The sequence below is a fragment of the Amycolatopsis sp. WAC 01416 genome, assembly GCF_003947485.1.
GTDB lineage: Bacteria > Actinomycetota > Actinomycetes > Mycobacteriales > Pseudonocardiaceae > Amycolatopsis.
The window spans coordinates 455,810-511,486 of the sequence record NZ_QHHX01000004.1 but is presented as its reverse complement, the minus strand read 5'-3'; the positions used below and the strand labels follow the sequence as shown (position 1 = coordinate 511,486).

Sequence of the window (55,677 nt, the reverse complement as noted above, 5' to 3'; positions counted from 1 at the left end):
GGCGGCGTTGACGGCGAGACAGCCGCGATGTCCGGCCGAGGAGTCCAGCTCGTCGTCGACCACGTCCATCAGGACGCGTCTGATCCGCGCGCGGATGGTCCCCGGCGCGGCCAGCATCTCCTCGACCCGGGTGGCGGACGTCTCCTCGTAGCGGCGCAGCGCCTCGCTGAACAGCTGCCGCTTGCCGGAAAACGTGTTGTACAGGCTTCCCCGCCCCAGGCCGGTGCCGTCGACGAGGTCCTGCGCCGACGTGGCCGAGTACCCCTTGCGCCAGAACGTTCCGACCGCGGCGTCGAGCACCTCGGTGGTATCGAATCCCTTGGGACGGGGCATGCCGCCAGCATCCCACGTTCTGTAACGACCAGTCAAATACCGGTCGTTCAGTGCTCCGACAGCAGGGAGCCGAAGCCGCGTACACGGTCGGCGATGCCGTTCTGGCGCAGGGCATGCCAGTACAGGACGACGTTGTTCGAAAGGACCGGTTTGCCGAGCCAGAATTCGGCGACCGCCGCGACCCGCGCCATGGCGACGTTGGTGCCGACCTGGACGATGGCTTCGACGTCGGCGCCGTCGACCTCCTTGACCGCGTCCCGGAGTTCCGTCTCGGAGACGTGCGAGATCTTGGCCGGGCTGGGCATGCCGAGGCCGTGGAGGTTCAGCAGGTCGTAGCCGCTGTCGCCGAAGAACCGGCGCACCGAGTCGTCGCCGACCGGCAGGTACGGCGTGATGACCGCGATTCGGCGGACGTCGTACGCCGCGAGCGCGGCGTTGATCGCGTCCGGGCTCATCGTCACCGGACGGCCGCCCGCCGCTTCCCGCATCGCGGCGTGGACACGCCCGTGCGCGGGCGTTCCCTCCCAATAACTCTCCGGTGAGACGCCGATGATCACGCAGCCGGGGTCGCAGCCGATGACGCCGCGGACCGCCGGCCGCGTCGACCGCCGGATACCGGCCATGACGTGGCCGAAGCCGGGTTCGTCGACCATCGGGTCGTCGTCGATGACCATCCGGCCGGTGTGGTTGGTGACGCCGTCGGGGCGCAGCGCGTCCAGTTCCGGCTGGGCCGAGGTGTTGGTGGACGGGACGACGACGCCGACCTTGAGGCGGGGACCGAGAGAGTCGGGCACTGGTTCTCCTTCGCTGGTCAGAGCCGGGCGCGGATCGCAGACACCAGTTCCGCGACCCCGTCTTCCTTGAGGACGCTGTAGTGATCGCCTTCGAGCGTGACCACCTCCGGTGGCGTGGCCGAATACCCGGAGCTGTTCTCGACGAACGAGTAGTCGTCGCCGTCGGCCTTGAACAGCGTCACCCTGGCGGCGATCCGCCGCCGCGCGAGTTCACGAAAGCTGTAGTCGAACTCGTAGGTCTCCTCGACGATCCGGACGATCCTCCGGATCAGCTGCTCGCCGAGGGCGGGCATCAACTTCGCCACGAAGGCCACGAAGCCGTCTTCGTCGCGGACGGTCTCCCGGCAGGCCAGCGGTTCCGGTCCGGAGATCGTCCCGAGGAACACCGACAGCAGGATTGTCAGGTACGCCGGGTTCGTGTAGCTCGCCACCCTGTCCCCGCTATCCCCGACCTCGGGGTTGCCCGGGCAGATCAACAGCAGGTCGTCCACACGCTGCCCCAGCCTCTCCAGCTGCCAAGCCGTTTCGAAGGCGACCCGCGCGCCGAACGAGTAGCCCCAGAGCGTGTACGGACCCTCCGGCTGGACGCGCCGGATCTCGGCGACGTCGGCCTTCGCCATCTCCTCGACAGTGGCGTACGGCGTCTCGTCGGCGTTGATCCCGTGAGCCTGCACGCCGTGGAACGGCCGTCCCAAGCCGCTTTCCGAAGCCAGCGGCCGCAGGTTCATCGGATAACCGCCGAGTCCCGGCCAGCAGAACACCGGGCGGCCGCCGCCCGTGGCCAAGGGGACCAGTCGTGACGAGGGTCGAGCGGAGTGCTCGCCGATGCGGGCGGCCAGCTCGGCGAGCTTCGGGCGTTCGAAGACGACCTGCAGCGGCAACCGGGTGCCGTACTCGCGATTGATCCGGTTCACCAGGGAGACCGCGGTCAGCGAGTTGCCGCCCGCGGCGAAGAAGTCGTCGCGGACCGAGACGTCGTCATAGTTCAGCGTCTTGCCCCACACCTCGGCCAGCCACCGTTCGTGGCTCGTCGAGGGCGCGACGTACGGCGCGCCGCTGCTCGCGGAGCGGACGGCGCCGGTCTCCGCCAGCGCGTTCGCGTCGACCTTTCCGTTCTCGGTCAACGGCAACGTGTCCAGCACCAGCACCCGGTTGGGGAGCATGTAGCCGGGCAGGGTGGTCGCGAGCTCGTCGCGGATGATCTCCGCCGGGCCCTTCATGTGCACGGCGTCTTCCCGCATGCCCTCGCTGCGTATCTGCTCCGGGCTCACCTTGCCGCCGAGGAAGAAGTACGACGGTCCGGGGGCGATGCCCTGCCCGGTGAGGATGTCGTCGATCCGCCGGGCGGCGGGCAGCGGGTGACCGCTCTTCGAGCTGTAGCCCGACGACATGAAGCCGAATCCGGAACCGTTGCGCTGCAAGTGATGCAGCTTGGTGCCGAGACCGGCGTACTCGAGCCGCTCGTCGGCGGTGCGGCTGACCGCGGTGATGCCGAAGGCCGCGCGCCCGTACACCTGCTGGTTGATCGCGATCACGTGCTTGGACTCGATCAGCTCGGCGGAGATCCGTTCGAAGTCGCCGTCCCGCCAGCGGTAGGTGCCGGCGGGGAGCCCCTCGACGCGCCCCGGATGGGTTTGCACGAACAGCTCGATGTCGTCCCGTCGTGGCTCGCCGTCGTCGGCGTGCAAGGAGAACGTGCCGAGATAGTGGTCGCCTGCGGCGGCCTCGGCGCGGACGGCGACCGCGGGGTCGAACGCCGCCGGGGTGATCGTGAGGCCGTATCCGGGGAGGATCTCCTCGAACACCCCGACCATATGGCCTGCCTCGAATTCGAGAACCTCGCGGATGTTGTTCCGGTAGACCGGCTCGATGGCGCTGGTGTGGCCGATGAAATGCACCGAATGCCCGGTGCCCGCGCTCGCGCCGATCCGGACCAAGGTGTGGCCGATCGGGTGGTAGTAGTACATCCCTGCGCCGAGGCCGTCGAGACCGCTGGTCTCCAGGTACAACTGCGTCGCGTAAAGCGCGCCCGGCGAGGCGTAGGAGTACTTCGGGAGCAGCCGCTCGTCGCTACGGAACCGGCCGAACCACCGCAGGAGCTCGCCCAGTTCGGCGAACGCGAGCTCGCCGGGTTCACGAGAGTACGTGCCGACGGGGCCCGGCGTCAGGAGCGCAGCGAGGTCGTCGCGGGTGACGGCGCCACCCTCGTAGTGGCGATAAGTCTTGCGGGCGAAGACCTCCCGGCGCTGATGAGCGGTTTCCCGCTTGCCCGGCAACGCGATCACCGGACGATCCCCGGCGTCGCGCACGCCTGGATTCGACAGCTGTGCCTTGACCTGCAGCTTGTCGGCCTTCGACTGGTGGTGCCCGCCGTGGTTGCCCTGATCCATCACCGCGGCCTCGCGCGGATTCAGCTCCACGCACGCGACGAGCGCCTTCGCCCCGGTCCGCGGGTCGTCGGTCACCACCGCCGCGGCCCGGCGCACCCAGGTGTGCTCCTCGATCGCCACCGCGATCTCGTCGAGCTCGACGCGGTAACCGCGCAGCTTGACCTGGTTGTCGGCGCGGCCGACGAACTGGAGGGTGCCGTCCGCGTTCCAGCGGACGAGATCTCCGGTGCGGTACAACCGTTCAGTCGGGATGAACGGGTTCGGCACGAAGTTCTCGCTCATCTGCTCGGGCCGGTTCAGGTAGCCACGGGCCAGCTGGACGCCTCCGATGTACAGCTCGCCCGTCTCCCCGATGTCGACCGGGGCGAGGTCGGCGTCGAGCACGAAGCACTGGGTGTTGTCGACAGGCACGCCGATCGGGACCGTCGCGGCGCTGTCGTCGAGCGTGTCCGGGTCGACGACGTGGGCGGTCGCGTTGATCGTGCATTCGGTCGGCCCGTAGAGGTTGACCAGTCGCGCCGACGGCAGCTCGCGGGCGAGTTCCTTGGCGAGCCGTCGCGAAAGCGCCTCACCGCCGGAGAACAGCTTCCGCAAGGAGGTGCAGCCGCCGAGGCGTTCCGTGTCGAGCAACGCCTGCAGCGATGTCGGCACGCACTGCAAGGTGGTGACGTCGTGCTTCACCACCGTGTCGATCAGGGCTTCGGGATCCCGGAAACTCCCCGGCGCGCCCAGCACCACGCGGGCACCCGCGGCGGGCGCCAGGATCTCCCATTGCGCGGCGTCGAAACTCATCGGTGTCTTCTGCAGCACCGTGACGTTCGTGTCCAGGTGTCCGCAGGCCTGGAGCCAGCGCAGCTGCGACACGACACTGTGGTGCTCGATCATCACGCCCTTCGGTTTCCCGGTGCTGCCGGAGGTGTAGATGACGTAGGCGAGCGAGTCCGGCGAAGGCCCGCGCGGGATCCCGCCGCGGGCATCGGCCACCGACACGATCCGTGTCCCGTCGGGCACCCATCCGGCGAGCCGCCCGGCGAGACGCGGCTGCGTGACGACAACGCCGGTGTGGCTGTCTTCGAGCATGTACCGCAACCGATCTTCCGGATACTCGGGGGACAACGGCAGATAAGCCGCCCCGGAAAAGAGAATGCCCCAGACGCCGACCATCAGGTCCGCGGAAGGCTCGACGTACAGGCCGACGGTGTCGTTCGCGCCGATTCCCAGCCCGGCGAGGTGCGCGGCGAGTCCCGTACTTGCTTCTTCGAGTCCACGAAAAGTCATTTCGCGGTCACCGTCGACGACGGCGACCGCCTCCGGCCGCGTTCCCGACCAGTGTCCGAGCAGCTCCGGAAGGCAGGTACCGGAACGGACGCGGTCAGGCGGCGCGGCGTGGTGAATCGAAGACATGTTCATCCCCCATGGCGAATATCGCGGTTTTGTTCCCCTGCCGGAAAGTGTGGGTGTGACCTTCCGGAGATACCGGACAGAGAACAAGACGCCCCGCCGACCATTCTTTGCCACCCTTTGGGGCGACCGAGCTCGACGAGCGCCGGGGATCATCGCGCCGGCAAGGACCGTTCGATGCCGCTCGCCGCGCAGCGGCCAGCCGAGCTGGCCGGGATCCTCGCCGACGTCAGCGTCCGAGCAGGCGCCGGATCTCGGTGACGGCCGCTCGCCCCGCCCGGTTCGCGCCGACGGTGCTGGCGGACGGGCCGTAGCCGACCAGATGCAGCCGCGGTTCGGCGACGACCCTGGTGCCGTCCATCCGGATCCCGCCGCCCTGCGCGCGCAGGCGCAACGGCGCGAGATGGTCGATCGCGGCACGGAATCCGGTGGCCCACAGGATGATGTCGGCGGGTTCGAAGGTGCCGTCCGCCCACTCCACCCCATCCGGCGTGATCCGCTGGAACATCGGACGCCGGTCGAGGATGCCCGCGTCGAGCCTCGCCCGCACCTCGGGCGTCACCGCCAGATCGGTCACGCTCACGACGCTTTTCGGCGGCAGGCCCTCCCGGACCCGCCGGTCGACCTTGGCGACGGCCTCCCGGCCCCAGTCCTCACTGAACGGCTCGTCGCGCCAGACCGGCGGACGCCGCGTCACCCAGCGCGTCGAGCGCGTGAAGGGCGCCATCTCCAGCAGCAGCTGGACGGCCGACGCGCCACCGCCGACCACGACGACGCGTTTGCCGCGGAAGTCGCCGACGCCGGTGTAGTCCGCGGTGTGCAGCTGGCGGCCGCGGAAGGTCTCCTGCCCCGGGTAGTACGGCCAGAACGGGCGGTCCCAGGTGCCGGTCGCGCTGATCACCGCACGCGCGGCCCAGGTTTCCGCAGCGCTCGCCACGACCAGCCGCTCGTCCTCGGCGCTCACCGACAGGACGTCGACTGGCCGATGGACCGGAAGGTCGTAGGTGCGCTCGAAACGGCCGAAGTACTCGGCGACGGCCTCGGCCGCGGGCTGTTTCGGATCCGGAGTGCCGAAGGACATGCCCGGAAGGTCGTGGACGCCGTGGACCTTCTCCATCACCAGCGAAGGCCAGCGGTACTGCCAGGCACCACCGGGTCGTTTGCCGTGGTCGAGCACGACGAAACCCGCCTCGTTGGCGAATCCCGCGCGGCGCAGGTGATACGCCGCCGACAGACCGGCCTGACCGGCCCCGACCACCACCACGTCGACTTCGTGATCCGCCTTCATACCGGGTTCAACGGCTGACGGAAGCCGCTATTTCGTCCGTTGCGTCACAGCCCGCACGATCGCGACGATCAGAAGCACCCCGGCGAGTGCCACCAGCACCGGTGCCACGCGTTTGACCACGGATTCGCCCGCGTACTCCATCAGGTCGATGGCTTCGCCCTCCGTCACCGGCTTGACCGCTTGCAACGGCGGGCGTTCCTGGGGTTTCTCGGGCTCGGGCGTGCCGAGTTTGCCGGACAGGCAATCCGCGAACGAGTCGAGGATCTTGCCGCCGACCTCGGAGATCATCCCGCGCCCGAACTGCGCGGGCTTACCGGTGACCGCCAGCTCCGTGGCGACGGCGCCATGGGTGACGCCGTCCTTCTCGGTCAGGGTGAGCGTCACCGTCGCCGACGCCGTGCCCGCTCCGCGGGCGTCCTTTCCGGCGGCCTTGATGACCACCTTCTTGGTGTCGGCGTCCTTCTCGACGAAGTGTCCGGTTCCCTTGTAGAGCAGGGAGATCGGCCCGAGCTTGACCTTCACCGTGCCTTTGAAGGCGTCCCCGTCGACCTCGGTGAGGGTGGCGCCGGGCATGCACGGCGCCACCCGTTCCGGGTCGATGACGGCCTTCCAGACCTCGTCGACCGGGGCGGGAACGGTGAATTCGTGGTCGAGCCGCACGGGCCGACCTCCCTTCTGTGTCCTTTACGAACCTGCCGCGGCGAGAACCGCCCTGCCGGTCAGCACCCTGGCGAGGTGCTGCCGGTATTCGACATCGGAATTGCCGTCGGCCGTGGGGTTCGTGCCCTCGGCCGCGCGTTCGGCCGCGCCGCGGATCGCCGCGGCGGTGGCCGCGCAGCCGACCAGCGCCTCCTCGACCCCGGCCGCCCGCACCGGTGTCGAGCCCATGTTGGTCAGCGCGACCTGCGCCTCCTCGATGGTGCCCGCCTCGGTGCGGACGCAGGCCGCGACCGCGACCATCGACCACGCCTGGGCGACCCGGTTGAACTTCTCGTAGTGGGCGCGCCAGCCGGTGTGTTTCGGCACGCGGACCTCGATCAGGAGCTCGTCCGCGGCGAGCGCGGTGGTGAACATGTCCTGGAAGAAGTCCGCCGCGGCGACCGTCCGCCGTCCGCCCGGCCCGGAGACGACGAGTTCGCAACCGAGCGCGAGCACGGGGGCGAGCAGGTCACCGGCGGGATCGGCGTGCGCGATGGCGCCGCCGAACGTGCCTCGATGGCGGATCTGCGGATCGGCCACCGTGTCGGTGGCGGCCTTGAGCAACGCGGCGTGCTCGGCGACCAGCGCGTCCCGCTGGACGTCGTAATGCGTGGTCATCGAGCCGATCACCAGCGCGTCGCCGTCGTCGCGGACACCACGGAGTTCGGCGACCTTCCCGAGGTCGACCAGTGTGGTCGGCGTGGCGAGCCGCATCCGCAGCACCGGAAGCAGGCTTTGCCCGCCCGCCAGTACCTTGGCGTCCTCACCCGCTTCGGCGAGCGCGCTGATCGCTTCGTCCACTGTGGACGGAGCGACGTAGTCGAACGGGGCCGGGATCACTGGGCACCTCCGGTGGCGTCGATCGAACCGAGACCGCCACCGGCTTCGGAGCCCAGCCCGCCCGCGGCGGCCGACCCGTGCTGGACGGCGTGCCAGACCCGCATCGGGGTCAACGGCATTTCGATGTCGTTCACCCCGAAGTGCCGGACGGCGTCGACCACGGCGTTGACCACCGCCGGGGTCGAGGCGATCGTGCCCGCCTCGCCGACTCCCTTGGCGCCCAACGGGTTCGTCGTCGACGGTGTCTCGGTGCGGTCGGTGGTGAAGCTGGGCAGGTCCGCCGCCGACGGGAGCAGGTAGTCGGCGAACGTCCCGGTGGTCAGCGTGCCGCCTTCGTCGTGGACGGCCTCCTCGAACAACGCCTGCGCGATGCCCTGCGCGAGCCCGCCGTGCACCTGGCCTTCGACGATCAGCGGATTGACGGCCACGCCGACGTCGTCGACGCAGACGTAGGAGCGCAACCGCACACGCCCGGTTTCGGTGTCGACCTCGGCCGCGCACAGATGCGTGCCGTGCGGGAAGGAGAAGTTCTCCGGATCGAACGTGTCCGACGAATCCAGCGACGGTTCGACGCCGTCCGGCAGGTTGTGCGCCGAGAACACGGCCCACGCGATGTCCTGGATGGACGTCGAGGAATCCGTGCCCTTGACCGAGAACTTGCCCGCCGAGAATTCGAGGTCGTCCTCGGCGCACTCCATCAGATGTGCCGCGATCGGCTTGGCCTTGGCGAGCACCTTGTCCGCCGCCTTGACCACCGCGATCCCGCCGACCACCAGCGACCGCGAGCCGTAGGTGTCCATGCCCTTGTGCGAGGACTGGGTGTCGCCGTGGATGACCTCGATGTCCTCGAACGGGATGCCGAGTTTGTCGGCGACGATCTGGCTCCACGCCGTCTCGTGGCCCTGGCCGTGCGCGGAGGCGCCGGTGATGACCTCGATCTTGCCGGTCGGCAGCACCCGGATCTCCGCGTGCTCCCAGCCGCCTGCCGCGTAGTCCAGCGAACCGAGCACCCGCGACGGCGCGAGACCGCACATCTCGGTGAACGTCGAGATGCCGATACCGAGCTGGACCGGGTCGCCCGATTCCCGTCGCTCCTTCTGCTCGCGGCGAAGCCCGTCGTAGTCGAAGAGTTCCTTGGCCTTGGCGGTCGCGGCCTCGTAGTTGCCCGAGTCGTACGTCAGCCCGGCCACCGTGGTGAACGGGAACTCCTCGTGCTTGATCCAGTTCTTCTCGCGGATCTCCATCGGGTCCATGCCCAGCTCGACGGCGAGTTCGTCCATCATCCGCTCGATCCCGAAGGTGGCCTCCGGCCGCCCGGCGCCGCGATACGCGTCGGTGAGCGTGGTGTTGGTGAACACGTTGGTGCAGGCGAAGTGGTACGCCGGGAACTTGTAGATGGCGTTGAACATGAACGCGCCGAGGATCGGCACGCCAGGGCCGACGAGGCCGAGGTACGCGCCCATGTCGGCGAGCAGTTCGACCTTGAGGCCGGTCACCGTGCCGTCGCGGTTCGCGGTGATGGTGAGGTCCTGGATCTGGTCGCGGCCGTGGTGCGCGGCGACCATCGTCTCCGACCGGGACTCGTTCCACTTGACCGGTTTGCCGAGCCGCTGGGCGATGAGCGTCGACATCATCTCTTCGGGCAGCACGGCGATCTTGCCGCCGAACCCGCCGCCGACGTCGGGCGCGATCACCCGCACCTTGTGCTCGGGCAGGCCGAGCGTGGCCGCGGTCATCGTCTTGAGGATGTGCGGGACCTGGGTGGCCGACCACATGACCAGCTGGCTGCCCGTCGGGTCGACGACGCACGCCCGCGGTTCCATGAACGCCGGCACCAGGCGCTGCTGACGGAAGCGTCGTTTGAGCACGACCTCGGAGTTCGAGATGGCGTCCTCGACGCTGGAACCCGTTCCCGCGTCGGCGGAGTCGAAGACCCAGACCGCGTTCTGGTTGGTGCCGAGGTCCTCGTGCACCAGCGGCGCGCCCTCGGCGAGCGCGTTTTCGAGCCCGAGAACGACCGGCAGTTCGTCGTACTCGACGTCGATCGACTCGAGCGCGTCGTGTGCTTCGGCCGACGTCCGGGCGACGACCACCGCGACACCCTCACCGGCGAAGTTCACCGTGTCCGAAGCGAGGATGGGCCGCCTCGGCGACTTCATGTCCGGGGTGATCGGCCACGCGCACGGCATGCCGATGGCGCTTTCCGGGTCGAGGTCCTTCCCGGTGAACACCGCGACCACACCCGGCGCGGACTTCGCCTCGGTGACGTCGATCGAGACGATCTTGGCGTGCGCGAACGGACTGCGGAGCACCGCGAGATGCAGCATGCCGGGCAAGGTCAGGTTGTCGGTCCAGCGGGTCCTGCCGGTGATGAGGCGCTCGTCCTCCTTGCGGCGACGGGACTTGCCCACCTCCGGTTCGATCGTGGAGGTCATCACTCACCACCCGCGCCGACACGGGAAGCGGTGTCCGAGGCGAGCCGCTCGGCCTCCGGACCGGCACCGGGCCGCATCTGGTGGGCGGCGTCGCGGACCGCGCGGACGATGTTCTGATAGCCCGTGCACCGGCAAAGGTTGCCTTCGAGACCTTCCCGGACGGCCTTCTCGTCCGGATCGGGATTGTCGGCGAGCAGGTCGATCGACTGCATGATCATGCCGGGCGTGCAGAAACCGCACTGGAGCGCGTGATTCTCGTGGAAGGCCTTCTGCACCGGATGCAGTTCGCCGTCGCGGGCGAGTCCCTCGATCGTGGTGACCTCGCAGCCGTCGGCCTGGACCGCGAGTACCGAACAGGATTTCACGCTGTGCCCGTCGAGGTGGACGGTGCAGGCTCCGCAGTTGCTGGTGTCGCAACCGACCACGGTGCCTACCTTCCCGACCCGTTCGCGCAGATGGTGCACGAGGAGGGTTCGGGGCTCGACGTCGTCTGTGTAGGTGGTTCCGTCGACGGTGACGGTGATGCGCATCAGGCCTCCAAAAGCAAGAGAAACCCCGCGCTGGTCCGGGGTCGTTCGGGAGCGGCCGGTCATTCGGTTGTCACGGACCGACCCCGGGGCGACCGTGATCGGACTCACAGTCGAGCGTGCTACTCAGGTCCGGCCAGGGCAACCCCCACCAGGGGGTGACTCCTCGACGGTGGCGCAGATGCGTTGAAAGAGCAGGGTTATCGCCGCAGGCGCGGAGATACGGCGAGTGTCCATTCGGTACTGACTCATAAGTGGTAAGGACGGTCATCGAGAGGAAGGCAAGAGAACCGTCCTCACCATTCATGAGGCCAGGCGGCGTTCGCCCCGGTGACCACGGTGGCGACCCGGTCGCCGGGGATGTCGTGCAAGGTCAGCGCGGCCAGGCCGGCGGCCCCCGCCGGTTCCGGGAGGATGCCGAGGGTTTCCGCGCCCAGCCGCATGGCCGCGCGCAGATCGTCGTCTTCGACCAGCACGAAGTCGTCCACGAGCGAGCGCAGGCGCCGGATGGATTCGGGTTCCGGGGTGCGGATCGAGATGCCACCGGCGAACGAGTTCACCCGGTCGACGGTGACCGGCTCACCGGCCCGCCAGCTCGTCACCATCGCCTGAGCCGACGTGGTCCCGACACCGACGATCCGGACGTCCGGCGTCTGCGCCTTGAGCCAGAGCGCGACGCCGGCGATCAGCGCGCCGTCGCCGACCGGCAGCACGACCGTGTCGATCCCGCCCGCTTCCGCCAGTTCCAGCCCGATCGTGCCCGCCCCTTCGGAGATCGCCGGCTCACGGCCGTCGACCACGAAGACGCGATCCGGGGCTTCGGCGGCGAAGATGGCCGCGGCGACCTTCGCCTCGCCGTCGACCCGGCGCACCCGCGCGCCCAAGGTCTTCATCCGCCGCAGTTTGACCGGGGAGATGTCGGCGGGGACGAACACCTCGGCCCGCAGACCGTGTTCGCGGGCGGCGTACGCGACGGCCTGCCCGAAGTTGCCGCTGGTGCCGCACACCATCGTGGTGCCGGGTTCCAGCCCGGCCGCGAAGTAGTCCGCGCCCCGGCCTTTGAAGCTGCGCAACGGATTCAGCGTCTCGATCTTCACCAGCACGTTTCGGCCGAGCCGTTCGTTCAGCTGTTCGTCGCTGTACTGCGGGGAATTCAGGAAAACGGGATCGATCACCTTCGCCGCCTCGGCGACGTTGTCCAGCTTCAGGTCCATGACGCTCAAGCTAGGCCGGGAGCCGATCATGGCGATTGTAAATTTTCCCGCCCGCGTGCAAAAATCTTGCGTGCCTCTCGACGAGATCGACCACCTGCTGCTCGACCTCGTCCAGGCCGACGCGGCCCGTCCCCTGCACGATCTGGGTGATGCCGTCGGCCTCTCCCCCAGTGCGGTCCAGCGACGGCTGACCCGGCTGCGCGCCACGGGCGTGATCCGCGCCGAGGTCGCCGTGCTCGATCCGGACGAGCTCGGCGCGGGGATGACGTCGGTCGTCCTGGTGGCGCTGACCGACGACGACGAAAAGCACCACACGGCCTTCCGCGAGCGGATGCTGGCCGAGCGTCGCGTCCAGCACTGCTACAGCATCGTCGGGCAGTGGGATTACGTCGTCGTCCTGCTCAGCCCGGATCTCAAGGCGAGCCGGTACCTGTCCAGGAAGCTGTTCGACGAGCACGTCAAACGGTTCGAGACGCTGCCCGCCTTCGAGGTGGTCAAGTCGAGCCAGTCGGTGCCGGTGCCCGGCGTCAGCCGTGGATCCGGCCGCTGAGTTCGGCGAGCCGCGAGCCCGAACCGCTCCACCGCAGCGCGATGATCTCCGGCGCGATCGACACCGCCGTCTCCTCGGGGGTCCGCGCGCCGAGATCGAGGCCGATCGGCGAGGACAGCCGTTCGAGTTCCGCCTCGGTGACCCCGGCCTCGCGCAGCCGCGCGAACCGGTCGTCGTGGGTCTTGCGCGAACCCATCGCGCCGACGTAGCCGACGTCGAGGCGCAACGCGACCTCCAGCAACGGCACGTCGAACTTCGGGTCGTGGGTGAGCACGGCGATCGCGGTCCGGCCGTCGATCCGGCCGGCGTCGGCTTCGGCCTCGAGATAGCGATGCGGCCAGTCGACGACGACCTCGTGCGCGTCGGGGAACCGGCTCTTCGTCGCGAACACGGGCCGCGCGTCGCAGACCGTGACCTGATAGCCGAGGTACGCGCCCATCTTCGCCATCGCGGCCGCGAAGTCGATCGCGCCGAAGACCAGCAGGCGCGCAGGCGGTTCGAAGGAATTGACGAAGACCGTCATCCCTTCGCCGCGGCGCTGCCCGTCCGGCCCGTAGCGCAGGGTTCCGGTGCGACCGCCGGCGAGCATGCCGCGCGCGTCGTCGACGACGGCGTCGTCCATCCGCGACGAACCGAGCGAACCGGCGACCCGGTCCGGCCAGACGATCAGATGCTCGCCGACCAGGCCCTCCCGTTCGTGCTCGGTCACCGTGACCACGGCGACCGGCTGTACACTGTGGACCGATTCGACGACATCGCCGAGCTCCGGCATCGAGTCGCGGTCGATGTGCTGGACGTAGATGTCGATGATCCCGCCGCAGGTCAGCCCGACGGCGAACGCGTCGTCGTCGCTGACGCCGTAGCGCTGCAGCACGGGCGCGCGGTCGGCGACCACCTGCTGCGCGAGCTCGTAGACGGCGCCTTCGACGCAGCCGCCGGAGACACTGCCGGTGACCGTGCCGTCCGGGGCCACGAGCATCGCCGCCCCAGGGCTCCGCGGCGCCGACGAGAACGTCGCCACCACGGTGCCGACCCCCACCGTCTCGCCTGCCGCCCAGCGGCGGTGCAGTTCGTCCAGTACGTCACGCATCGGCGATCTCCACCAGCAGTCGTTCCAATGTGGCCAAGCTGTGCCCGGCGAGCAGCCGATCGAGGTACGGGAGCGCGGCCACGATGCCGGACTGCACGGGAGCGTAACCCGCCCGCCCCGCGTGCGGATTCACCCAGAATACGACGTGCGCGAGCCGCCGCAGCCTGGCGAGCTGCTCACCGAGCAGGCCGGGGTCGCCCCGTTCCCAGCCGTCCGAGAACACGGTGACCACGGATCGCCTGGCCACGCCGCGTTGTCCCCAGCGGTCGAGGAACGCCCGCAGGGTCTCGCCGAGCCTGGTCCCGCCCGCGAAATCGGGGACCGCGGCGGCCGCGGCGAGCATGGCGTGCTCGGGATCGCGCAGCCGGAGCTGGCGGGAGACCCTGGTGAGCCGGGTGCCCAAGGTGAACACCTCGACCCGGCCCGGAGCGCGCCGCGTCACGACGTGCGCGAACCGCAACAGGGAGTCGGCGTACGGCCCCATCGAGCCGGAGACGTCGATCAGGAAGACGACGCGGCGTGGTTTGACGCCCTTCCGCCGGTACGCCAGGCGCACGGGCTCGCCGCCGCCTGCCAGCATCGCCCGGAGCGTGCGTGACGGATCTAGAGTGCCCCGCCGGGCGGCGCGACGGCGGGGCGACGACCGCAGCGGGAGGGCCGGGCGCAGTTTCGCGAGCAGTTCCCGCAGGTGAGCGCGTTCGGCGACGCTCAGTTCGGCGAGGTCGCGATGGCGCAGGATCTCTTCGTCACTCGCCGCCACGCGGAGTTCGTCGGGCTCCGCGCCGGATTCGCCCTGTCCCGGCGCCTGCGCGAGGGTGGCGATCCTGGCCCGCTTCGGGGCCTCTTCCCGGCCTCGCCGTCGTGGTCCGGCTTCCTTTTCGGTGAACCAGCCGTCGAACGCGGCGTCGTAGCGCGGGAGGTCGTCGGGGTCGGCGCACAACGTCAGCCGTCCGGCCCAGTAGAGCTGCTCGGGATCGGCGAGGTCGATCGCGTCGACGGCTCCGAGGTACGCCTGCACTCGGTGCGCGTCGCACGGCAAACCGGCTTCGCGCAAAGCCTCCGCGAAGCCGACGAAACTCGCCAGTGGGTCGCTCACCCCTCCATTGTGCGCGCAATTCGGCACCTGGTTGCGGTACTTGCGCGCGCAAGTACCGCAACCAGGTGCCGAATTGCGAGGTCAGCGGCGGGCGAAGACCGGGGTTTTCTCGCGCAGGGGGCCGATGCCGCCCATGAAGGCCCCGAAGGCGGTGAGCTGCGGGAAGCGGTCCGATATCCGGAGCGGCAGCGGCACGGTCCGCTCGTTCAGGGTCCCGTCGAGGGCGGGCTCGATGAGCATCTTGTGCTCCACCAGTTGCTGCTTCTGGGCGAGCGTGACGGCCACCGACCGACGGCGCTGCACCCGGGCGAGATCCCGCGCGGTCAGCGTGCCGCGCAGCAGCGGGGCCGCGAGGATCCGAGCGGCCGCGACGGCGTCCTGCACCGCGATGTTGACGCCCATCCCGCCGACCGGCGACATCGCGTGCGCGGCGTCGCCGATGCAGAGCACCCGGCCCGAGTACCAGTGCGGCAGCTTCGACATCCGGACCTTCAGCAGTTTGACGTCGTCCCAGTCGCGGATCTCGCTCACCTGCTCGTCGTTCCAGCCGAACAGGCCGCCGATGCGGGCACGGAACTTGTCGATCCCTTCGGCCCGCCGCGCGGTGTCCTGCCCCTTCCGGATCAGATACGAGGTCTGGAAGTAGTCGCCGCGGTCCATGGTCACGCCGGCGAGCCCGCCCTCGAACCGGCCGAACACCTGGGCCTCTTTGCCGGTGTCTTCGAGTTTGGGCACCCGGACCCACCAGACGTCCATCGGCACCTCGTACTCCTTCGGCACGAGTCCCGCTTCTGCGCGGATCAAGGAATCCCGGCCGTCGCAGCCGACCACGAGCGGCGCGGCCAGTTCCCGCTCCTCGCCGTCGGAATCGCGGTAGCGCACGCCGCCTCCGTCGCGCAGGCCGAGCACCTCGGCCCCCATCCGCAGGGTGAACGTCGGTTCCCCGGCCGCGGCTTCGGCGAGCAGGTTCAGGAAATCCCATTGCGGGACCATGGCGATGTACTTGTGCGGCCCGGGAACGCGGCTGAAATCGGCGGCGACGATCGTCCTGTCGCCGATCAGCATCCGCATCTTCTCGAGCCGTTTCGACGGCAGTTCCGCGAACCGCTCGCCGAGGCCGAGTTCGTCGAGCAGCATCAGCGTCGGCGGATGCACCGTGTCGCCGCGGAAATCGCGGAAGAAATCCTTGTGCTTCTCGAGTACGGTGACTTCGACCCCGGCTCGCGCCAACAGGAGCCCGAGCACCATCCCCGCCGGACCGCCCCCCACCACACAACACTGTGTACGTTCCATAGTCGAGTTTTAGCGTGCCTCGTGGACCATTACCACGTATTCGGCTCCGAAGAGGACCTAGGTCCCGAGTCCCGCGATGAGGATCCCGACCATCTTGCGCGCGTTGTAGCGCGGATCGCTGTCGGCACCGATGCAGAGGTTCCCGACCCCGCGCATGACTTCCATCGCCTGGAGATCGGAGCGGATCTCGCCCGCCTCCGCGGCGGCGTCGAGCAATCGGGCGCACACCGGCAAGAGGGTGTCGAGGAAGTAGGCGTGCAGCGTCTCGAATCCGGCGTTGTCGGACTGCAGGACCGCCGCCAGGCCGTGTTTGGTGACCAGGAAATCGACGAAGAGGTCGATCCAGCGCCGCAACGCCTCGTACGGGGAGGCGCTCGACGCCAGCAGTTCCGGCCCGGCTTCGGCGCACGCGTCGACCTGGTGCCGGTAGACGGCGATGATGAGGTCGGCCCTGGTCGGGAAGTGCCGGTAGATCGTGCCCATCCCGACGCCCGCCTTGGCCGCGATGTCGCGGACCGGCGCCTCGACCCCCGAGGTGACGAAGACGGCGGCGGCCGCGTCGAGCAACGTCTTCTCGTTGCGCCGGGCATCCGCGCGTTTGGCCTTGGTGCCTTCTTGAGCCATCACGCCACTCCTCCACCGCCGAGCCGGGTTGCCAAACGGAACATTGCTCCGTATGGTTAGCGGAGCAAGGTTCCGCTTGCTCATCTTGCCATGGAGGACACCGTCATGCAGTACCGCACCTTGGGCAGGACCGGTGTGCAGGTCAGCACCCTCGCGCTGGGCGCGATGAACTTCGGCGCGATCGGGCGCACCACCCAGGACGAGGCCACCGCCCTCGTCGACACCGCGCTGGCGGCCGGGATCAACCTCGTCGACACCGCCGACATGTACAGCGACGGCGAGTCGGAGAAGATGGTCGGGAAGGCCATCGCGGGCCGCCGCGAAGACGTCGTGCTGGCCACGAAGGCGAGCATGCCGATGGGCGACGAGCGCAACCATCAGGGTGCTTCACGCCGCTGGCTGGTCACCGAACTGGACAACAGCCTGCGCCGCCTCGATGTCGACCACGTCGATCTCTACCAGATCCACCGCTGGGATCCGAAGACCGGCGACGAGGAGACGCTCTCGGCGCTGACCGATCTGCAGCGCGCGGGGAAGATCCGCTACTTCGGTTCGTCGACGTTCCCGGCGTACCGCATCGTGCAGGCCCAGTGGGCCGCGCGCGAACACCGGCTGAGCCGGTACGTCACCGAACAGCCCGGCTATTCGATCCTGCAGCGCGGAATCGAAACCCATGTGCTGCCCGTGACCGAGGAATACGGGATGGGGGTGCTGGCGTGGAGCCCGCTGGCGTCCGGCTGGCTGTCCGGTGCGGTCCGGGAAGGCCGCGAGATCAGCACGAACCGTTCCGCGGTGCTGCCGCAACGTTTCGATCTGTCCCGGCCCGGCAACCGGGTCCGGCTGGAAGCCGTCGAGCGGCTGGTCAAGGTGGCCGACCAGGCAGGGTTGAGCCTCATCCAGCTCGCGCTCGGCTTCGTCGTCGCGCATCCTGGCGTGACCAGCGCGCTCATCGGGCCCCGCACACTGGAGCACCTGGAGTCTCAGCTCGCCGCCGCGGACACGGTGCTTTCCGCCGACGTCCTCGACCCGATCGACGAGATCGTCGCCCCGGGCACCGATCTCGCCCCGGAGGAGAAGCACGACACCCCGCCTTCCCTGCTCGACGCTTCGCTGCGGCGCCGCTGACGCTCAGGCGAGCAGGTTGTCCAGCTTGGCCCGGACACGGGCGAGGTCTTCGCTGTACTTGAGCACCGAGCCGAGCGTCCGCGCGGCGGCCGCGGCGTCCAATTCGGACATTCCGAGGGCGAGGAGCGCCTGAGCCCAGTCGAGCGATTCCGCCACGCCGGGCGGCTTCAGCAACTCCATCGCCCGGAGCCGCTGTACCGCCGTCGCGACCTGCGCGGCGAGCGCTTCGCCGAGGCCCGGGATCTTGCGGCGCAGGATCTCGATCTCACGGCCGAGGCCCGGATGTTCGAGCCAGTGATAGAGACAGCGGCGCTTCAGCGCGTCGTGCACCTCCCGCGTCCGATTGGAGGTGAGCACCACGAGCGGCGGATGTTCGGCACGCACCTCGCCGAACTCGGGGATCGTCACCGCGTTCTCGTCGAGGAGTTGCAGCAGGAAGGCTTCGAACTCGTCGTCCGCCCGGTCGATCTCGTCGACCAGCAGCACACACGGCGCGGTCTGCAACGCCTTCAGCAGCGGCCGGGCCAGCAGGAAACGTTCGGTGTAGAGGGACTGTTCGGCGGCCTCGACGTCGAGGCCGCCGTCACCGGAGGCTTCCAGCGCCCGCAAATGCAGCAGCTGACGGGGGAAATCCCACTCGTACAGCGCCTGCGCCGCGTCGATCCCCTCGTGACACTGGAGCCGGATGAGCGGCACGCCGAGCGCTTCGGCCAGTCCCAAGGCGAGCGAGGTCTTGCCGGTACCCGGCTCGCCCTCGCAGAACAGCGGGCGGCCGAGTGCCACGGCGAGGAATCCGGCTGTGGCGATGCCGTCGTCGGCGAGATAGCCGACCGATTCGAGGGCTTCGGCCAGTTTCTCGGGCGATTCGACGGTCACTTGCCGATCGTAAGCCTCGCCGAGCCGGAGATCAGCCTGAAAGATCCTCGCGGCGGTCCACGTCGTGGCCGGTGCCGAGGTCGCCGCATTCGACGAGCCGCAGGTCCTGACGTCCCTTCAGCCAGTCTCGGGCGCCCCTGTCCCCGGAAGCGCTCGCCACGATCTCCGGCCACCAGCAGCGGCCGAGCACGACAGGATGACCGGGAACGCCTTCGTAGGCGGCACGCGCGACCGTGTCCTCACCCGCCCCGGCGGCGACCCGGCGGACCACGTCGGCGCCGACCCCGGGCAGATCCACGAGATGCACGACAACGGCTTCGGCGTCGGTTCCGGTGAGCGCGCTCAGACCCGCCCGCAGTGACGCACCCATTCCGGATTCCCAGTCGTCGGCCACAACGGCGGCTTCGGGAGCGGGCAAGAGCGCGCGGACCTCCGCGGCCGAGGCACCCAGCACCACCCGGACCGGCGCGCAGCCCGCCGCGGTGAGCACCCGCAGCGCCCGGACGACGAACGGCTCGCCGTCGAGGACGGCCAGCGCCTTCGGCCCGCCGAAGCGGCGCCCGGCCCCCGCCGCGAGCAGCAACCCGGCGAGCTCAGCCATGCCGCGCTCTGGTCGGCGGCGCCGACGCCAGGTCGGTCTCGATGGCGCGCGCCGCCGCGAGCAGGGGCGGCAGCAGTTCCTGTTCGACCGACTCGCGTGTGGTGCGGCTGGCGTGCGTGGAGAGGTTGACCGCGGCCACGACCTTGCCCTGCCGGTCGCGGATCGGCGCGGCGATCGAGCGGAGGCCCTCTTCGAGTTCCTGGTCGACCATCGCGTAGCCCTGCTCGTAGACCCTGACCAGCTCGGCGAGCAGTTCCTCCGGCCGGCTTTTGGTGCGCGCGGTGAGCTTGTCGAGCTTCGCCCCGGCGAGGTAGTCCCGCAGGTCGGCGTCATCGAGGCCGGCCAGCAGTACGTGTCCCATCGAGGTCGCGTGGGCCGGGAAGCGGGTGCCGACGTTGATGCTCACGGTCATGATCCGCGAAACGGCTACGCGTGCGACGTACACGATGTCCATGCCTTCGAGCACGGAGACCGAACTCGACTCGTGCACCTCGGCGGAGAGCCGTTCCAGATGCGGCTGGGCGACCTCCGGCAGCGACAGGCTCGACAGATACGAGTAGCCGAGTTCGAGGACCCGCGCGGTCAGCGAGAAGTACTTGCCGTCGGTGCGCACGTACCCGAGGTCGACGAGGGTGAGCAGGAACCGGCGGGCGGCCGCCCTGGTCAGCCCGGTGGACCGGGCGACGTCGCTCAGCGTGAGTTCCGCCGCGTCCGCGTTGAACGCCTTGATCACCGCCAGCCCGCGCTCGAGCGACTGGACATGATGCGCTCCGCGCTCGGTGACCTCGCCTTCGTCCATATGAGAACCCTAAGGCGTATCTGGCAAGTCTGTTCGATGGGCTTCGTGATCCAGGCCGCCACGTTCCGTCAGGGGCCGCCTGGGCACGGAGACCGCGAACAGACTTTGCCGGGCACGCTTTAGCCTTCACCTTCTTCCTGGGCGGCAGGCTCACCGAGTTCGGCCAGTACCCGCTGGGCGACGGCGAACGCGGTGTTGGCGGCCGGGGCACCCGTGTAAACGGCGGTGTGGAGCAGGACCTCGGAGATCTCCTGCGCGGTGAGTCCATTGTGGACAGCGGCACGGACGTGCATCGCGAGCTCGTCGTGGGCGTGCAGCGCGGTGAGCGCGGCCAGGGTGACGCAGCTGCGGGTCTTGCGGTCGAGCCCGTCACGCGACCAGACCGATCCCCAGGCACCCTTGGTGATGTAGTCCTGGAACGGGCGGCTGAACTCGGTGGTGCGGGCGACCGCCCGGTCGACGTGCGCGTCCCCGAGGACTTCGCGGCGCACCTTCATGCCGGTCTCGTAGGTGTCGTCGGTCATCGGGCGGCCTCCAGGTGTTCGAGGATCAACGCGGTGAACCGCTCCGGCTGTTCGAAACTCCCCAGATGCGCGGCGCCTTCGACGACCTCCAGCCGCGCGTCCGGGATGCCGTCCGCGATCACCTGGGCGTGCTCGACCGGGGTGGCCGGATCCTCGGCCCCGGCGACGACCAGGGTCCGCGCCGCGATCTTGGGTAGTTCGTCGACGAGGTCCATCCGTTCGATGGCCTCACAGGACGCCGCGTATCCCTCGGCGGGAACGCTCGCGATCATCTCGCGCAGGTATCCGGCCTGCTCGGGGTGGGCGGCGGCGTGACCGGCGGTCAGCCAGCGGCCGACCCCGGCCTCGGCGATCGCGGCGGTGCCGTTCTCCCGGACCGTCTTCGCCCTGTCCGCCCACATGCTCGGCGGCCCGAGCTTCGCGGACGTGCAGCACAGCACGAGGCTTCGGATCCGGTCCGGCTTGTTCACGCCCAGCCACATCCCGGTCATCCCGCCGAGTGAGAGGCCGACGACGTGGGCGCGCTCGGCATCGTGCTCGTCGAGCAGCGCGAGCAGATCACCGCCGAGATCCGCGAGCGTGTACGGCCCCGGCGGGACCGGGGAGGCGCCGTGCCCGCGGGTGTCGTAGCGGATCACTCGGAAACCCTGCTCCACCAACGGTTTCACCTGCGGCCCCCACATGCGGTGGTCGCTGCCGAGCGATCCGCTGAACACCACGACAGGGCCGTCCGCGGGCCCTTCCGCAACGCTGTGGACTTTCACCGGCTCAGACATCGAAGAACACCGTCTCCCCCTCGCCCTGCAACCGGATGTCGAACCGGTAGCCGTCGCCGGTCTTGGTGGCGACCAAGGTGCTCTGGCGGGCTTCCGGGACCGAGGCCAGCACCGGATCCCCGGAGTTGTCGTTGTCCTCGAAGTAGATCCGGGTGACCACCCGGTGCAGGAGTCCTCGTGCGAGCACCGAGACGTCGATGTGCGGCGACTGCGTGCTGCCCGCCGGACCGGGCAGCGGACCGGGCATGATCGTCCGGATCTCGTAGTTGCCGCCGGGATCGGTGGGACAGCGCCCGAAACCCCGGAACCCGCTCGCGACCGCCCCGCGCGGGTCGTCGGGGTGGTCGAACCGGCCGTCGGCGTCGGCCTGCCACGTCTCGATCATCGCGTCCGGGACCGGTTCGCCCGCACCGTCGAGGACACGGCCGTGGATGCGGATCGCGGCCGGTTCGTCCGCGGGGACGACGTCCGGCCCGTCCGGCCAGGGCAGGCCGATGGACAGGTACGGGCCGACGGTCTGGGAAGGCGTCGTCTCCGGCATCAGTGCTCGTCCTCCTCGTCTTCGAAGACCGAAGCCTCGCGGCCGCGCACGACGATGTCGAACTGGAAGGCCAGCGCCCACTCGGCTTCCGTGCGGTCGAGGTCGAAGCGGGCGATCATCCGCTGCCGCGCCTTCTCGTCCGGGATGGAGTTGAAGATCGGATCCTGCGAGAACAGCGGGTCTTCCGGGAAGTACATCTGGGTGACCAGCCGCTGGGTGAACGCGGTGCCGAACACGGAGAAGTGGATGTGCGCCGGCCGCCAGGCGTTGTCGTGGTTCTTCCACGGGTACGCGCCCGGTTTGATGGTGGTGAACGTGTAGCGCCCTTCGGAGTCGGTGAGCGTCCGGCCCGCGCCGTCGAAGTTCGGGTCGAGCGGCGACGGCCAGCGGTCGCCGGTGTGCCGGTACCGGCCGCCCGCGTTCGCCTGCCAGATCTCCACGAGCGAATCCCGGATCGGCCGCCCGTCGCCGTCGAGCAGCCGCCCGGTGACGATGATGCGCTGGCCCTGCGGCTCCCCCGCGTGCCCCTTGGTGAGGTCGTTGTCGAACTCGCCGATCCGCCCCTGCCCCAGCGCCGGTCCGGTGACCTCGGTCAGCAGATGCGGGAGCACGATCAGCGGTTGTTCGGGGTGCCGCAACGCCGTCGACCGGTAATCGGCGTGGTCGAGCGGCGGATGAGTGCCCTCCGGATCGCGCCGGTAGCGCGGGAGCCTCAGTTCTGCGGGTGCGGACATAGCTGTTCCCTCCAGCGCGGGTCAGTGGATCACTGGGCTTCGAGGACGACGGCCAGCCCCTGGCCGACGCCGATGCAGATGGCCGCCAGCCCCCACCGGCCACCGGTGCGGCGCAGGTGATGGGCCAGGGTGCCGAGGATGCGGCCGCCGGAGGCACCCAGCGGATGCCCGATCGCGATCGCGCCGCCGTTCACGTTGACGATCTCCGGGTCTAGCGTCGACCAGTCCCGCAGGCAGGCCAGCGACTGCGCGGCGAAGGCCTCGTTCAGTTCGACCGCCGCCAGGTCTTCCCAGCCGATCCCGGCCCGTTCCAGTGCGATCTCGGCCGCGCGCACCGGGCCGATGCCCTCGACGTCGGGGTCGACGCCCGCCGCGCCACGGCCGGCGATCCGGGCCAGCGGCGCCTTGCCGAGCCGTTTCCCTGCCGCCGCGTCACCGAGCAGCAGCGCGGAGGCGCCGTCGTTCAGCGGCGACGCGTTCGCGGCCGTGACCGTCCCTTGTGGACGGAAGACGGGCTTGAGCTTCGCGAGCTTCTCCGGACTGGATTCCGGCCGGATGCCTTCGTCGCGGGTGAGTTCGACACCCTCGACGGGGACGACGTGGTCGTCGTAGAACCCCTCGTCCCAGGCGCGGGCGGCGTTGACGTGACTGCGGACGGCGAACGCGTCCTGCTCGTCGCGGCCGATGCCGTAGCGCTCGGCGAGCTGTTCGGTGGACTCGCCGAGCGAGACCGTCCACTGCTCGGGCATCTTCGGGTTGACCATGCGCCAGCCCAGCGCGGTGGAGTGCAGCGTCTGGTTGCCCGCCGGGAAGGCCTTCTCCGGTTTCTGCATGACCAGCGGCGAGCGGCTCATCGACTCGACCCCGCCCGCGACGGCGAGCGACGCGTCGCCGACCTGGACCGACCGGCTGGCCTGCATGACGGCGTCGAGACCGGATCCGCACAGGCGGTTGACCGTGGCACCGGGCACGCTCGTCGGCCAGCCCGCGAGCAGTGCCGCCATCCGCGCGACGTTGCGGTTGTCCTCGCCGGCGCCGTTGGCGTCGCCGAGCACGACCTCGTCGACGGTGGCCGGGTCGAGGTCGTTGCGCTCGGCCAGCGCCCGCAGCACGGTGGCGGCGAGGTCGTCCGGGCGAACCCGGGACAGGGCGCCGCCGTATTTGCCGAACGGGGTACGGATGGCGTCGAACAGGAAGACGTCGGTCATGCGCTCGCCCTTGTGAGGTCTCGGAGGATGCGGAGTTGTGCCTCGGTCGGCGCCGGGCTGGTCGCCAGGTCGCCGGACACCTTCAGTTTCCACCCGGTCGCCTCGACGACCTGATCGACCTCGACGCCGGGGTGCACTTCGGTGAGGGTGAGCTCGGCGGTCTCCGGGTCGGGCCGCAGCAGGCCGAGGTCGGTGACCACCAGCGTCGGCCCGGCGCCGGGGAGGCCGAGGCGCTCGCGGTCGCCCTTGCCGGTGCCGTGGCCGAACGAGGTCACGAAGTCGACCTTCTCGACGAAGGTGCGGGTGCTCTGCCGGAGCACCACGAACACCTCGCGGCAGGAAGCGGCGATCTCCGGCGCGCCGCCCGCGCCGGGGAGACGCACCTTGGGGTTGGCGTAGTCGGGGCCGATGACGGTGGTGTTGATGTTGCCGAACTTGTCCAGCTGGGCGGCGCCGAGGAAGCCGACGTCGATCCGGCCCGGCTGGAGCCAGTAGTTGAAGACCTCGGGAACGCTGACCACCGCGTCCGCGGTGTCGGCCAGTTCGCCGTCGCCGATGGACAACGGGAGCCTGCTCGGCTTGGCGCCGAGGCAACCGGATTCGTAGATGAGCGTCAGGTTCGGCGCGTGCCCGCGGCGGGCCAGGTTGGCGGCCGTGCTCGGCAGGCCGATGCCCACGAAACAGGACATCCCGTCGCCGAGCGCGCGAGCGGCGGCGACGCTCATCATCTCGTCTGAGGTGTACTCGGTCATGCCTTCACTCCCGTCAGCTCGTCGAGCCAGCGGGTGAAGCTCTCCCTGTCCCGGCCGATCGCGTCCCATGCCTGGTAGGCGTCGTTGTCCCGCTCGTAGTAGCCCGCCGCGTACGACGGCCTCGCGCCGCCGGGCACCTCGGCCACGGCGGTGACGGCCCACGACGGCAGCACGATCGCGCCCGGCCGGGGCTCCAGCTCGTCCACGATCTCCTCGACGGTGACCAAGGATCGCTTCGCCGCGAGCACCGCCTCCTTCTGCACGCCGGTGATCCCCCAGATCTGGACGTTGCCGGACCTGTCCGCGCGCTGGGCGTGGACGATCGTGACGTCCGGGTTGAGGGCGGGCACGGCGGCCAGCCGCTCACCGGTGAACGGGCAGGTGATGGGTTTGATCGTGTCGGTGTGCGCGGCGAGATCGGTGCCGGTGTACCCGCGCAGGACGGCGAACGGCAGGCCCGAAGCGCCGGCGACGTACCGATTCGCCATGCCCGCGTGACTGTGTTCCTCTATCTCCAGCGGTACCGGCCAGGAGTGCTGGACGGCGTCACGGAACCGGTGCAGCGAGCCGACTCCGGGGTTGCCGCCCCACGAGAAGACCAGCTTGCTCGCGCAGCCCGCGCCGATGAGCTGGTCGTAGACGATGTCCGGGGTCATGCGGACCAGCGTCAGGCCGGTGCGGCGCTGACGGATGATCTCGTGACCGGCGGCCACGGGGATGAGGTGCGTAAAGCCCTCGAGCGCGACGGTGTCCCCGTCGTGCACCAGCCGTGCCACGGCCTCCTTCAACGACAGCAGCTCAGCCATCCCCACTCCCGGCTCGCTCGAAGCGCTTGTTCGTATCGCGCACACATGTTCTGCATATGAACATAGCACAGGCGAGCCGGGCATGGCACTGCTTCGACCCGGCGAATCCGGATCAGCCCGCGCGACCGCGCAGCCAGGTGCGGTACCGGCGAAGCGCGACGGCCCGCAGCACCGTTTCCACCACGAGCGCCAGCTTCGGGTCGACTCCGGGCTTCGTCGGCCGTCCCGCGCCGAGGCGGCGCAACTGCCGCCGGACGCGGGCCATGCTCGCGGCGGACGCGACGGCCTTGTCGCCGATGCGGACCGGCTCGAGGTCCACCTTTCGCTTGCTGTTCTTGCCGACGTCGACACGGCTCGTCACCGGCCAGAACCCGGGATCCGCGAAGGAGACCGCGAAGAAGGTGGCCGACCTCCTCTGATCAGCTGATCCCTCTGCCGGGCGGGAACCATTCGACGGCCCTGTAGTCCCCCGTCTCGACCGTCTCGAACGGAACACTGCTCAGACAGGGCGGCACGACAAACTTGTGCCCGGGATCAGGACCCCAGCTGTAGCCGACCCGGTCGCGCCTGCCGTCGTCGTACACCGTCATCCCGATCCGGCGGTCCTTGAGGCCGGGCACGTCCGTGTCCTCGACGATGCCGGTTACCACGGCGACGGGGCCGCCGACGACCAGGCAATCGACCCTGCCCTGAAAGTAGGCGGAAAACCCCTCGCCCGCGTGGCTCACCCGGAACGTCCCCCTGCTGTCCGGGAAGAGACCGTGCGCGTCGAAGGCGAACCGGACGTCCTGGCCGTCCTTGCGAAGCATCTTCGCGGCGCCGACCAGACTCGGTTCGGACGGTTTCCCCTTGCCCTCTTCGGCGGCGGACACCGGGCCTGCCGCGACGAGTGTCGTGGCGAGGACCATCGCGGCACCGACGGCGGCCAGTTCTCGTGATCGTTTCATGTTCCTACCCCCTGGAATCCCCTGCTCGCGGACCCTTTCCGCACTCATCACCATCCCGGCGGGCCCGGCGGTGACGACTCCCCCGCGCAGGGGAAGCGCCTCCCTCATAGCGGGGATTTCCATGTTTGGGATACCAACTGTCGCACACTAGGCTGACGTCGTGACCTCGAAGATCGCGGTGACCCGGTGGATTCCCGACGAAGCGCTGAAAGCGCTCGCCGAAGCCGGGGAGGTGAAACTGTCGCGCGCCGACCGGCCGCTGACGCGGGACGAACTGCTCGAGTTCGTCCGTGGCGCGTCCGCGATCGTCGGCATGCTGCACGACCGGCTCGACGGCGAGGTCGCCGGCGCGGCGGGCCCCGGACTGAAGGTCGTGGCGAACGTGGCCGTCGGTTACGACAACGTCGACGTCGCGGCGTTGTCGGAGCGCGGGGTCACCGTCACGAACACCCCCGGCGTGCTCACCGATGCCACCGCTGATCTGGCGTTCGGGCTGATCCTCGCGGTCACGCGGCGGCTCGGCGAGGGCGAAAGGCTGATCCGCTCGCGTACCCCGTGGTCGTTCCATCTGGGTTTCCTGCTCGGTTCCTCACTGCAGGACAAGACGCTCGGGATCGTCGGGCTCGGCCAGATCGGGCAGGCGGTCGCGCGGCGGGCGCTCGGTTTCGGCATGCGGATCGTCTACTCGGGACGATCGCGGGCCGCCGAGGACGTCGAGAAGACCCTGGGCGCGAAGTACATGCCCTTCGGCGACCTGCTGCGGAGTTCCGACGTCGTGTCGCTGCACTGCCCCCTCACACCGCAGACCCGGCACCTCGTCGACGCGGACGCGCTGAAGTCGATGAAGCCGGGCGCGTACCTGATCAACACCACTCGAGGCCCCGTCGTCCATGAGGCCGCGCTGGCGCACGCGCTCGAAACAGGCGAGATCGCCGGAGCGGGCCTCGACGTTTTCGAGGCCGAACCCGAGGTCGAACCACGCCTGCTGAACCGCGAAAACGTCGTCTTGACGCCGCATCTGGGATCGGCGACGGTCGAGACCCGTACCGCCATGGCCGTGCTCGCGGCCGAGAACGTCGCGTCGGTGCTCACCGGCGGAAACCCGCTGACGGAGGTTCGTCCATGACTCGTGTGGTCATCGCGCCCGACAAGTTCAAGGGAAGCTTGACCGCGGTCGAGGCCGCTGAGGCGATCGCCCACGGCGTCCGCGACGCGCTGCCCGAGGCCGAGGTCTCCTCCTGCCCCGTCGCCGACGGCGGCGAAGGAACGCTCGACGTCCTCGTCGCGGCGGGCGGCCGCCTGGTGGAACTCCCGGTCCGCGGGCCGCTCGACGAAACCGTCGCTGCGCGGTACGTGACGCTCGACGGAACGGCCTACATCGAATCGGCCCGCGCGTGCGGTATCGAATTCGTGGAGCCGAGCCCGGAAGTGGCGCTGGCCGCGCACACCTGGGGCGTCGGCGAACTCCTCGCGCACGCCCTCGACAACGGCGCGCGGCGCCTGGTGCTGACCGTCGGCGGAACGGCGAGCACCGACGGCGGCGCCGGAATGCTGGCGGCACTGGGCGCCGGGGTCTTCGACGCCTTCGGCGCGCCGGTCGGGCTCGGCGGCGGCACGCTGAGCCGCGTCGCACTGGCCGAACTCGGCCCGGTGCGCGAACGGCTCGGCTCCGTCGAGGTCGCCGTCGCCACCGACGTGACGAATCCCTTGCTCGGCCCCCGTGGCGCGGCCGCGATCTTCGGCCCGCAGAAGGGAGCGGGCCCGCGCGAGGTCGAGCAACTGGACGCGTCCCTGTCCCGCTGGGCGCAGGCGTTGCGGAACGCCGGGACCCCCGATGTCTCCGATCTTCCCGGGGCGGGCGCGGGCGGCGGAGTCGCCGCGGGCGCGATCGCGGGGCTCGGCGCGAGCGTCGAATCCGGGTTTCAGCTCATCGCCGGGCTCACCGGCGTCGCCGACGCCATCGAACGCGCCGACCTCGTCATCACCGGCGAGGGCTCATTGGACGAACAGAGCCTCGATGGCAAGGCCCCGGCCGGCATCGCGGCCCGCGCACAGGAGCACGCGGTGCCGCTGATGGTGCTGGCCGGACGGATCCAGCTGGACCAGAGCCAGCTCGCCGGCCTCGGGGTCGTGGGCAGCGCCGCCCTGATCGACCACGCGCCTTCGCTCGACCACGCGCGTGCGCACGCGGCGGAACTCCTGCGCGAGCGTGCCGGCGAGCTGGTCCGCATCTGGGCCCGAGGCTAAGCACGCGCGTAGCGGCAGTTATTCGGACGTCGCGAAAGCCACTTTCGCGACGTCGGACGTCCCGAAAGTGGCTTTCGCGACATCATCGTCGGAGGTCGACCAGGCGCCTTGCCCGACTCGGCAAGCCTGAACCCGCCAGGCTCAGCTGCCAGGCTGGGGCTGAGCCTGCGGGAGTACGGCGAAGGCGACTTCGCCGGTTTCGTCCTGCTGGACGTCGAGCACCTTGTCGTCGAGCAACGCGGCCGCTTCCGGCTCCAAGAACACCTTCGGGCCGCCGTCGGCGCCGAGGACCTTGTCTCCGGTTTCCGGTTCAGGGGCGACGGAAACCGCGAGCTGGGGACTGTCCCCCTGCTGGGAATGCATCGCGAACCGCAGGCCGCCTCCGTCCTGGCCGTTCTCCTGGCCGGTCAGTGCGGTGATCGCCTCGGCGGCGGCTTCGGTGACTGTCAGCATCTCTGCCCTTCCTTCGTCGCGGTCTTGCACTTGACCGACCACGCTAGGGGCTGTCGGCATGGCCCGCCGTCTGAGTGAAGATCACTTCTGGCCGACGTCGGGCTCCTCCTCGGCCAGCCGCATGGCGTGCGACTCCCCTTCACGGATCTCCGCGGGCGTTGTCCCGAAACGGTCTGCCCCGCTCCAGTGCTCGGGTGGTTCGACACCCTCTTCGAGCGGGTCGACGCGGAGTTCGTCCTCGTCGAGCGCCTCGCTGGGATCCAACGTTTCCGGCTCCGCGGTCTCACGGTCGCTCATCGGCCGCTCCCTCCTGGTCGGACGTCGGCCGGGACGTGCTGTACTCGACCCGGCTCCTGTGGCTTACCCGGCGTCTCCGCAGGCCAAACAGGGGCGCTGTCGTGGGGATCACAGTTTCTCAGGTAGTTCATTAGCTTCACAAGTTTGTGAAACAAGGAGTAGCGTCGTCGGTATGACCACCACCAGGTGGGCGCCAGGGCACCGGATCATCCGGCGCGCGCCGGAGCGGCATCACGAACTCGGCAACCATGCCGCTTGGTACGTCGTCGCCGGCGTCGCCGCCACCGGCCTGCAGGCGGTGCTGTTCCTCGTCCTGCAGCCGATCCTCGGCCCCCAGTTCGCCAATCTGGTCGCGCTCGCGGTCACGACCGTCGGGAACACCGAGTTCCACCGCAGGGTCACCTTCGCTGCCCGGAAGAGCAACGCGGGCAAGCGGCACTTCCAGGACTTGGTGACCTTCGCCTTCTACGCCGCGTACGGCTCGATCGTGCTCGCGTCGCTCGACGCGGTGATCACCGAGCCGACCGCGCTGGAACAGACAGGCGCCCTGCTCGCTGCCAGCGTCGTGGGCGGCATCGCGCGCTTCGCGGTCCTTCGTTGGTGGGTCTTCGCGCGCCGGAACGCCTAGGCCGTGTCAGGCTTGCCGGACACCGCCTAGTGTCCTTCAAGTGGCAGAGATCAGCGGCCCGCACGACGGCGGCTCCGAACCCGATTACCGATTCACGCTCGCCAACGAACGGACCTTCCTCGCCTGGCTCCGGACAGCGCTGGGCCTGCTGGCCGGCGGCGTCGCCGTCCATCAACTGGTTCCCGATCCGAACGCGCTGAGCACCGTCCTGGCGGGACTGTGCGTCCTGCTGGCCGCCGTCGTCGCGGCGAGCGCGTATCCACGCTGGCGGCAGGTGCAGAGCGCGATGCGCGCCGGACGGCCGTTGCCGAAGAGCGGGATGCTGGTCCTGCTGACCGCCGGGATCCTCGCGATCACCCTGACGGCGGCGGCACTGGTGATCTTTTCGTGAGCCAACGCGATCACGGAGCGCAAGCGGAACGGACCGGGCTGGCCTGGCGCCGGACCGCGCTCGCGGCTACTGCCTGCACACTCCTGCTCTTGCACGCCGCCGCCCGGCGAGACTGGGGGACGGCGGTCGTCCCGGTCGCGTTCGCGGGCGCCATGGTGATCACCTTCGTCGTCGCCGGCGCGATCCGTGAACGAGCACTGCGCCGTCCGGGAACCCCGAAACCTCTTAACAGAGTCCTTGCTGTCACGGCATCGGCACTCGTCGTAGCGACGGCGGTCGCGCTGATCGCGGTGCGCTAACCGCCGCGCACATCCTGCGACGCCGAAGCCCGTTTTCCCGACGCGGAGTCTCGGTTGTATTAAGCCGACTCCGGCGAATGGGCTATCTCTAGTTGAAATCTTTACTGCCGTCCGATCGGCGCCTACGATTACGCTGCGTCGCAACGGCGGCAGATGGATCTGATCTTACGGAGCATCTGCCGCCCTCAATCGTTACGGAGTGTTGACCCCTCGACTGCGACGGTCGCAGGGTCGGCCGGGGAGGACGACCATGCAAGCAATCTCCAGCGCGTCCAGAACCGTCACCGCCGATGCGGTCCCCGGATACACGACTCCGGAGAACCTGCCTCGACCGGGCGGACGGCTGACGAAGGAGGATCTCGATCCTCTTGTCAAGGACGCGGGCGACGGGAATCCCGCCGCGATCCAGTCACTGCTGCGGATGATCGGGCCGGTCGTGGTCCGGTACTGCCGGGCCAGAATGGGTGGCCGCGACCTGTCCTACCTGTCGGCGGACGACGTCGCGCAGGAAGTGTGCATGGCCGTGCTGAAGGCACTGCCCGGCTACCAGGATCGCGGCGGTTCGTTCCTCTACCTCGTCCACGCCATCGCCGCCAACAAGGTCGCGGACGCCTACCGCGCGGTCTCCCGCGACCGGTCGGAACCGGTCCCGGAACTGCCGGAACGGCCCATCGGCGACAACGAACCCGAAACGCACGCCCTGCACCTGGACCTCGGTGCCCGGCTCAGCCGCCTGCTCTCCACCCTCCCGCGGGTGCAGCAGGAGATTCTCGCCCTCCGCATCGCCGTCGGCCTTTCCGCCGCCGAAACCGCCGAGGCGCTCGGGATTTCCGCCGGCAACGTGCGCGTGACGCAGCACCGCGCACTGGCCCGCCTGCGGACGATGGTCAAGCAGGACGAATTCTGAGCTTTTCTCCCCCTGCCGAAGGTCGTTGACCGGCGGCTCTCAGGCGCCAGGACCCCGCGCCACCCACCTTTTCTTTCTCCGAGCCCGGCGGTTCAACGCCGCGACTCGATGAGGCAGACCGCGCGCGACTCACCCTCCCGCCGCGGGAAGCCGGTAAGCGCGCTTCGCAGTGCCGTCGAAGAACTCGAGCCGCTCGGCGTCGCTCAACGAGCCTGTCAACGAGAACGCCGTGTCCACGACGACTTCGTACGCGGCCGCGAGCTCGCAGACCGGCCAGTCCGAGCCGAACATCAGCCGCGAAGCCCCGAAGGACTCCAGAACGTGCTCGGCCCAGCGCGCCAGCTGCCCGACCTTCCACCGCGCCCAGTCCGCCTCGGTCACCAGCCCCGAAAGCTTGCAGTACACGTTGTCCAGCTCCCCCAAAGCCGCGACACCGTCCGCCCACGGCTGCCATTCGCCCGTGGCGATCGGCGGCTTCGCGGCGTGGTCGAGCACGAAAACCTGGTCCGGCAACGCTTTCGCGGCGGCGAGCGCGGCGGGGAGTTGCGGTGGTTTCACCAGCAGGTCGTACGCCAGCCCGGCCTCGCCGCGGGCGGCGAGACCGCGCAGGACCTCGGGCCGCGTCAGCCACGACGGGTCCGGCTCGTCCTCCACCTGATGCCGGATCCCCACCAACGGCCCCGAAAACGAAGCCACGCGCTCGGCGACGTCGGGCGCGGTGAGGTCGGTCCAGCCGACGACGCCCACGATGAGCGGTTCGGCCCGAGCCGCCGCGAGGAACTCGCGCGTCTCCTCTTCCGACGAGACCGTCTGCACCAGCACGGTCCCCTTCACCCCGGTCGCCTTGGTCACCGCGCGGAGATCGTCCACTGTGTACGGACGGCGGATCGGATCCAATGCCGAACCGGTCATCCACGGGTAGTCCCGCCGTGACGGATCCCAAAGGTGATGGTGCGCGTCGATCACGCCCGTTCCTCCTGTCGCAGCACGGTGTCCTCACGCAACAGTCCCGCACGGATCAGGTCCGTCCACAACTCGCGCGGCACCGGACGCCGGAACCGTTCGGCGTTGAGCCGGACCTGGCCGGGATCGTGCGCGCCGACGACGACGGACACCACCGACGGATGCGCCGCGGGCAACGCCAGCGCGGCTTGCGGGAGTTCGACGCCGTGCCGCGCGCAGACGTCGGCGATCCGCTGGGCGCGCTCGACCAGTTCGGCCGGCGCCTCGGCGTAGTCGTACATCGTGCCCGGCGACGCGGTGGCGAGGATCCCGGCGTTGAACGCCCCGCCTGCCACCACGTCCACGCCGCGTTCCGCGCACAGCGGGAGGAGGTCGTCGAGCGCGGGCTGGTTGAGCAGGGTGTACCGGCCCGCCAGCAGGATCACGTCGAGATCGAACCGGCGGACGAACTCCGTGAGCATCGGCGCCTGGTTCATCCCGGCCCCGATGGCGTCGACGACACCCTGCTCCCGCAGTTCGAGCAGCGCGGGGAACGCGCCGCCGACGGTGTCCTCGAAGTGTTCGTCCGGGTCGTGCACGTAGACGACGTCGACGCGGTCGAGCCCCAGCCGCTCCAGACTGTCCTCAAGCGACCGGAGGATCCCGTCGCGGCTGAAGTCCCAGCGGCGTTTGTACGCTGCGGGAACGACGAAACCCTGCGAGTCGGTGCGCGAAGCGCCGGCGGGATCGGGTTCCAGCACGCGGCCGACCTTGGTCGACACCACGAAGTCAGGGCGGTCGTACGCCGAAAGTGCCGCGCCCAGCCGCCGTTCCGACAGCCCGAGACCGTAGTGCGGGGCGGTGTCGAAGTACCGGATGCCTTCGTCCCACGCCTGCCGGACGGTCGCTTCGGCCGTCTCGTCGGCGATGGCGTGGTACAGGTTGCCCAGCTGCGCGCAGCCGAGCCCCAGCGGGGACAGGGGGATCTTCACGGAAGCTCCCACACCAGGCCGAGGCCCGAATCGTTGCCCGAGTAGTCGTCCTCGACGTCGAGCAGTTCCGCCATCCGCGCCTGCCACGGGATGTTGGCCGGATGATCACGCAGGACCGCGCGCATCTTCGCGTAGTCCTCGACCTCCACGACGTGGAAAAGGTCGAGACCGTCCCGCCAGATCCGCCACGAACGCACGCCCGCACCGCGCAGGGCTTCGTCCAGTTCAGGCGGGATGACGGCGTGGACCGACTCGTATTCGGCCTCCTTGCCCGGCTTCAGCCGGGTGTGGAGTGCCACTCTTTGTAGTGCGACACCGTGGGTCACCGCGCCTCCTCAGTTCGAAACATGGCACTCTGTCAATTGACACTCAAACATCCGAGGTCTTCGGGGAGGGCGGTGGAACATGCCGGTCACCGATGTCGCGATCGACAAGATCAAGGACATGATCATCTCCGGTGAGCTTGCTCCGGGCGACAGGCTGCCGAAGGAGGCCGAACTGGCCCAGCGGCTCGGCCTGTCCCGCAGCTCGCTGCGCGAAGCGGTGAAGGCGTTGTGCCTGATCCGCGTGCTCGACGTCCGCCAGGGCGACGGAACGTACGTCACCAGCCTCGAACCGAATCTCCTCCTCGACGCGATGACGTTCGTGGTGGACTTCCACCGGGACGACACCGTGCTGGACTTCCTCGCCGTCCGCCGGATCCTCGAACCGGCGGCGACGGCGATGGCCGCGATGCATATGAACGACGAGGACATCGCGGAGCTAGGCCGCCTGCTCGACGAACTGGCCGACTCGCCGACGGTGGAGGCGCTGGTCGCGAACGACCTGCAGTTCCACCGCAAGATCGCCGACGGCTCCGGTAATCCGGTGCTGTGCTCGCTGCTGGACAGCCTGTCCGGCCCCACCGCGCGCGCCCGCATCTGGCGCGGCCTCACGCAGGAGGGCGCGGTCGCGAAGACCCGCGAGCAGCACACGGCGATCTACGAGGCCATCGCCGCCCGAGAACCCGAACTCGCGCGTTCGTGGGCGACCGTGCACGTGGCGGGGGTGGAGCAGTGGCTCCGCAACGCTCTCGGCACCGCCGACGACCCCACCACGGCCGCCGAAGCTTCCTGACACAGCACCCTCCCGAGGCTTCCGATAGCTCTTGCGGCGTGCAATGAAGGGGCCTTTCATCGCAAAATTTGCAATGAAAGGCCCCTTCATTGCATCGGTGTACTAGGTCTGCGCCTTCCCGCCGGCATAGCGGGAGATGATCAACGCGACCAGGATGATCACGCCGTAGATCGCCTTCAGCCATTCCGGCGGCACCTGCGCGACCTGCAGCAGGTTGGTGACCGTCTGCAGGAGCAGCACGCCGGTGAGCGCCCCGACCAGAGTGCCCTTCCCACCGTCGAGTGAGACACCGCCGATCACCGCAGCGGCGAACACCTGAAGGATCAATCCGTCGCCCTGATCGGCGCCGAGCGCGCCGACGTAGCCGGTGAACGCGAGCCCGCCCAGCGCGGCAAGCACACCGGCCACGACGAAGACACCCCACGAAATCCGGTCGACGCGGATACCTGCGGCCCGCGCGGCTTCCCGGTTGCCGCCGATGGCGTACAGCGAGCGGCCGATCCGGTGATACCGCAGCCCCAGCCCGAACACGGCGAACAGCGCCGCGGCCAGCCACACCGACATCGGCAGCCCGATGAACGTCGTCGTGGCGAGCGCGGTGAACACGTCCAGCTGGTCGAACAGCGTCTTCCCTTGGGTGGAGCCGATCTGCGTGCCACGCAGCACCGTCAGCATCGCCAGCGTGACGATGAAGGCGTTCAGCTTCAGCTTGACGATCAGGAACCCGTTCACGAAGCCGACCGCGGCACCGGCCACCAGCACGGCGAGGATGCCCGCGAAGCCGGGGATCTCCGTGCCGAAGCCCGAAGACGCCACCGGGATGACCAGCATCGCGCCCAGCGCGGGCGCCATGCCCATGGTGGATTCCAGCGACAGGTCGAACTTCCCGGTCAGCAGCACGAGCGATTCGCCCAGCACCACCATCGACAGCGCCGCCGAAGCGGACAGGATCCCGACGATGCTGCCGAAGGTCAGGAACGTGTCACTGATCAGTCCTCCGATGATCAGCACCACGATCAGCGCGGGCACGAGGGCGAGTTCACGCAGCCAGCGGAACTTCCGGCGGTTCGGCGGTGGTGGCCCCAGCGAGGCCGATTTCGGATCCGTCATCAGTTCGGTCATCCGCGCTCGACTCCTTCGATGTCGGCCACCAGGTCGCCGTCCGACCAGCCCGCCCGGTGTTCGGCGACCACGGCACCGGCGCGCAGCACCAGCACCCGGTCGCTCAGGCGGAGATCGTCCAGCTCGTCGCTGACGATCAGCACCGCCTTGCCCTCCGCCCGCACCCGGTCGACGACCGCGAGCAGCGCTTCCTTCGACTTCACGTCCACGCCCGCGGTCGGGTTGATCAGCACGACCAGGCGCGGATCCCCGGCCAGCGCACGAGCGAGGACGACTTTCTGCTGGTTGCCGCCGGACAGGTCGGACACCGGCTGATCGGCGTCAGCCGCGACGATGTCGTAATCCGTCAGCGCCTTCGACGCCTTCGAGTACCGGACGCCCGGTGACGCGAGGCCGCCCTTGCCGAGGCGATCCAAAATGGACAGTGTGGCGTTGTCCATGATCGAGTGTTCGAGCACCAGTCCTTCGTGGTGCCGGTCTCTCGGCACACAGCCGATGCCGGCGCGGATCGCGGCCGGGATGTCGCCCGGCTTCAACGGTTTCCCGTCCACCCTGATCGTGCCGGAGGCCGGGGAACGCAGCCCGTACACGGTTTCGGCGACCTGGTGCTTGCCGCTGGCGTTGCTGCCCGCGAGGCCGATCACCTCACCGCGGTGGATCCGGAAGGTCACGTCGCCGAACCCGTCACCGGAAAGCCCGTCGACGGTCAGCACCTCGTCGGCGTCCGGCGCCAGCGCCTCCCGCGTCGAAGCGTCGCGGACGGAAAGCCCACCCTGCTCGCCGGTCATCGCGTCGATCAGCTCGGCGCGGCCGACCTCCGAAACCGGCGCTGTCAGGATGTGCTTCGCGTCGCGCAGCACGGTGACCGCCTGGCACACCTCGTACACCTCGTGGAGGTGGTGCGAGATGAACAGGAACGTCACCCCGCTGTCCTGCATCTGGCGCATCCGCGCGAAGAGCCGCTCGATCGCCTGGCTGTCCAGCTGCGCCGTCGGCTCGTCGAGCACGATGAACCGGGCACCGTAGGACAACGCCCGCGCGATCTCGACGAACTGCCGGTCCTCGACCGAAAGCTCGCCGGCCGGGGTGTCGACGTCGACGTGGACGTCCCACGAGTCGAGCAGTTCCCTGGCCTGGCGACGCAAGCGCTGCCAGCCGATCGCGAACCCCTTACCGGACTGGCGGTTGAGGAACAGGTTCTCCGCGACGGTCAACTGCGGGACGACCATCGCGTGCTGGTAGACACAGGCGACCGCGCGTTTCCAGTCGTCCTGTTTGGACAACGGCGGCGCGGGCACGCCACCGAACTCGACGTGACCGGTGTCCGTTTTGGACAGTCCGGTGAGGATGGAGACGAGCGTCGACTTCCCCGCACCGTTGCGGCCGACGAGCGCGTGCGACTCGCCGGGATACACGGTGAGGCTGACGTCGGACAGCGCCACGGTCGGGCCGTAGCGTTTGCCGACGCCCTGTGCGCTGACCACCGGCACGGCGGCGGACCCGGCGGGCAGCGCGCTCACAGGTTGTTCCCCCAGAGGGCCTTGTCGTCCACGTTGTCCTTGGTGACGACGGGCGCGGGGAGCTGGTCTTCCAGTATCCCCGGCCGGACCTCGACGACGGTGCTGCCGTGATCGGTCGGCCCGGCCTTGAAGGTCTCCCCCGCCATCGCCTTCTTGATCCAGTACATGCCGTACTTGGCGTAGTCGTCGGCGGGCTGGGAGACGGTCGCGTCGAGTTCGCCCGCGCGGATCGCGGCGAGCTCCTGCGGGATGCCGTCGTTGCTGACCAGCACGACATGCTTCGGGTCGCCGACCGGGAAGTAGAGGTTCTTGCGCTTGAGCGCCTGCTGCGTCGGCGCCAGATAGACGCCGCCCGCCTGCATGTACACGGCCTTGATGTCCGGATTCGCGGTCAGCAGACTGTCCAAACCGGACGAAGCCTTGTCCGCCTTCCACTCCGCGGCGACCTCCAGTACCTGGACCTGCGGGTACTTGGTCTTCATGCACTGCCGGAACGCCTCGGAACGGTCGCGGCCGTTGACCGAAGCCAGGTCGCCCATGACCTGCACGACCTTGCCCGACGTGACCTTCGCGCCGATCGCCTCACAGGCCTTGGTGCCGTACGCCTTGTTGTCCGCGCGCACCACCATCGCGACCTTGCCGCTCTCCGGCGCGACGTCGACCGCCACCACCGGGACACCTTTGTTCTCCGCCGCCTTGAGCCCCGCGACGACGGCGGCGGAGTCGAGCGGCGTCACGACGAGACCCTTGATGCCCTGGTTGAGCAGGGTGTTGATGTCGGTGATCTGCTTCGCCGGATCGCTGTCCGCGTTGACCGTCGGCAGCGCGTCGACGCCCTGCTCCTTGGCCTTCTGCGGTACGTAGTTGTTGTAGGCCTGCCAGAACGGCGAGGTCAGCAACGGGATCGTCGCGCCGACCTTGCCGCCCTGCGCCCCGCCGGACCCCGGCTTCGGCGCGTTGTCCTTCGTGGATCCACAGGCCGACAGGGCCAGCCCGAGCGCGGTGGCCGCGGCGGCCACCTTGATCACCCTCGTACGCACCGCATCCTCCTTGATGACAGCGAAAACCTACTGCTGGACCGGACCGCGCGGGCGCAGCCCGTACATCCCTCCGTCGACGGCGAGCGCCGTTCCGGTGGTCGAAGCCGACAGCGGACTGGCGAGGTACACGACCGCGTTCGCGACCTCGTCCGCGGTCACCAGCCTGCCCATCGGCTGACGGGCGGCCAGCGCGGCCCGTTCGGCCTCCGGGTCGCCCGCGGCGTCGAGCAGCCTGCCGACCCACGGCGTGTCGGCGGTGCCGGGGCAGACGCAGTTGACCCGGATCCGGTCGGCGAGGTGGTCGGTCGCCATCGCCAGGGTCAGCGAGAGCACCGCGCCCTTGCTGGCCGAGTACAGCGCGCGGCTGGGCAGGCCCGCCCACGCGGCGATCGAACAGGTGTTGACGATCGCGGCCGACGGCGAGTTCTTCAGCTGCGGCAACGCCGCCCGCGCCAGCCGCACCATGCCCACGACGTTGATGTCGAGCACGCGGTGCCATTCGTCGTCGCTGTTGGCGGTGACGTCACCTTGAGCGCCGATCCCCGCGTTGTTGACCAGGATGTCGAGCCTGCCGAAGCGCTCAGCGACCGCGTCGATCGCGGACCGGACCTCGTCGTCGGACCCGACGTCGCAGCGGAATCCGGTCAGGCCTTCGGGAAGGTCGCCGGGATTCAGGTCGAGCACCGCGACCTTCGCCCCGCGTGAGGCGAGCAGATCCGCGGTGGCCCTGCCGATTCCCGACGCGCCTCCGGTGACGGCCGCGACGAGGCCTTCGAACTCACTCACTTGCTTGTCTCCGTCCATTCAGGACCGTCGGGGAAGGTGAACCGGCGCAGCGTCGCGTCGTGCATCCGTGCCGAGAAGCCCGGCGCGGACGGGGCGACGTAACGGCCGTCGATCACGGCTGCCGGGTCGGTGAAATGCTCGTGGAGGTGGTCGACCCATTCGATGGACCGGTCCACGTCGGAAGCGGACACGGCCACGTAGTCGAACATCGACAGGTGCCGGACGAGTTCGCACAGCCCGACACCGCCGGCGTGCGGGCACACCGGGACACCGAATTTGGCCGCCAGCAACAGGATCGCCAGGTTCTCGTTGAACCCGCCGACCCTGGCGGCGTCCAGCTGCAGCACCGAGATCGCGCCCGCCTGCAGCAGCTGCTTGAACATCACGCGGTTCTGGACGTGCTCACCGGTGGCCACCCGGATCGGAGCGAGCGCCTTGGCGATCGCGGCGTGCCCGAGCACGTCGTCCGGCGAAGTGGGCTCCTCGATCCAGTACGGGTCGTACTGCGCCAGTGCGGTCATCCAGGTGATCGCGGTCGAAACGTCCCAGCGCTGGTTCGCGTCGACGGCGACCCGGATGTCCGGGCCGACGGTCTCGCGGGCGAGTTTCATCCGGCGGACGTCGTCTTCGAGAGTGCCGCCGACCTTCAGTTTGATCATCTCGAAGCCGTCCGCGACCGCCTGTTCGGCGAGCCGGACGAGTTTCGAGTCCGAGTAACCGAGCCAGCCGGGGGAAGTGCTGTACGCGCGGTACCCGTCACGCTCGATCCGGGCGATCCGCTCCGCGCGGCCCGGTTCGGCGGCGCGAAGGATGTCGAGCGCTTCCTGCTCGGTCAGCGCGTCGGACAGGTAGCGGAAGTCGACGAGGGAGACGAGATCCTCGGGCGACATCTCGGCGGCGAACCGCCAGACCGGAAGTCCGGCGATCCGCGCGGCGAGGTCCCAGGCGGCGTTGACCACCGCGCCGATCGCCATATGCGCGACACCCTTTTCCGGGCCGAGCCACCGCAGTTGCGAGTCGCCGACCAGTGCCCTCGACAGGTCGCCGAGCGCGGCGGCGCCGGTGGGCACGTCCCTGCCGACGACGTGCGATTCCAGCGCGCGGATCGCCGCGGCCTGGACGTCGTTGCCGCGTCCGATGGTGAAGGCGAGTCCGTAGCCGTCCGGGCCGCCGTCGGTGTGCAGCACGACGTACGCGGCCGAGTAGTCCGGGTCCGGGTTCATGGCGTCCGAACCGTCCAGCTCCCGAGAGGTCGGGAAGCGGACGTCGAGCACCTCCATGCCCACGATCTTCGCCATCACGCCTGCCTGACGGTCTGGCGCTGGCGGCCGAGGCCGTCGATCTCGAGCTCGATGACGTCCCCTTCGCGCAGGTACGGCTTGGGATCCGGCTGACCGAGGGCGACGCCCTGCGGAGTGCCGGTGTTGATGAGGTCGCCGGGGCGCAGCACCATGAACCGGCTCAGGTAGTGCACGATCTCGGCGACCGTGAAGATCATGTCCTTCGTCGACGAGTCCTGCTTCTTCTCGCCGTTGACCCACAACCGGAGACCGAGGGCCTGCGGGTCGGTCACCTCGTCGGCGGTGACCAGCCACGGGCCGAGCGGGTTGAAGTTCTCGCACGACTTGCCCTTGTCCCACTGGCCGCCGCGTTCGAGCTGGAACTCACGCTCGGAAACGTCGTTCGAGACGGTGTAACCGGCGACGCATTCGAGGGCTTCTTCGACGCTTTCGAGGTAGCGCGCGGTCTTGCCGATGACGACGCCGAGCTCGACCTCCCAGTCGGTCTTGGTCGAACCGCGCGGCACGAGCACGTCGTCCTCCGGGCCGACGACGACGTCGGAAGCCTTCATGAAGACGACCGGCTCGGCCGGGACGGCGGCGCCGGACTCCTCGGCGTGCTGCCGGTAGTTGAGGCCGATGCAGACGACCTTGCCCGGCCGCGCGATCGGCGCGCCCACCCTGGCCCGCGTGGCTTCGGGGCCGGCTTCGGGCAGCTCACCGGCGGCCAGCGCGGCCGCGACCCTGGCGACGCCGTCACTCGCGAAGAAGCCGCCATCGATGTCGGCGGTCAGCCCCGAGAGGTCGCGCAGCGTGCCGTCTCCAGCACGTACGAACGGACGCTCACTTCCCGGCTCCCCGAGACGCAACAGCTGCACGGATTTTCCCTTCCGGCCGAACCGCCAACAATCAACGGCTCCAACAGCAACGAACAGACATCCGATGTATACCCGACGACCTTCGACCAGATCTAGAGGTCGTCTCGATTTGTCTCGAAAATTGATCGGATCAGTCGTGACAACCCGGAGTGCCATGGGTCACAGCGGGAATAGTTACCTACTCTAAGCAAGTTGTTGTCGGCGGAACCATCCCTGGGGAGAGGAAGAGCATGACCATCGCGCCCGAGCGAGTGGAAGAGTCCGTCGCGCGACCGAACATGACCGGCCGCGCCCGGTTCGTCCTGATCCTCGGCGGCCTGTCCGCCTTCGGGCCCCTGTCCATCGACATGTACCTGCCCGCGCTGCCGCAGATGGCGGGAGAACTGCGCGCGGCGGACGCGACCGTCCAGCTGACGCTGAGCGCGTTCATCATCGGGCTCGCCCTCGGCCAGCTGGTCCTCGGACCGCTGTCCGACGCCATCGGCCGCCGCAAACCGCTCGTGGCCGGGCTCGCCCTCTACATGGTCGGCTCGATCCTGTGCGCCGTCGCCCCGACCGCCGAACTGCTCATCGCCGCCCGCGGTGTCCAGGCCTTCGGCGCGGCGGCGGGCATCGTGATCGCCAGGGCGACCGTCCGCGACCTCTACTCCGGCACCGCGATGACGAAGTTCTTCTCGCTGCTCATGCTGGTCAACGGGCTCGCCCCGATCCTGGCGCCGATCATCGGCGGCCAGATCCTGAACTGGACCTCGTGGCGCGGCGTGTTCGTCTGCCTGACCGTGTTCGGCGCGATCCTGCTCGCCGTCGTCTTCTTCCTGCTGCCGGAACCCCTGCCGGAGGAACGCCGCACGCCCGCGCGCTTCGGCTCGGTGATGCGGAAGTACGCGAGCCTGCTCCGCGACCGCAGCTTCCTTGGCTACGCGCTGGCCTCCGGGCTGATGTTCGGCAGCCTGTTCGCCTACATCTCCGGTTCTTCCTTCGCCCTGCAAGGCGTCTACGGCCTGAGCCCGCAGGCGTACAGCCTGGTGTTCGGGCTCAACGGCATCGGCATCGTGGCCGTCGGCCAGCTGAACGGGCGCATCGTCGGCCGCTTCCCGGAACGGACCCTGCTGACCGTCGGCCTCGTCATCGCGGCGGTCGCCGGCTTCGGCGTACTGGCCGCGGCGACGCTGGACCTCGGCCTGATCGGGCTGCTGATCCCGCTGTTCATCCTGGTGTCGAGCATCGGCATGGTGGCACCGAACGCGAGTTCGCTCGCGCTGGCCGAGCAGGCGCGGTCCGCCGGTTCGGCGTCGGCGCTGCTGGGCGTGCTGCAGTTCGTCGTCGGCGGGCTGGCGACGCCGCTGGTCGGGCTGGGCGGCGCGAGCACCGCCGTCCCGATGGGGATCACGATGGCGGCCTTCGGCGTTCTCGCGCTGCTGGCCTTCGGGACCATGACGGGGCCTTCGCGGGCTTTGGTCGCTCAGGAGGCCTAAGCCTCCGCAGAGCGCAATGAAGGGGCCTTTCATAGCAAAATTTGCTATGAAAGGCCCCTTCATTGCACGGGTCAAACCAGCGACTTGAGGTCGCCGGTCCTCAACTGTTCCGCCGTCACCGCAGCGCGTCCCTCGACGAGAGCCTTCAACGCGTCCCCGTCGTCCCACTGGTTGACGTTCATCGCGGCGGTCACCTGTCCGTCCCGCAGCCAGAACGCCGTGAAGTCCCGCGCCGCGAGGTCGCCCCGCACCACGAGCTCGTCGCTTTCTGGGTCGGCGAGGCCCCGGTATTCGCAGCCCAGGTCGTACTGATCCGAAAAGAAGTAGGGACTCCGCAGGTACGGCTCGTTCTCTCCCAGCAGGTTCCCGGCGACGTGTTCGCCCTGCCACTTCGCGTTCGACCAGTGCTCGACGCGGACGCGTTTTCCGTAGCGGGGATGGAAATGCGCGGCGATGTCGCCGATCGCGTAGACGTCGGGCGCCGCCGTCCGCAGGCCGGCGTCGGCGCAGACTCCGCCGTCGTCGGACAGTTCCAGCCCGGCGGCGTGCGCGAGGTCGACCCGCGGCGCGGCGCCGACGGCCACCAGCACGACGTCCACGGGAAGCTCGTCACCGCTCTGCAAACGAACGCCGGTCACCCCGTCCGGGCCGCCGGTGAACCCGGCGACACCTTCACCCAGCCGCCAGTTCACGCCGTGCTCCGTGTGCAGATCCTTGAAGACCCCGGACACCTGATCGCCCAGCACCGCGAGCAGCGGCGAGCCGACCTGGTCGACCACGGTCACCTCGGCGCCGTGTTCCCTGGCGGCCGCCGCGGCCTCGGTCCCGATCCAGCCCGCGCCGACGATCACCACCCGTCCGGCGTCCTTGAACGCCGAACGCAGCGCCAGCGCGTCGTCGAGGGTGCGCAGGGTCCGCAGTCCCGGCAGGTCCCCGCCGGGCACCGGCAGCGATCGCGGCCGGGAGCCGGTCGCGAGCACGAGACGGTCGAAGCGGTGTTCGCCGCCCGCGTCGTCGAGCACGTGCCGCGCGCCGAGTTCGATCTTGGTCGCGGTCGCGCCGCTCTTGAACGCGATGTCCTTCTCTTCGTAGAAACCCGCGTCGTGCACCCAGTCGGGTTCATCGGTGTTGCCCATCAGGAGCCCTTTGGACAAGGGCGGTAGTTCGTACGGGCGATGCGTGTCGGTACCGAGCAGCAGGATCTCGCCCGGGTAGCCGCGTTCTCGCAAAGTCCCGGCGGCCGTCGCGCCCGCGAGACCGGCCCCGACGATGACGATTTTCCTGGGTTCGGACATCCATGACCTCCCAAGCAGTCCCCTCCCCCGGACGCTACTCCCGTTCGTCCTCGTCCGGCCTAGCGAAACCGGGAGTCGATCACGATACGAAGGATCGGTTAACCCATCAGTAGGAATGTCGGGCAACCCGCGTCACGGCCTCGAAACCGCCCCGTCCCAGCCACGGACGAGAAAGGGAGATCATGGGATACGGGAGGATGAGGACGTTGGCACCGCGGGACGAATGGTCGGTCGGCTGCCGGGATCTCGCGGGCAGGCGCAGGGACGTGACGGTGTTCGTGAGCAGCGACAAGATCGTGCTCGTGGCGCCGCCCGGCGAGGCCGCCGTGCTCGGGCCGCTGGACGTGGGGCGCCTGCGTGCCGCGCTCCGCGACGCCGTGGTCGCGGTGGCCGAACATCCGGATCACAGCGAATGACAACTACCGTTCCTACTTCCGAGTAGGTAGAGTCGGCCCCTTCGGAAGGAGCCGGCCATGACCACCTACTTCGTGACGGGCGCGACGGGTTTTCTGGGCAAACGCCTGGTCGCGCGCCTACTACGGCGACCTGAGACCGTAGCCGTCCATGTTCTCGTGAGGGAGACCTCACGCGGGAAGCTCCCGAGCCACGAGAAGCTCGTTCCCGTCACCGGCGACCTGACCGAACCCTCGCTGGGCATCGATCCCGCCCGCGTGGGGCCGCTCGACCACGTCGTGCACCTCGGCGCGATCTACGACCTCACCGCGGACGAAGCGGCGAACCGCGCGGCCAACGTCGACGGCACCCGCAACGCCGTGGAGTTCGCCGCCGCCGCGAAGGCCGGGCTCCTCCACCACGTCTCGTCGATCGCGGTCGCCGGAAAGTACGCCGGGCGCTTCACCGAGGCCGATTTCGACCTCGGCCAGAGCTTCGCGTCGCCGTACCACGCGACGAAGTTCGAGGCCGAGAAACTCGTGCGACGGCACGGGAAAACGTCGTTCCGCGTGTACCGGCCGTCCGCCGTGGCCGGTGATTCGCGCACCGGCGAGATGGACAAGATCGACGGCCCGTACTACTTCCTCCCCGCGATCTCGCGGCTCGCCACGCTGCCCCGCCGTCTCCCGCTGGCCGCCCCGGATCTCGGCGCCACGAACATCGTGCCGGTCGACTACGTCGTCGAAGCGATGGAGCACCTCATGCACGTCGACGCGCCCAGTGGCAGCACGTACCACCTCGCGTCGCCTCGACCTCAGCCGCTGCACGAGGTCTACAACGCCTTCGCACGGGCCGCGGGCGCGCCGAAGATCTCCGCTGTCCTTCCCCCTCGCCCGTCCGGAGCGCTGAAGCGTGCCGGAACCCGGCTGGCGAAATCCGCCGCGGCCGGTTTCGACCGCGTTCCCGGCGGGCGGACGGCCCGCGCGGCGGTACTGACCGAACTCGGCATTCCGCTCGAAGTCCTGCCCCATCTGAGTATGGAGGTCGACTTCGACACGAGCGCGACCACGGCCGCGCTCGAAGGCAGCGGGATCACCTTGCCCCCGTTGAAGGAGTACGCCGGTCCGCTCTACCGATACTGGCTCGAGCACCTGGACCCCGATCGCGGCCGCCGCCGTCCGGGCCCGGAACAGCTCGACGGCCGCAAGGTCCTGATCACCGGCGCCTCGTCGGGCATCGGGCGCGCGTCCGCGCTGGCCGTCGCCGCGAAGGGCGGCGAAGTGATCCTCGTGGCCAGGCGCGCCGACGAGCTCGAAGAGGTCCGCGAGCAGGTCGTCGCGGCGGGCGGGAAAGCGTCGGCGTATCCGTGCGACCTCACCGACGGCGGCGCGGTCGACGCACTGGTCAAGGACGTGCTCGCCGCGCACGGCGCCGTCGACATGCTGGTCAACAACGCGGGCCGCTCGATCCGGCGCTCGCTTTCGCTGTCCACCGAACGGTTCCACGACTTCGAACGCACGATGGCGATCAACTACTTCGGCCCCGTGCGCCTGACGCTCGGCCTGCTGCCGTCGATGACCGCGCGCGGGTTCGGCCACGTCGTCAACGTGACCACCCAAGGACTCCAGACCGACACCCCGCGGTTTTCCGCTTACCTGGCCTCGAAGGCCGCGCTGGAGGAGTTCGGGCTGACCGCCGGACGGGAAACGCTTTCCGACGGCGTCACCTTCACCTCCGTCCGGATGCCGCTGGTGCGCACCGACATGATCACGCCGACCGGGTCCTATCGTGGTATGCCGTCGAGCTCTCCCGAACGCGCCGCCGCGCTCGTGGTGAAGGCACTGGAGAAACGGCCCGAGATCCTGAACCTGCCCGAGGGCACGGCCGCCGAACTGGTGACGCTCGTCGCACCCAGGACGGCGCGGTTCTTCGCACATCTCGTCTACCGCGCGATGCCCGAATCCGCGCCGGAAACCCGTGGCCTGCCCCGGAAGGCTCCGCTCGCCTCGGTCGCGGGCGCGGTCACCAGGCTGGTCTGGCGCCGCCGTCCCTGAGCTGTTGGCGGAGCCGAGGATGGCCTCGTGAACCGGGCATGACGTGAACCCGCCCTGGCCGAAGGCCCCGCTATCGCGGTGGCAGGGCGCCCTTCTCGCCCGCCGGGACGAGTTTTGCCAGGTCGCGGCCTGCCGACGTCGATCGCGGCGCGGGTTCACCAACAGGCACTGACCTCCTCGCCGCCGGGCTCGATCGGGGGACGCCCCCGGCCGCTACCATCGGTTTCCGATACGCCGGGGGGTCGGCGGACTCGGGCCGAGGCAGGACGAGGAGGGAAGGGGCAGTGTGGACGTCGCCAGTCCCCCGCTGACGACCGGACCGGACGCCGGGGTGGTACGTCCGTCCAGGACAGTGCTGCGGCTTTCCCTGCATGTGGCGTGGGTGCTCGCGCTCGCCGTCGCCACCGAACTCCGGGTGGGGCGCTTCGGTTTCCACCCGTCGGACCAGGGTTTCATCCTCGCCCAGGCCTGGCGCGTGCGGCACGGCGAGGTCCCGCACTCCGACATCATCTCCGCACGGCCACTGGGTTCGGCGTACCTGCACATCGTCGACTTCGTGCTGCCGGGCCCGCTGTTCTTCGTCTCCAGCGTGCTCAGCATGCTGGAGATCATCCTGGCGACCATCGCGTTCGCCGCACTGGTCACCCGCCGCCGCGTCCGTGACTGGGGGCCGGGGCTCACCGGGCTGACAGCGGCCGCGTCGCTGCTGAACCTCAACGCCTTCCCGCTGATGGCCTGGCACACGATCGACGGGATCTTCCTGACCGCCTGCGGTGCCTGGGCGCTGGATTCGGGGCTGCGCAACGGGAAGGCGTGGCCGCGGCGGCTCGGCCTCGTACTGCTGGGCACCGCGGTGTTCGTCAAACAGAGTTTCGCGCCGGTGCCGCTGATCGCGTTGTGCTGGTTGCTGCTGCACCCGTCGCTGCGGGAAGGCGCGTTCCGCACCGGCCGCTGGTGGGGGCGCCTGGCCTGGGATCTGCCGGCGCTGGGCGCCTTCTTGGTGTTCTACCTCGGAATCGTCGCGTTCGACGGCGGGCTCGGCGCGATGGCCGAGCAGCTCACCGGCGGTCTGCCCGCGTACGGCGAGCGACTTCTCGGTCTGTGGCTGGAAAATCCCGAAACGCTGCTGCGGCCGCCGGTGCGGGGACTGACCTTCTTCGCGATCGCCGGGGTGCTTCTTGCCCTGCTCGGGGTCTTCCGCGAACGCGCCGGATTCGCCGGGGCGGTCCTCGCGCGGCTGCTGCTCCTGGCGGGGGTGGCGGTGGTGGTCGGCACCGTCGTGGATGGACACTTCACCGGTGCTTCGCGCTGGGCGGACGTCCTCTGGTGGATCCTCGGTGTCGCGCTGCTGGTGAACTGGGCGGCGAAACGGCGGTTCCCGCGCATGGGCGGGCTCGTCTTCGCGACCGGCTTCATGACCAGCCTGTCCTGGGGGAACGACACCCCGACGTTGTTCACCGGAACGCTGGCGCTGACGGCGATCCTGGAACTGTCGGACGCGCTGCCCCCGCTGCCGGATCCGCCTCGCCGGATCGCCTTGGCCGGCGCCACCGCGATGGGCCTGGTCGCGGTGCTGGCGTCGGGCTGGGCCGTGGTCGTGCACCACGACGAAGCCGCGTACCTCGACATGGCGCGCGAGAAACTGACCGGTGACCTCGGCACGGTGACGCCGTCGATGCGCGGCATCCGGACGAACCCTGGCACTTTCACCTACATCTCCCAGATCCAGGACTGTGTCACGCGCTATCCCGCGGGGCGTACGGCGGTCCTGCCCGACAACCCGTTCGCCTACCCCGCCTTCGACCTGCGCAATCCGTTCCCACTGGAATGGCCGCTGCCGCTGGAGATCGTCGCCGACGCACCGCAACGCATGCTCGCGAGGGCCGACGAGCTCAACCGCGAAGGCGACTACCTGGTGCTGTTCCAGACCGTGAGCATGCCTGTCCTGGCCAAGGGCGGTCCGGTGCCCGCCGAGGTCGCGGGCGACGCGCCGATCTTCGACTATCTCGGGCTGGAGAACGCGCTGCGGTCGCGGCTCACCGGCCAGACCGTCACCTGCGGCAGCTTCGTCGGCAAGTGGGCTCCGCGCCCCTGACGCAATTCGTCACCTACTTGCGATGGCCGGGTTACTCGACGCCGGCGTCCTCCGGGCGGCCGGAAGCGAGACCGGCGAGGACGTCCAACGCGGCCCCGAGCGTCTCGAGCGGCGGCGACGAGACGGCGAGGCGCACCGCGTTCGGGGCGTGACCGGGGACGACGGCGAACGCGGCCGCCGGGGTGACCGCGATCCCGCGCCGCGCGGCCGCGGCGACGAAGGTCTCGGCGCGCCAGTGTTCGGGGAGTTCCCACCAGCAGTGGTACGCCTGGGGATCGGCGCGCACCGTGAACCCGGCCAGCCGCGCCGCCGTCACCCGCTGGCGTTCGGCGGCGTCGAGCCGTTTCGCCCGTTCGACGGTTTCCAGGGTGCCGCCGGTGATCCACCGGGTGGCGGCTTCGACGGCGAGCCTCGGCGCGACCCAGCCGCCCGAGCGCACGGCCGCGGCCAGCCGTTCCGTCCATTCCGCCGGGACGGCGAGGAATCCGGTGGTCAGCCCCGGGGCGAGCCGCTTCGACATGCTGTCGGCGAACACGGTGCGTTCCGGCGCATACGCCGCGAAGGGCCGGACCTCGGGCCGGAGGAAGGTGTAGATCCCGTCCTCGATCACCGGGATGTCCATCCGCCGCACGGTTTCCGCCAGCTTGACGCGCCGCGCTTCGTCCATTGTGGACCCGAGCGGATTGTGCAGCGTCGGCTGGACGTACAGCGCGCGGACGGACGCGGCTTCGAGTGCCTCGGGAATGAGCCCCATGTCGTCGGTCTCGATGGGCACCAACTGGACGCCGAGCCGTCCGGCGAGCGCCTTGACCACCGGGTACGTGATGGCTTCGACGGCGAGCCGTTCCCCCATCGGCACGAAGGCGGCGATGGCGGCCGCGATGGCCTGACGCCCGCTGCCGGCGAAGAGGACTTCCGGCGCCCAGCCGTCCTTCGCGAACAGGCCGCCGACGGCGTCCCGCGCCTGCTTCGAGCCGGACACGGTCCCCGGACGCAGCGCCGCTGTCAGGACGTCTTCACGCAGCAGCGACTCCAGCGCCTTCCCGACCAGCGCCGTTTGCTCGGGCAGGACGGCGAAGTTGAGTTCGAGGTCGACGGTCGCGCCGCCCGGTTCGGCGAGCGCGGTCTCCAGCGGCGGCCTCCCGGCGCGGACGAACGTGCCGCGGCCGACCTCGCCGACCACGACGCCTCTCCGGACGAGTTCGCCGTAGACCCTGGCAGCGGTCGAGTTGGCGATCCCGCGTTCGCGGGCGAACCGCCGCTGCGGGGGCAGCCGGTCGCCAGGGCGGAGCCTGCCAGCCTCGACGTCGGCGGAGATCTCGTCCGCGACTATCCGGTAGTCCTCCATGCCGTCCTTCGATCGCACCGAGTGCATTCATGGGATTGCACTGGGGATGATGCCATCGAAGAGCGTTGTGAGCCGACTGCGACCTACGGAACACCACAACGGCGGAGTCCTAGGTTAGCCTAACCTGCGTGGAGACCGTGGAAACCCTCACCGAGCAGAGCACGACGTCCCGCCTGCACGCGGACGCGCTGACGCTCGCCTACGACGGCCGGACCGTGGCCCAGGACCTCGGGGTGGTCATCCCCGACCGGTCGTTCACCGTCATCGTCGGCCCGAACGCCTGTGGCAAGACGACCCTGCTGCGCGCGCTCGCGCGGATGCTCAAACCCCGCCAGGGTTCGGTGTTCCTCGACGGCCAGGTGATCAGCTCGTTCCCGGCCAAGGAGGTCGCCCGTCGGCTCGGCCTGCTGCCGCAGAGTTCGATCGCGCCCGACGGCATCACCGTCGCGGACCTCGTCGCGCGCGGCCGGTACCCGCATCAGCGGCTGCTGCGCCAGTGGTCCCGCGAGGACGCCACCGTGGTCGCGGAATCCATGCGCGCCACCGGGGTCGACGACCTCGCCGAACGGCTGGTCGACGAACTGTCGGGCGGCCAGCGGCAGCGCGTGTGGATGGCGATGGCGCTCGCCCAGGAGACCGATCTCCTCCTGCTCGACGAGCCGACGACCTATCTGGACATCGCGCATCAGATGGACATCCTCGACCTGTGCGCGCAACTGCACCAGGAACAGGGCCGGACGCTGGTCGCGGTGCTGCACGACCTCAACCACGCCGCCCGGTACGCGACGCACATGATCGCGATGCGGGACGGAGAGGTACTGGCGACGGGCGCGCCCGAGGAGGTCGTCACCGCCGCCAACGTCGAAAAGATCTTCGAGCTGCCCTGCCGTGTCATGCCGTGCCCCGAGACCGGGACTCCGCTGGTGATCCCGAAAGCCGGGCGCCGCGCCGCCTGAGGTTCGTCCGGACAGCCGCCCCGATGGACGATTTCGTGACCGTCGGGCGGCATTAGGTTTGCCCGGGGAGGTTCCATGACTCAGGAAATCTGGTCCAAGGTCGACGAATACATCTTCGACGCGCTCATCCCGGCCGACCACACCCTCGACGAGGCTCTTCTCGCCTCGGACGAGGCCGGGATGCCGCCCATCGCCGTCGCCCCCAACCAGGGCAAACTGCTCCATCTGCTGGCGAAGATGATCGGTGCCCGCTCGATACTGGAGATCGGCACGCTCGGCGGCTACAGCACCATCTGGCTCGCCCGTGCCCTGCCGCCGGACGGGCGTCTCGTGACGCTCGAGTACTACCCGAAATTCGCCGATGTCGCGCGGAAGAGCATCGACGCCGCCGGTGTCGGCGAGCTCGTCGACATCCGGATCGGGGAGGCGCTGGACCTGCTGCCCGGCGTCGAAGGCCCGCTCGACATGACGTTCATCGACGCGGACCGGGTCAACAACCCGGCCTACTTCGAGGCGGCGCTGAAGCTGACCAGGCCGGGCGGGGTGATCGTGATCGACAACGTCGTCCGCGCCGGAGCGGTGGCCGACCCGGCGAACACCTCCGACGAGATCGAAGGACTCCGGCGGATGCACGAACTGATCGCCGCCGAACCGCGGGTCGACGCGACCGCGTTGCAGACCGTCGGCAAGAAGGGGTACGACGGGCTGACGATCGTCCTCGTGACGTCCTAGCGACCCCTTGACCCACTCGGGCCTTACCCGTACATGAAGGCCCCCTTCATTGCGTCTAGAGCAGCGAAGGGGGCCTTCATGTACTTCCACACCACGGCGGCGGTGTGGTGTGCGCAAAGGCCGTTTCGCGTGATCCGACGGCCGACACACGTGACTGGATGGACGACACGCGCACGGCCGGCTTCCGCCGCGAGTCGTCCGCCCAAACACACATGTCGGCCATCCAGTCACGCATGTCGGCCATCCAGTCACGCGAAACCGGTCCTGCGTCAGCGCGGGCGGGGTGCCGTCGTGGTCGCGGGGACCGGCCATCGCACCGGCAGTCCCTGGTGGAAGGCGTTCATGAAGCGCTGCCACATCTCGGCCGGGATCGTCCTGCCGGTCAGCTTCTCCCCGGCGGCGTCCCGCATCCGGCGTGGTTCGTCGGAGCCGACCCAGACCGCGGTCGCGAGCTGGGGCGTGTACCCGACCGCCCAGCCGCCCGCGTTGTCGTCCGTCTCGTTGTACTGGAAGTCGCCGGTCTTCAGCGCCGCCGGACGGTCTTTCAGCCCGGTGGTCAGCACCTGGCTGATCGTGCCCGCGACCCGGCGGCTCAGTGCCTCGTCGCCCTTGAACGCGGGCGTCTTGTCCGGGGGCCGTTCCCAGACGATCTCACCGTTCTCGTCCCGGATCTTCGACACCAGATGCGGGGTGGCGCGCATGCCGTCCGCGGCGAAGGTCGCGTAGGCACCAGCCATGTCGCTGGGCCGCAAGGGATACCGGCCGACCGCGATCCCGGGTCCGATCAGGAACCCGTCCTTCTCGCGCAGGGTGACCGCGCCGTCGACGGCCTCGGGGATCCCGGCCGCGCGGGCGCCGTTCCGGACCGTTTCCGCGCCGAGTTTCTTCGCCAGGTCGACGAAGGGGCCCTGCGCGTCCCGGCCCATCGCCTCACGCAGCGTGCATTTGCCGGTCTCGCCGCACTGGTCCGGGAACTTGAAGGTCTCGCCGAGGAAATCGACCTGCGCGGGCGCCTTCAGCGGTTCGTCCACGTTGACGCCTTGTTCGAGTCCGGCGGCGAGGGTGAACGGCTGGAAGGCCGAGCCGGTGCCGTACGGGGTGCCGGCGTAATCGTGCACGCTCCAGCCGCCGCCGTTGTAGGCGCGGATGGCGCCGGTCCCCGGTTCGACGGCGACCAGCGACGCGCGGAAGTGCTCCGGCTGCCCCTGCAAGCGCTCCTTGACCGCTTTCTCGGCTTCTGCCTGGGCACGCGGATCGATGGTCGTCTCGACCTTCATCGCGCCGCCGCGGAGCCGGTCCAGCGGGTAGCCGACCTGCTCCAGCTCGGCCAGGACCTGCTGCTTGACGTGATACTTCTCGTAGGTGACGCGACCGGCGCGGGTCTCCGACGGCGCCTGGATCGCGTCCTCCGGATAGGTCATGCCGACCGCTTCGGCCTGGCTGACGTAACCCCGCGCGACGAGCTTGTTCACCACGTAGGACCAGCGCTTCATGGCGTGCTCGTGGGTGGAGGCGTACGGGTCGTGCACCGACGGCGACTGGATCATGCCGGCGAGGAAGGCCGCCTCGCTCCAGGTCATCGAGTCATCGAGTTTGCGGCCGAAGTAGGCGTTCATCGCCGACGCCGGGCCGTAGGTGCCGCGGCCGAACGAGATGATGTTGATGTAGCTCTCGAAGATCTCCTTCTTGGTCTGCTGCTGGGTGATCTTGGTGGCGAGCACCAGTTCGGAGAATTTGCGGGTGAGGGTGGCGTCCTCGTTTCCGGTGGATTTCTTGATGTACTGCTGCGTGATCCCCGAGCCGCCGCCGACGCCGGTCACCAGCGCGCGGCCGAGTCCGGTGAGGTCGAAGCCCTCGTTGTCCCAGAAGGTCGGGTCCTCGGTCGCGACGATCGCGTCACGCAGCTTCGCGGGGATGGCGTCGTAGGGCACGAACAGCCGGTCGCCGCCGGGCGGGATCACCTTGAGCAGTTCGGAACCGTCCGCGTTCTGCAGGACGACGGTCTTGTCGAGGTCGGCGAGCACTTCCTCCGGGCTGCGGACGTCGAGCAGGACGTACGCGATCCCGAACGTGACCACCGGGATGCCGACGAGCAGGCCGAGCGTCCAGGCGGCGATCCGGCGCCACCTGCGCTTCTTCCCTTTCGGCTCGGGGGTGGCCGTGGTCTCCGACTCGGGTGCGACTGACTCATCCGGGTTCTCCACGCCAGGTAAGACGCCCGAACGAGTGAAAAGGTTGTGGGAAAATCACCGAATCGTGTCCCGACTCCAGGGCAAGCGGGGCATTACTTGAAGAATTCTTCATTTGATAAAGTGTTCGTATCGGCAAGTCGAGCGAAGGAAGCCGGTATGCCCGTCCCCCTGTACCAGGCCAAAGCGGAGTTCTTCCGCATGCTGGGCCACCCGGTCCGGATCCGTGTGCTGGAACTGCTCGCGGAGGGCCCGAAGGCCGTCCGTGAACTGCTCGCCGAGATCGAGGTCGAGGCCTCCAACCTCTCCCAGCAGCTGGCCGTCCTGCGCCGATCGGGAATCGTCACCTCGACACGGGAAGGGTCGACGGTGGTGTACTCACTGGCAGGCGGGGACGTCGTCGAATTGCTGCGCGCGGCCCGGCGCATCCTCACCGAACTCTTGGCCGACCAGAACGTCCTGCTCGCCCAATTGCGCGACGCGGACTGACGCGGTGGCGGGATCGAGGCTTTCGGGACTGCGTTCCCTCCTGCCCGGACGCGAAGACCTGCGCACGCTCACGCGGGCTCCCCGGCGCGATCTCACGGCGGGTTTGACCGTCGCGATCGTCGCCCTCCCGCTGGCGCTGGGCTTCGGCATCTCATCCGGCCTCGGCGCCGAAGCCGGGCTCGTCACCGCGATCGTCGCCGGTGCGCTGGCCGCCATCTTCGGCGGCTCCAACCTCCAGGTGTCCGGCCCGACCGGGGCGATGACCGTGGTGCTGGTGCCGATCATGGCCACGCACGGCGCGGGCGGAGTGCTGACGGTGGGCCTGCTCGCCGGCGTGCTGCTGCTCCTGCTCGCGGTCGCCCGCGCCGGCCGGTACATGCGCTACGTCCCGATCCCGGTGGTCGAAGGCTTCACGCTGGGCATCGCCGGGGTGATCGCGCTGCAGCAGATTCCCGCCGCGCTCGGGGTCGCCACCCCGGAAGGCGAGAAGGTGGCCGTCGTCGCGGCGAAAGCGGTGGCCGACTTCGCCGGGCACCCATCCTGGCCGTCGATCGCGATCGCGGCCGGGGTCGCCGTCCTGATGCTGCTCGGCGCGCGGTGGCGGCCGTCGATCCCGTTCTCGCTGGTCGCCGTGGCGGTCGCGACACTCGTATGCCACTTCACGCAGCTGCCGGTCTCCCGCATCGGCGCCCTGCCCGCCGGTCTTCCCGCGCCCTCGCTGGCCTTCCTGGATCTGTCCACTTTGGGCGCGCTGGCGCCCTCCGCCGTCGCGGTCGCGGCGCTGGCCGCGCTGGAAAGCCTGCTTTCGGCCACGGTCGCCGACGCGATGAGCGTCAACGAACGCCACGACCCGGATCGGGAGCTCTTCGGGCAAGGCCTCGCGAATCTGGTCACCCCGCTGTTCGGCGGAGTGCCGGCCACCGCGGCGATCGCGCGCACCGCCGTCAACGTCCGCGCCGGCGCGAGGTCCCGTCTCGCCGCACTCACCCACGCGCTGGTGCTGGCGGTGATCGTCTTCGCGGCGGCGCCGCTGGTGGCCGCGATCCCGATCGCGGCGCTCGCCGGGGTACTGCTGGCCACCGCCATCCGCATGGTCGAGGCGGGCTCGGTCCGCGCGTTGCTCCGCTCCACCCGCCGCGACGCGCTGGTCCTCGTGCTCACCGCGGCCGCGACCTTGATCCTGGACCTGGTCACCGCGGTCATCCTCGGTCTCGTCGTGGCCGGCGCCTTGGCGCTGCGGGCGATCGCGAAGGCGGCCCGCGTCGAAGAGGTCCCCCTTGACCACGCCGATCACGGCGCCGAGGAGCGGGCGCTGCTGGACGAGCACATCGTCGCGTTCAGGCTCGATGGCCCGCTGGTCTTCGCCGCGGCCCACCAGTTCCTGCTGGAGCTGTCCGAGGTCGCCGACGTCCGGGTGGTCATCCTCCGGATGTCACGGGTGTCGGCCATCGACGCCACCGGCGCCCTAGTCCTGCGAGATGCTGTCGATC

At 69.4% G+C, this 55,677-nt stretch carries 56 protein-coding genes (2 of these 56 only partly in view); 17 read left to right on the top strand and 39 right to left on the bottom strand.

Annotation, left to right across the window (positions count from 1 at the left end):
* The 9 genes from DL990_RS16145 to DL990_RS16105 all read right to left on the bottom strand — a co-directional run.
* On the bottom strand, window positions 1-333 hold the 5' portion of the coding sequence (locus DL990_RS16145) for a TetR/AcrR family transcriptional regulator (protein WP_125786578.1). Its footprint begins 246 nt before the window's first position; the window shows 333 of its 579 coding nt (coding positions 1-333); it begins with the start codon at window positions 331-333; the stop codon falls past the left edge of the window.
* Window positions 334-380: 47 nt separating this feature from the next.
* Window positions 381-1,127, bottom strand: coding sequence for an arylmalonate decarboxylase (locus tag DL990_RS16140; RefSeq protein ID WP_125799151.1), 747 nt, complete (start codon window positions 1,125-1,127; stop codon window positions 381-383).
* A 17-nt stretch (window positions 1,128-1,144) separates the two neighbouring features.
* Entirely contained in the window at window positions 1,145-4,921 is a 3,777-nt protein-coding gene (locus tag DL990_RS16135) for an amino acid adenylation domain-containing protein (protein WP_233620485.1), read from the bottom strand.
* A 226-nt stretch (window positions 4,922-5,147) separates the two neighbouring features.
* A complete protein-coding gene (locus DL990_RS16130) occupies window positions 5,148-6,206 on the bottom strand; it encodes an NAD(P)-binding domain-containing protein (RefSeq protein ID WP_125799149.1) in 1,059 nt (352 codons plus the stop codon).
* 27 nt (window positions 6,207-6,233) lie between these two features.
* Window positions 6,234-6,866, bottom strand: a complete 633-nt coding sequence (locus DL990_RS16125; protein WP_125799148.1) for an SRPBCC domain-containing protein — start codon at window positions 6,864-6,866, stop codon at window positions 6,234-6,236.
* 24 nt (window positions 6,867-6,890) lie between these two features.
* The gene (locus DL990_RS16120; RefSeq protein ID WP_125799147.1) at window positions 6,891-7,745 is read right to left on the bottom strand and encodes a xanthine dehydrogenase family protein subunit M; all 855 of its coding nucleotides are present in this window, start codon (window positions 7,743-7,745) and stop codon (window positions 6,891-6,893) included.
* Window positions 7,742-10,180 (bottom strand): xanthine dehydrogenase family protein molybdopterin-binding subunit, encoded by a 2,439-nt coding sequence (locus DL990_RS16115; RefSeq protein WP_125786584.1) that lies wholly within the window; start codon window positions 10,178-10,180, stop codon window positions 7,742-7,744. Before DL990_RS16115 ends, DL990_RS16120 begins: the two co-directional genes overlap by 4 nt.
* Complete coding sequence (locus DL990_RS16110; RefSeq protein ID WP_125786585.1) at window positions 10,180-10,710, bottom strand: (2Fe-2S)-binding protein; 531 nt, start codon at window positions 10,708-10,710, stop codon at window positions 10,180-10,182. The genes DL990_RS16115 and DL990_RS16110 overlap by 1 nt, the downstream gene beginning before the upstream one ends.
* Before the next feature lie 293 nt (window positions 10,711-11,003).
* Window positions 11,004-11,921: a threonine/serine dehydratase gene (locus DL990_RS16105; protein ID WP_125786586.1), complete on the bottom strand. Its 918-nt coding sequence runs from the start codon at window positions 11,919-11,921 to the stop codon at window positions 11,004-11,006.
* 70 nt (window positions 11,922-11,991) lie between these two features.
* On the opposite strand from DL990_RS16105, the gene DL990_RS16100 reads away from it, so the two are divergent.
* Window positions 11,992-12,471, top strand: coding sequence for an Lrp/AsnC family transcriptional regulator (locus tag DL990_RS16100; RefSeq protein WP_125786587.1), 480 nt, complete (start codon window positions 11,992-11,994; stop codon window positions 12,469-12,471).
* On the opposite strand, the gene DL990_RS16095 is transcribed toward DL990_RS16100, so the two are convergent.
* From DL990_RS16095 to DL990_RS16080, 4 genes are all read right to left on the bottom strand, one after another.
* Window positions 12,449-13,561, bottom strand: a complete 1,113-nt coding sequence (locus DL990_RS16095; protein ID WP_125799146.1) for an XdhC/CoxI family protein — start codon at window positions 13,559-13,561, stop codon at window positions 12,449-12,451. The genes DL990_RS16100 and DL990_RS16095 overlap by 23 nt on opposite strands.
* Window positions 13,554-14,657, bottom strand: coding sequence for a VWA domain-containing protein (locus tag DL990_RS16090; RefSeq protein ID WP_125799145.1), 1,104 nt, complete (start codon window positions 14,655-14,657; stop codon window positions 13,554-13,556). Before DL990_RS16090 ends, DL990_RS16095 begins: the two co-directional genes overlap by 8 nt.
* 81 nt (window positions 14,658-14,738) lie before the next feature.
* Window positions 14,739-15,950, bottom strand: a complete 1,212-nt coding sequence (locus DL990_RS16085) for an FAD-dependent oxidoreductase (RefSeq protein WP_125786590.1) — start codon at window positions 15,948-15,950, stop codon at window positions 14,739-14,741.
* A 57-nt stretch (window positions 15,951-16,007) separates the two neighbouring features.
* Window positions 16,008-16,574 (bottom strand): TetR/AcrR family transcriptional regulator, encoded by a 567-nt coding sequence (locus DL990_RS16080; RefSeq protein ID WP_125799144.1) that lies wholly within the window; start codon window positions 16,572-16,574, stop codon window positions 16,008-16,010.
* A gap of 105 nt (window positions 16,575-16,679) precedes the next feature.
* Here DL990_RS16080 and DL990_RS16075 point away from each other — a divergent pair, with 105 nt between their 5' ends.
* Window positions 16,680-17,699 (top strand): aldo/keto reductase, encoded by a 1,020-nt coding sequence (locus DL990_RS16075; RefSeq protein WP_125799274.1) that lies wholly within the window; start codon window positions 16,680-16,682, stop codon window positions 17,697-17,699.
* A 3-nt stretch (window positions 17,700-17,702) separates the two neighbouring features.
* On the opposite strand, the gene DL990_RS16070 is transcribed toward DL990_RS16075, so the two are convergent.
* From DL990_RS16070 to DL990_RS16015, 12 genes are all read right to left on the bottom strand, one after another.
* The gene (locus tag DL990_RS16070) at window positions 17,703-18,575 is read right to left on the bottom strand and encodes a MoxR family ATPase (RefSeq protein ID WP_125799143.1); all 873 of its coding nucleotides are present in this window, start codon (window positions 18,573-18,575) and stop codon (window positions 17,703-17,705) included.
* Window positions 18,576-18,606: 31 nt separating this feature from the next.
* Window positions 18,607-19,176, bottom strand: coding sequence for an NTP transferase domain-containing protein (locus DL990_RS16065; RefSeq protein WP_125799142.1), 570 nt, complete (start codon window positions 19,174-19,176; stop codon window positions 18,607-18,609).
* Window positions 19,169-19,975, bottom strand: a complete 807-nt coding sequence (locus DL990_RS16060) for an IclR family transcriptional regulator C-terminal domain-containing protein (RefSeq protein WP_125799141.1) — start codon at window positions 19,973-19,975, stop codon at window positions 19,169-19,171. Before DL990_RS16060 ends, DL990_RS16065 begins: the two co-directional genes overlap by 8 nt.
* Window positions 19,976-20,094: 119 nt before the next feature.
* Entirely contained in the window at window positions 20,095-20,499 is a 405-nt protein-coding gene (pcaC, locus tag DL990_RS16055; protein WP_125786595.1) for a 4-carboxymuconolactone decarboxylase, read from the bottom strand.
* Window positions 20,496-21,275, bottom strand: a complete 780-nt coding sequence (pcaD, locus tag DL990_RS16050; protein WP_125799140.1) for a 3-oxoadipate enol-lactonase — start codon at window positions 21,273-21,275, stop codon at window positions 20,496-20,498. Before pcaD ends, pcaC begins: the two co-directional genes overlap by 4 nt.
* Window positions 21,268-21,816 (bottom strand): protocatechuate 3,4-dioxygenase subunit alpha, encoded by a 549-nt coding sequence (gene pcaG, locus DL990_RS16045; protein ID WP_125786597.1) that lies wholly within the window; start codon window positions 21,814-21,816, stop codon window positions 21,268-21,270. The genes pcaD and pcaG overlap by 8 nt, the downstream gene beginning before the upstream one ends.
* On the bottom strand, window positions 21,816-22,550 hold the full coding sequence (pcaH, locus tag DL990_RS16040) for a protocatechuate 3,4-dioxygenase subunit beta (protein ID WP_125799139.1): 735 nt from the start codon (window positions 22,548-22,550) through the stop codon (window positions 21,816-21,818). Before pcaH ends, pcaG begins: the two co-directional genes overlap by 1 nt.
* 29 nt (window positions 22,551-22,579) lie before the next feature.
* A complete protein-coding gene (locus DL990_RS16035; protein WP_125799138.1) occupies window positions 22,580-23,758 on the bottom strand; it encodes a thiolase family protein in 1,179 nt (392 codons plus the stop codon).
* Window positions 23,755-24,510, bottom strand: a complete 756-nt coding sequence (locus tag DL990_RS16030; protein ID WP_125786600.1) for a CoA-transferase subunit beta — start codon at window positions 24,508-24,510, stop codon at window positions 23,755-23,757. Before DL990_RS16030 ends, DL990_RS16035 begins: the two co-directional genes overlap by 4 nt.
* Window positions 24,507-25,316 (bottom strand): CoA transferase subunit A, encoded by an 810-nt coding sequence (locus DL990_RS16025; RefSeq protein ID WP_125786601.1) that lies wholly within the window; start codon window positions 25,314-25,316, stop codon window positions 24,507-24,509. Before DL990_RS16025 ends, DL990_RS16030 begins: the two co-directional genes overlap by 4 nt.
* Before the next feature lie 112 nt (window positions 25,317-25,428).
* Entirely contained in the window at window positions 25,429-25,677 is a 249-nt protein-coding gene (locus tag DL990_RS16020; protein WP_199746413.1) for a hypothetical protein, read from the bottom strand.
* Window positions 25,678-25,735: 58 nt separating this feature from the next.
* Window positions 25,736-26,263: a hypothetical protein gene (locus DL990_RS16015; protein ID WP_125799137.1), complete on the bottom strand. Its 528-nt coding sequence runs from the start codon at window positions 26,261-26,263 to the stop codon at window positions 25,736-25,738.
* Between the two features lie 160 nt (window positions 26,264-26,423).
* On the opposite strand from DL990_RS16015, the gene DL990_RS16010 reads away from it, so the two are divergent.
* Both DL990_RS16010 and DL990_RS16005 read left to right on the top strand, forming a co-directional pair.
* Window positions 26,424-27,389, top strand: coding sequence for a D-glycerate dehydrogenase (locus DL990_RS16010; RefSeq protein WP_125799136.1), 966 nt, complete (start codon window positions 26,424-26,426; stop codon window positions 27,387-27,389).
* Entirely contained in the window at window positions 27,386-28,510 is a 1,125-nt protein-coding gene (locus DL990_RS16005) for a glycerate kinase (RefSeq protein ID WP_125786604.1), read from the top strand. Before DL990_RS16010 ends, DL990_RS16005 begins: the two co-directional genes overlap by 4 nt.
* Before the next feature lie 141 nt (window positions 28,511-28,651).
* On the opposite strand, the gene DL990_RS16000 is transcribed toward DL990_RS16005, so the two are convergent.
* Both DL990_RS16000 and DL990_RS15995 read right to left on the bottom strand, forming a co-directional pair.
* Window positions 28,652-28,963 carry an iron-sulfur cluster biosynthesis protein gene (locus DL990_RS16000; protein ID WP_125786605.1) on the bottom strand — a complete coding sequence of 104 codons (312 nt, stop codon included), beginning with the start codon at window positions 28,961-28,963 and terminating at the stop codon, window positions 28,652-28,654.
* 81 nt (window positions 28,964-29,044) lie between these two features.
* On the bottom strand, window positions 29,045-29,260 hold the full coding sequence (locus DL990_RS15995) for a hypothetical protein (RefSeq protein WP_125799135.1): 216 nt from the start codon (window positions 29,258-29,260) through the stop codon (window positions 29,045-29,047).
* A 172-nt stretch (window positions 29,261-29,432) separates the two neighbouring features.
* Here DL990_RS15995 and DL990_RS15990 point away from each other — a divergent pair, with 172 nt between their 5' ends.
* The 4 genes from DL990_RS15990 to shbA all read left to right on the top strand — a co-directional run bounded on the left by DL990_RS15990 (window position 29,433) and on the right by shbA (window position 31,485).
* Entirely contained in the window at window positions 29,433-29,888 is a 456-nt protein-coding gene (locus DL990_RS15990; RefSeq protein ID WP_125786606.1) for a GtrA family protein, read from the top strand.
* Window positions 29,889-29,928: 40 nt separating this feature from the next.
* Window positions 29,929-30,279, top strand: a complete 351-nt coding sequence (locus DL990_RS15985) for a YidH family protein (protein ID WP_125799134.1) — start codon at window positions 29,929-29,931, stop codon at window positions 30,277-30,279.
* Window positions 30,276-30,578, top strand: coding sequence for a DUF202 domain-containing protein (locus DL990_RS15980; RefSeq protein ID WP_125786608.1), 303 nt, complete (start codon window positions 30,276-30,278; stop codon window positions 30,576-30,578). Before DL990_RS15985 ends, DL990_RS15980 begins: the two co-directional genes overlap by 4 nt.
* Before the next feature lie 250 nt (window positions 30,579-30,828).
* Window positions 30,829-31,485 carry an RNA polymerase sigma factor ShbA gene (gene shbA / locus DL990_RS15975; RefSeq protein WP_233598954.1) on the top strand — a complete coding sequence of 219 codons (657 nt, stop codon included), beginning with the start codon at window positions 30,829-30,831 and terminating at the stop codon, window positions 31,483-31,485.
* Between the two features lie 129 nt (window positions 31,486-31,614).
* Here the strand turns inward: shbA and DL990_RS15970 are convergent, their stop codons facing one another.
* From DL990_RS15970 to DL990_RS15960, 3 genes are read right to left on the bottom strand one after another with little or no spacing between them, the layout of a single operon-like run.
* On the bottom strand, window positions 31,615-32,451 hold the full coding sequence (locus DL990_RS15970; protein ID WP_125799133.1) for an amidohydrolase: 837 nt from the start codon (window positions 32,449-32,451) through the stop codon (window positions 31,615-31,617).
* The gene (locus DL990_RS15965; protein ID WP_125786610.1) at window positions 32,448-33,419 is read right to left on the bottom strand and encodes an aldo/keto reductase; all 972 of its coding nucleotides are present in this window, start codon (window positions 33,417-33,419) and stop codon (window positions 32,448-32,450) included. The genes DL990_RS15970 and DL990_RS15965 overlap by 4 nt, the downstream gene beginning before the upstream one ends.
* Entirely contained in the window at window positions 33,416-33,718 is a 303-nt protein-coding gene (locus tag DL990_RS15960; protein WP_125786611.1) for an L-rhamnose mutarotase, read from the bottom strand. Before DL990_RS15960 ends, DL990_RS15965 begins: the two co-directional genes overlap by 4 nt.
* A 106-nt stretch (window positions 33,719-33,824) precedes the next feature.
* Here DL990_RS15960 and DL990_RS15955 point away from each other — a divergent pair, with 106 nt between their 5' ends.
* Complete coding sequence (locus tag DL990_RS15955; RefSeq protein WP_125792631.1) at window positions 33,825-34,535, top strand: FadR/GntR family transcriptional regulator; 711 nt, start codon at window positions 33,825-33,827, stop codon at window positions 34,533-34,535.
* Window positions 34,536-34,637: 102 nt separating this feature from the next.
* Here the strand turns inward: DL990_RS15955 and DL990_RS15950 are convergent, their stop codons facing one another.
* From DL990_RS15950 to DL990_RS15925, 6 genes are read right to left on the bottom strand one after another with little or no spacing between them, the layout of a single operon-like run.
* On the bottom strand, window positions 34,638-35,657 hold the full coding sequence (locus tag DL990_RS15950; RefSeq protein WP_125786613.1) for an ABC transporter permease: 1,020 nt from the start codon (window positions 35,655-35,657) through the stop codon (window positions 34,638-34,640).
* Complete coding sequence (locus tag DL990_RS15945) at window positions 35,654-37,177, bottom strand: sugar ABC transporter ATP-binding protein (protein ID WP_125786614.1); 1,524 nt, start codon at window positions 37,175-37,177, stop codon at window positions 35,654-35,656. The genes DL990_RS15950 and DL990_RS15945 overlap by 4 nt, the downstream gene beginning before the upstream one ends.
* The gene (locus tag DL990_RS15940) at window positions 37,174-38,217 is read right to left on the bottom strand and encodes a sugar ABC transporter substrate-binding protein (protein WP_233620484.1); all 1,044 of its coding nucleotides are present in this window, start codon (window positions 38,215-38,217) and stop codon (window positions 37,174-37,176) included. Before DL990_RS15940 ends, DL990_RS15945 begins: the two co-directional genes overlap by 4 nt.
* 27 nt (window positions 38,218-38,244) lie before the next feature.
* Entirely contained in the window at window positions 38,245-39,003 is a 759-nt protein-coding gene (locus tag DL990_RS15935; protein ID WP_125799132.1) for an SDR family NAD(P)-dependent oxidoreductase, read from the bottom strand.
* A complete protein-coding gene (locus DL990_RS15930) occupies window positions 39,000-40,301 on the bottom strand; it encodes an enolase C-terminal domain-like protein (RefSeq protein ID WP_125799131.1) in 1,302 nt (433 codons plus the stop codon). The genes DL990_RS15935 and DL990_RS15930 overlap by 4 nt, the downstream gene beginning before the upstream one ends.
* A complete protein-coding gene (locus DL990_RS15925; protein WP_125799130.1) occupies window positions 40,301-41,161 on the bottom strand; it encodes a fumarylacetoacetate hydrolase family protein in 861 nt (286 codons plus the stop codon). Before DL990_RS15925 ends, DL990_RS15930 begins: the two co-directional genes overlap by 1 nt.
* Before the next feature lie 230 nt (window positions 41,162-41,391).
* Here DL990_RS15925 and DL990_RS15920 point away from each other — a divergent pair, with 230 nt between their 5' ends.
* Window positions 41,392-42,636, top strand: coding sequence for a Bcr/CflA family multidrug efflux MFS transporter (locus tag DL990_RS15920; RefSeq protein ID WP_125799129.1), 1,245 nt, complete (start codon window positions 41,392-41,394; stop codon window positions 42,634-42,636).
* A gap of 71 nt (window positions 42,637-42,707) precedes the next feature.
* Here the strand turns inward: DL990_RS15920 and DL990_RS15915 are convergent, their stop codons facing one another.
* Window positions 42,708-43,931 carry an NAD(P)/FAD-dependent oxidoreductase gene (locus tag DL990_RS15915; protein WP_125799128.1) on the bottom strand — a complete coding sequence of 408 codons (1,224 nt, stop codon included), beginning with the start codon at window positions 43,929-43,931 and terminating at the stop codon, window positions 42,708-42,710.
* A gap of 197 nt (window positions 43,932-44,128) precedes the next feature.
* Here DL990_RS15915 and DL990_RS15910 point away from each other — a divergent pair, with 197 nt between their 5' ends.
* From DL990_RS15910 to DL990_RS15900, 3 genes are all read left to right on the top strand, one after another.
* Complete coding sequence (locus tag DL990_RS15910; protein WP_039922712.1) at window positions 44,129-44,347, top strand: hypothetical protein; 219 nt, start codon at window positions 44,129-44,131, stop codon at window positions 44,345-44,347.
* A gap of 57 nt (window positions 44,348-44,404) precedes the next feature.
* The gene (locus DL990_RS15905; RefSeq protein ID WP_125799127.1) at window positions 44,405-46,378 is read left to right on the top strand and encodes an SDR family oxidoreductase; all 1,974 of its coding nucleotides are present in this window, start codon (window positions 44,405-44,407) and stop codon (window positions 46,376-46,378) included.
* A gap of 286 nt (window positions 46,379-46,664) precedes the next feature.
* Complete coding sequence (locus tag DL990_RS15900; protein ID WP_125799126.1) at window positions 46,665-48,473, top strand: hypothetical protein; 1,809 nt, start codon at window positions 46,665-46,667, stop codon at window positions 48,471-48,473.
* Between the two features lie 31 nt (window positions 48,474-48,504).
* Here DL990_RS15900 and DL990_RS15895 read toward each other — a convergent pair whose 3' ends face one another.
* Entirely contained in the window at window positions 48,505-49,821 is a 1,317-nt protein-coding gene (locus DL990_RS15895; RefSeq protein ID WP_125799272.1) for a PLP-dependent aminotransferase family protein, read from the bottom strand.
* A gap of 128 nt (window positions 49,822-49,949) precedes the next feature.
* Here DL990_RS15895 and DL990_RS15890 point away from each other — a divergent pair, with 128 nt between their 5' ends.
* Window positions 49,950-50,777: an ABC transporter ATP-binding protein gene (locus DL990_RS15890; protein ID WP_125786622.1), complete on the top strand. Its 828-nt coding sequence runs from the start codon at window positions 49,950-49,952 to the stop codon at window positions 50,775-50,777.
* 75 nt (window positions 50,778-50,852) lie between these two features.
* Entirely contained in the window at window positions 50,853-51,509 is a 657-nt protein-coding gene (locus DL990_RS15885) for an O-methyltransferase (protein WP_125786623.1), read from the top strand.
* A 269-nt stretch (window positions 51,510-51,778) separates the two neighbouring features.
* Here DL990_RS15885 and DL990_RS15880 read toward each other — a convergent pair whose 3' ends face one another.
* Window positions 51,779-53,713, bottom strand: coding sequence for a transglycosylase domain-containing protein (locus tag DL990_RS15880; RefSeq protein ID WP_125799125.1), 1,935 nt, complete (start codon window positions 53,711-53,713; stop codon window positions 51,779-51,781).
* 144 nt (window positions 53,714-53,857) lie between these two features.
* Here DL990_RS15880 and DL990_RS15875 point away from each other — a divergent pair, with 144 nt between their 5' ends.
* Complete coding sequence (locus tag DL990_RS15875) at window positions 53,858-54,187, top strand: helix-turn-helix transcriptional regulator (protein ID WP_125786625.1); 330 nt, start codon at window positions 53,858-53,860, stop codon at window positions 54,185-54,187.
* Between the two features lie 4 nt (window positions 54,188-54,191).
* On the top strand, window positions 54,192-55,677 hold the 5' portion of the coding sequence (locus DL990_RS15870; RefSeq protein ID WP_125786626.1) for a SulP family inorganic anion transporter. The gene runs 191 nt beyond the window's last position; 1,486 of the gene's 1,677 nt are visible here — the first part of the coding sequence; it begins with the start codon at window positions 54,192-54,194; the stop codon falls past the right edge of the window.

What these genes read in the sequence shown, in the direction of transcription:
- DL990_RS15905 (WP_125799127.1), top strand. Translation starts at nt 44,405, where the DNA reads ATGACCACCTACTTCGTGACGGGCGCGACGGGTTTTCTGGGCAAACGC.
- pcaD (WP_125799140.1), bottom strand. Translation starts at nt 21,275, where the DNA reads ATGTCTGAGCCGGTGAAAGTCCACAGCGTTGCGGAAGGGCCCGCGGAC.
- DL990_RS16000 (WP_125786605.1), bottom strand. Translation starts at nt 28,963, where the DNA reads ATGCTGACAGTCACCGAAGCCGCCGCCGAGGCGATCACCGCACTGACC.
- DL990_RS16110 (WP_125786585.1), bottom strand. Translation starts at nt 10,710, where the DNA reads ATGCGCATCACCGTCACCGTCGACGGAACCACCTACACAGACGACGTC.
- DL990_RS16130 (WP_125799149.1), bottom strand. Translation starts at nt 6,206, where the DNA reads ATGAAGGCGGATCACGAAGTCGACGTGGTGGTGGTCGGGGCCGGTCAG.
- DL990_RS16115 (WP_125786584.1), bottom strand. Translation starts at nt 10,180, where the DNA reads ATGACCTCCACGATCGAACCGGAGGTGGGCAAGTCCCGTCGCCGCAAG.
- pcaC (WP_125786595.1), bottom strand. Translation starts at nt 20,499, where the DNA reads ATGACCGACGACACCTACGAGACCGGCATGAAGGTGCGCCGCGAAGTC.
- DL990_RS16135 (WP_233620485.1), bottom strand. Translation starts at nt 4,921, where the DNA reads ATGTCTTCGATTCACCACGCCGCGCCGCCTGACCGCGTCCGTTCCGGT.
- DL990_RS16015 (WP_125799137.1), bottom strand. Translation starts at nt 26,263, where the DNA reads ATGAAACGATCACGAGAACTGGCCGCCGTCGGTGCCGCGATGGTCCTC.
- DL990_RS15990 (WP_125786606.1), top strand. Translation starts at nt 29,433, where the DNA reads ATGACCACCACCAGGTGGGCGCCAGGGCACCGGATCATCCGGCGCGCG.
- DL990_RS16060 (WP_125799141.1), bottom strand. Translation starts at nt 19,975, where the DNA reads ATGGACGAAGGCGAGGTCACCGAGCGCGGAGCGCATCATGTCCAGTCG.
- DL990_RS15895 (WP_125799272.1), bottom strand. Translation starts at nt 49,821, where the DNA reads ATGGAGGACTACCGGATAGTCGCGGACGAGATCTCCGCCGACGTCGAG.
- DL990_RS16025 (WP_125786601.1), bottom strand. Translation starts at nt 25,316, where the DNA reads ATGGCTGAGCTGCTGTCGTTGAAGGAGGCCGTGGCACGGCTGGTGCAC.
- DL990_RS15885 (WP_125786623.1), top strand. Translation starts at nt 50,853, where the DNA reads ATGACTCAGGAAATCTGGTCCAAGGTCGACGAATACATCTTCGACGCG.
- DL990_RS15915 (WP_125799128.1), bottom strand. Translation starts at nt 43,931, where the DNA reads ATGTCCGAACCCAGGAAAATCGTCATCGTCGGGGCCGGTCTCGCGGGC.
- DL990_RS16080 (WP_125799144.1), bottom strand. Translation starts at nt 16,574, where the DNA reads ATGGCTCAAGAAGGCACCAAGGCCAAACGCGCGGATGCCCGGCGCAAC.
- DL990_RS15910 (WP_039922712.1), top strand. Translation starts at nt 44,129, where the DNA reads ATGAGGACGTTGGCACCGCGGGACGAATGGTCGGTCGGCTGCCGGGAT.
- shbA (WP_233598954.1), top strand. Translation starts at nt 30,829, where the DNA reads ATGCAAGCAATCTCCAGCGCGTCCAGAACCGTCACCGCCGATGCGGTC.
- DL990_RS16065 (WP_125799142.1), bottom strand. Translation starts at nt 19,176, where the DNA reads ATGGCTGAGCTCGCCGGGTTGCTGCTCGCGGCGGGGGCCGGGCGCCGC.
- DL990_RS15955 (WP_125792631.1), top strand. Translation starts at nt 33,825, where the DNA reads ATGCCGGTCACCGATGTCGCGATCGACAAGATCAAGGACATGATCATC.
- DL990_RS16075 (WP_125799274.1), top strand. Translation starts at nt 16,680, where the DNA reads ATGCAGTACCGCACCTTGGGCAGGACCGGTGTGCAGGTCAGCACCCTC.
- DL990_RS16035 (WP_125799138.1), bottom strand. Translation starts at nt 23,758, where the DNA reads ATGACCGACGTCTTCCTGTTCGACGCCATCCGTACCCCGTTCGGCAAA.
- pcaH (WP_125799139.1), bottom strand. Translation starts at nt 22,550, where the DNA reads ATGTCCGCACCCGCAGAACTGAGGCTCCCGCGCTACCGGCGCGATCCG.
- DL990_RS16105 (WP_125786586.1), bottom strand. Translation starts at nt 11,921, where the DNA reads ATGGACCTGAAGCTGGACAACGTCGCCGAGGCGGCGAAGGTGATCGAT.
- DL990_RS15995 (WP_125799135.1), bottom strand. Translation starts at nt 29,260, where the DNA reads ATGAGCGACCGTGAGACCGCGGAGCCGGAAACGTTGGATCCCAGCGAG.
- DL990_RS16095 (WP_125799146.1), bottom strand. Translation starts at nt 13,561, where the DNA reads ATGCGTGACGTACTGGACGAACTGCACCGCCGCTGGGCGGCAGGCGAG.
- DL990_RS15920 (WP_125799129.1), top strand. Translation starts at nt 41,392, where the DNA reads ATGACCATCGCGCCCGAGCGAGTGGAAGAGTCCGTCGCGCGACCGAAC.
- DL990_RS16005 (WP_125786604.1), top strand. Translation starts at nt 27,386, where the DNA reads ATGACTCGTGTGGTCATCGCGCCCGACAAGTTCAAGGGAAGCTTGACC.
- DL990_RS15950 (WP_125786613.1), bottom strand. Translation starts at nt 35,657, where the DNA reads ATGACCGAACTGATGACGGATCCGAAATCGGCCTCGCTGGGGCCACCA.
- DL990_RS15875 (WP_125786625.1), top strand. Translation starts at nt 53,858, where the DNA reads ATGCCCGTCCCCCTGTACCAGGCCAAAGCGGAGTTCTTCCGCATGCTG.
- DL990_RS16030 (WP_125786600.1), bottom strand. Translation starts at nt 24,510, where the DNA reads ATGACCGAGTACACCTCAGACGAGATGATGAGCGTCGCCGCCGCTCGC.
- DL990_RS16085 (WP_125786590.1), bottom strand. Translation starts at nt 15,950, where the DNA reads ATGGAACGTACACAGTGTTGTGTGGTGGGGGGCGGTCCGGCGGGGATG.
- DL990_RS15930 (WP_125799131.1), bottom strand. Translation starts at nt 40,301, where the DNA reads ATGGCGAAGATCGTGGGCATGGAGGTGCTCGACGTCCGCTTCCCGACC.
- pcaG (WP_125786597.1), bottom strand. Translation starts at nt 21,816, where the DNA reads ATGCCGGAGACGACGCCTTCCCAGACCGTCGGCCCGTACCTGTCCATC.